This is a genomic window from Paenimyroides ummariense (assembly GCF_900115115.1).
Taxonomy (GTDB): Bacteria; Bacteroidota; Bacteroidia; order Flavobacteriales; family Flavobacteriaceae; genus Flavobacterium; species Flavobacterium ummariense.
Genome location: NZ_FOVI01000024.1, coordinates 1 through 42,233 on the forward strand (window position 1 = coordinate 1; position 42,233 = coordinate 42,233).

Below are 42,233 nucleotides of genomic sequence, written 5' to 3' on the forward strand. Positions count from 1 at the left end.
AGTACTTTTCTGTAATCTCCTTTTACGTATTCGTAGAAACCGTTGAAAGAAGGAAGTAACTGATGTTGTTTGATACAGTCTATGTATCCGCTTACCGCATTGGACAAGGCTACTTCTTCTGAACGGGTCGGTGGTTCGTCGTCACGTTTCCACAGGGTCAGTATCAGTGTTTTGATGCTCTCCCGTTTTTCAATATCAAACACGCTGTCGTCTGTGTAAAAGGGGTTAAAAGCAATCGGATTGTCCTCCGTATAAGTAAAATAAACTCCGTCTTCGCCTTTGGTTTTTCCCTTGATCAGTTCGCATAATCCCTGATAGGAATTACCGGTGTCTACGAGCAGTACGTGTGCCCCCTGTTCATAATACTGCCGTACCATATGGTTGGTGAAAAAGGATTTTCCCGAACCCGACGGACCAAGAATAAACTTGTTCCGGTTCGTGATGATCCCACGTTTCATTGGCAAATCCGATATATCGAGATGGATCGGTTTTCCGGTCAGTCTGTCCGCCATCTTAATGCCAAATGGAGAAGGGGAATTGTGATAGTTTGTTTCTTCGGTAAAAAAACACAAAGCAGGTTCGATGAACGTGTAAAAGCTTTCTTCACTTGGAAAATCACCGGAATTGCCTGGCATTCCCGCCCAATACAAAGTCGCAGTATCTACGGTATTGTGTCTTGGTTTGCATTCCATAAGTGCGATGGCACTACCGCAATCGTTTTTCAGCTGTTTTAATTTTGAAGGATCTTCCGACCATGCCATTACATTGAAATGTGCGCGTATTGAAGACAATCCGAAGCTGTGTGCTTCATTCAGATACTTTTCAATCCATTCCTTGTTAATCTGGTTTGCGCGACTGTACCTTGCCAATGAATGCATGTTTCGTGCGGACTTTTCAAATTTCTGCAGGTTGTCTTCACTGTTGTCCAAGAACAGGTACTGGTTGTAAATGTGGTTGCAGTTTAAAAGTAGTCCTACAGGCGCGGAGAAAGATAATCGGCAGTCGCTCCGGTCTGTTGAAAGTTTTTCAAAACGGGTATCTGCTGATACGGTTGCTGGCAGATCATCTGTGTCCGAAAGAGTATGCAGACTCAATCTTCTGTTTCCGATACGTACTTCCTCTGTTCCCAATGCGATATCCTGCATCGGCGTTCCCGATTCTTTGGATAGGGTTAGGTACTGTTCCAACAACCCTTGCTTTTCATTGCATCCGATGATGTCTTCTTCAGTCAGTCTTTTCAGGCTTATGAAACCGCTGTCGTTTACGATGCGCTCAAATTGTGCGACTGCTTCCATAAAACGGCTGATCGTTTCTTTGTTTCTGATTTCTTTCGGAATCAGCGTGCCTTTGCAAAGCGATGAAAAGTTGCTTTGTGTGCGCATGCGTTCTTTAGTTGTCTTTGTAAGAAACAGATAACAGTAATGGTTCAGAAACGGTCGTTCGTTGAAATGCTGCTGATAAGACCTTACTAAAAAGGTCTGATCTTCTTTGGTTAAATCCGGACTGTAATTTTCCTTGATGTACCAATCCTGTTTGTGAATGATGGTATAATCAGGAAGCGTTTTGATCGCCTTATGCCATGCGGAGTGAATGGCTTCATATTCAGCGGAAGCAACCGTGAATAGTTCGGGCAAGCGTACCTTAAAACAAACAGTAATATCTGCTTCTTTTGAAATAATGCAGTTGTTTTCTACTGCCAGCAGTGGAAACTTGTTTTCCAATGTGGTGGTTTTAGCTGTGTTTCTCATTTGGCAGTCTGTTTTGAAGTGTATTTAAGGTAGCGGTGAATCGGTTTTCTGCAGATGATGTATTTGGGATGTCTTTTCTTAGCTGCTATCTTCATCAGTCCGTGTTCACTATATTTTCGGTTTAACGAGAATGTCTGCCATACAATGAGTGATGCACTTCCTGCTCCCAAGACAATGCAGATAAATGAGTTTACACCGATCATATACATGATCATTACAAGGATGAGCATACCGAGCAGTCCACCTGCAAAGATGAAGAGATACTGCGCTTTAAGTCCTTTAAACTCTACCGTCCTGCCAATGCCTTTATTTATGTTGTAGTTCATAAGGCAGCTTATTAAAGGAAGAAGGAGCGTAGGATGGTTGCAGCGACGATTAAAAAGATACATGCACCAAACCAGCTGGCTGCTGTTTTGCTTGTATCTGGATCTCCCGAACTGAATTTGTTGTAGACTTTAACTCCACCGATTAGCCCTACTACTGCACCGATGGCGTAAATTAATTGTGTTGCAGGATCAAAATAGGAGGTGACCATTTGGGTAGCTTCATTGATTCCTGCGTTTCCGTTTCCCTGAGCGGATGCCGTAATTGCTGATAGCATTACTACTACTGCTGTTAAGAGCATTTTTCTTTGTTTTTTCATGATTGTAAGTATTATTTGTTATGTTATCCCACACTTTGCGGGCTTTGGGAACAAATATCTTATGGAAGGAGGTTTAATTTTTTGAAATGGAAGTGTGGGGCAGTTGGTGGATGCTTGTTTCTTAATAGTAAGTTTGAATAGCACAACTCGCAATTATTCACTTAACAATGAAATAATATGTCCAATCGTTTTGTTAATCTTTTCTAAATATAAGAATTGAGTAAATCAGCTTCTTTTGTAAAAAAAATATTGTGATAAAAAAAACACTACTACTTCTGTTAGGCGTAGCTTCTTTTAGCAGTTACAGTCAAAAAGTTTTGTGGGAAAAAACAATCGGAGGCGAGCACTCTGAGTACCTTTTCGATATGGTTCCCACACTGGACTACGGCTTTCTTTTGGCTGGAAGTTCCTTATCGGACAAATCAGGATTAAAATCACAAAAAAGCCAAGGGAACTTGGATTACTTTCTGTGGAAGATGGATAAAAGCGGTGAAGAGGAATGGCAGTTGAGCTTTGGAGGTGACGGTCAGGATATTTTAAAGAGCATCTATCCTACTAATGATATGGGATATATTTTGGGTGGTTATTCTACTTCTGGCAAAAGTCAATCCAAGTTTTCAGAGAACCAAGGTAAAAGCGATATCTGGATCATCAAAATTGATGCAAAAGGGACACAAGAGTGGCAGCAAAGTTATGGTGGAGATGGTGATGATAGATTGGTTCAGATAAAGCAGGTTAAAGGTGGTGGTTACCTAATTGCGGGAACGACTAATTCAGATGTAAGTGACCAGAAAAAAGATGAAAAGTTTGGTGGATTGGATTATTGGATCATCAAAATCGACAAAAAGGGCAAAGTTGAATGGGAAAAAACATACGGTGGTATGTACAATGATGAACCAAGAACCATTTTAGAGACCGAAAACGGATATGTTATTGGCGGAGTTTCTAATTCACCAACTTCAGGAAATAAACAAAAGGAGAACTACGGTGGCTATGATTTATGGATATTAGAGCTTGATGTAAAAGGAAACCTACTTAATGAATATCTGTTAGGAACTGAGAATGACGATCAGTTAAACGATATCATTTTATCAGAAGATAAAGAAACATATACTATTACGGGTGATACCTATTCAGAAAATGGTATAGGTAACTTAGCTCTAAAATCGGAGAAAGAAAGTGATTTCTTTATGATTAAAATAGACAACCGCTTTAGACCTGTAGACCAATATACTTTTGATTTGGAAGGAAGCGAGTTCTTAATGTCAACAAATATTACGCCGAGTAAACAAGTATTCTTATCGGGTTATAAAGCAGATGAAAAGTCCAACAAAAAAAGTTATGTAGCCATCCAGTTAAATGATAAAGGAGAAAAGGTATGGGAAAAGGAACTGTCGACAAGTGGAGATGATCTTCTTAGAAAAACAGTAATAACCCGCGACGGCGCATTGGTTTTAGCGGGTAGCTCAACCGGAAGAAATGCAAAATATAAAACATCGGTGCAAGGACGTGAAGATTACTGGGTAGTCAAACTGGGAAGAGAAGAAGAAATCAAACAGCCTGAAATTAAAATAGAAGCATTTCCTAATCCAACCGAAGGATTTACACAGATAGTAATCAATCATGAGTACAAAGAGGGAGTCGTAAATGTTTTTGATTTAAACGGTAGGTTACTGCACAGTGAAAAACTGAAGTACGATATGGTAGCGGTGAATTTAGGCACATATGCTTCAGGAACCTATGTTATTAATATAAAGACTGATGTTGTAAACACTTCGGTTAAAGTTATAAAGAGATAATTATGAAGAATTTTTTAATTTTTGCTGTAATCGTTCTGAATTTTATAGATGTCAGGGCTCAATTAACTGAAGCTTCTACAGATTATAGTGATTATTTTCACAAAACAATTAATCATCCAACACCAGGTAATTTCTATAATTATTCCGAGGAAGGAAGTGTAGATCATTTAACGGGCAGATTTGGAATAAATGTACCATTCCATACAATTGAAACAGAATATCTAAACTTACCAATATCCTTAAATTACTCAACAAGCGGTGTTTCTTTAGATATGGTTTCAGGAGAAGTTGGAATTGATTGGGGATTAAATGCAGGAGGACAAATAACCAGACAAATAAATGATGTTCAAGATAACTTAGGAACAGTAACGTATAGTAATTATCGTTTCAGTGATATGAATGCAAATTTGAAACCTACTAACGGTGATGTAGGGTACGCAAGTTATAATCCTAACATTATTAGAACTATACGAGCAGGTTACGGAGCCGAAAAGGGAAATACAGGATCAAGATTTGGAAGCTGGTTTATAAATAATTTTCCTAAACGTATTGAATTTCTTAATGATACCGAGTATAGTGAAGTGGGTTCTTTAATTGAGATGACACAATATGAAAAATTTCCTGTCTCAAGTGAACATAGTAGCGCAGTATCATTAGTTGTAGATACTGAACCAGATATATTTAGATGTAAGGTTGGAGATTTGGATTTTTCATTTGTGTTCAAAAGAAAATTTAGTAATATGCTTGGAGGACATCACCAACATACATCAAATGAAATTAAAACATTATACGAACCAGTCGCAATTGACGAAATAGGTATAAAAATTGATTATGAAGTTTCGTATATTCCTTACCATAATAAAGTTAAAAATCCTTTAGCATCTAATACTACAAATGAAAGAGAAGGTAGTGACTTAGCTTATACTAAATTTATTGTAACTGATAAAAAAGGAGTAGTTTATACATTTGAAAACTTTGACTTTATTGATCAGGATTATATTCAGGAAGCATTGGTAAATACTTCTGTTGAGCAAAATAATAGAAGAGTATTTCAGTGGAAAACTTACAATACCTCGACAAATAACTGGAAGTTGACAAATATTAAACTACCAGATAATAATATGATATTATTTAATTATATTCCTAATAAGAGACTCTATCACACAAGACCCCCGAGAATGCATGATGGTAGGTTTCTAGGTCAGTCTGCAAATCCTGATTATGGATACCACCTTTCTCCAATGTTAACCACATATGCATTAGATCATTTGGATACAAATATTGAAGGACATTCCTTATCTCAGATTGTATATCAGAATCAACGGATAAAATTTCACTATTCTAACTACAGACCCGATTTTAAATCAGGAGGACTGAATCTTGATAAGATCGAACTATGGCATAAAGATGAATATATCGCTAAAAGTTTCAAACTGACAAAAATATATTCTTATGCAGATATGGATAACGAACACGAGGACTATAGGATGTTTTTACAAAAGATTGAAGACAGCAGTAAGGAAAAATCGTATACGTTTCATTATGAAAATATTGATGGTTTGCCGAGTCGTGGTCATTCAAAGTATCAAGACATTTTTGGCTATTTTGTGGGAAATTTATCTCCACTAAATAGTAATCCTGCTTTTCCACAATTGTACATATTGAAGAGTGCTCAGTATGGAAATACAATTCAGTACGAGAGACCAGTCGGAGATTATTTAACAATTAATAATGGAGCAGATAGGTCGGTTAAGATCAATGCAGCTACTAGGGGGGCAATGAACAGAATAGACTTTCCAACTGGAGGAAAGTTAGAAATTGTATATGAAAATAATACTTATTTTAACAGTTTATTGCTTAATCATAGAGCCTTGGGGCCAGGAATACGTGTTAAAGAATTAAAATACTTTAGTAATGAAAATGAACTAAGTAAAAAATCGGAGTTTACTTACGACATATATGATACCGATCTTAATGCTAGTCGTTCGTCGGGAGTACTCATACATAAGCCTAGCTTTGCATACATTGGTAATTGGAATCTAAATAATTACAGTCATAGTCGAAAACTTAATGTCGAGACTAAAGTATTTGATATTTATGATTATGACTCTCGAAAAAGTTTTTATGAAGAATATTCAATTCGAAATCATAATTCAAAGGAAGAATTAACTAGGTTGGGTAAGTCTGACAATCAGATTTATGAAGCTATGATAAAATTGTCTACACACAGTTTGAGAAGTAAGTTTGATTATTTTGGACGTGAAATTATTTACTCAAGTGTGTTAGAAAGGAACGTCAATCTGAATAATAATAGTCAGTCTGTATCGACAAGGTACTATTTTAATTCTTCTTTAGCTAAACCAATAGTTAATTCGGTAACGGGACCTTCAGACGATCCAAGTGATTTTGTAAAAGGTACTGCAAGTACTTCGTATTCAGTGTTTTTACCGTTTTACTCATATCTTTGGAATGGTCAATTGAAGTCTTCTTCAGGGTTCATTGAAAGAAAGGGTAACGATATTTATCCTTTTCCCGAAAATAATTATTTCGGAGATATAAATTCAAGATTATTAGGGAAACTTATCAAGAAAGAATATTATGATAGTTACAACAATCTAAAATATTTTGAGGAATATGAATATGATCAGATTTCATACAACACTTCATCATTAGTTCATTTGAAAACAGGTTTTCTCAAAACGCACCTTTACTACGCTAATGACTTACAAAAAACATTTAACAAAGAATATAAATTCGCACCAGACCTAACACATAGTCAAGCAGATGTCCAAAGTTATCATGGTGTTTACTTATTTTCGAACAACAAGATTGTTTTAAACTCAAAAATTATCCCAAGTAGAAAAACAATAACAAACATATTGGACTCTGGAAGTATTACGGAATCTTACGATTATGATTATATCTCTCAATACGGAAATATCAGCACGGAAAGCCATCTGGACAGTAAGGGTAACAATTTAACTACAAATTATCTCTATCCTGTGACAAATGATGATTATCCATGGCAGAATAGGATGCTTGAAAAAAATATAATACAAGCTCATAAAATAAGGAGTAACCTGAATAATACAACTATCAAGGAAACAGATATTGTATATAAGCAATGGGAAAATGGCGCTGTTCTTCCAGAGTATATTACTTCAGGGGTTGATGAGTACGCTGGAAAGTTGATTACTCAGGTAACAAAAAGAGATGCTGACGGAAGAGTTTTGGAGTTTCTGAAAGAAAATGGTAACTCTGTTTCCTTAATCTGGGCATATAACAAAAGTCTTGTTGTAGCTCAATTGGAAAATGCTACTTATGGTCAGATACCTACGCAATTAATTGCTGCTATTCAAAATTCAACGGATTCAGATACTTATAATGAAGCTGAATTAGTAGGTTTTTTAAATTCTGTAAGAATTGCTCCTGGTCTTGCTGCGGCAATGATAACTACCTACACATATAAACCTTTAATAGGAGTAAGCACCATAACGGAACCTAATGGTAATAAGACTACTTTTCAGTACAATGCTGCCGGAAAATTAGAACTTGTTCGTGATCATAACGGTAATATAGTGAGTGAAAGTAAGTATAACTACAGAACTGGGATTTAAAATAAAAATGAATTTTATAGTTTATATTATGAAAGTTAGTAGCTGTTTATTACAAGGTATTTACCATCAAAATATCGTACTATTTTGTTTTACTGTTTTTTGCTCTTTTTTAGGGTTTTCACAAAGTTCAAATCAGAACTACATCAAAACTACCACATACAAAGTCGCATCAGCAGCCAAACTGCCTGCCGAACCAACTCAGGAGCAGGCTGCTGTTGGTGTTGTTTATCACGACGGATTAGGAAGACCTTTTCAGAAGGTTTATAAAAATCAGTCCAATATTAAAGTTATTACCCACATTGCATATGACGGGTTGGGTAGGCAAGCTAAAAATTACTTGCCGTTTCTTTCATTACAGCAGAATCTCTCATATGAAGCAGATGCTGAAAATAAAACGATGGTTTTTTACGAAGGAGACTGGCACATTAACACCGAAATACCTTATTCAGAAAATACGTATGAAAATACACCGATGCATAAAGTATCTAAGTCAGCATCTCCTGGTGAAGGTTGGGAAACAGGTAGTGGTCATGAGATAAAGTTCTCTTATGCAACTAATACAAGCTCAGAAGTTACAAGGTTTGATGTTTCATTAGATTCAAACCTGCAACCAACGCTTGTGCAAAATGGCTTCTACGCAGCTGGTTCCTTATATAAAAATGTTGTCAAAGATGAAGACGACCATACTCAAATAGAATTTAAAAATAAACAGGGGCAAATTCTTTTGAAACGACAGGTATCGGGTAATGTAAATCATGATACGTATTATGTTTTTGATCATTATGGAAATCTCTCTTTTGTTCTTCCACCTATGTTATCAGATAAAACATCTATAAGCAACCTCGATCTCGCAAAACTGGGTTATCAGTATAAATATGATAATAGAAGAAGGCTGGTTGAGAAAAAGTTGCCAGGAGTAGACTGGGTATATATGATTTACGATAGAAGAGATCGGTTAACACTTGTTCAGGATGGAAACCTGCGTACATCATCAAATAATTTTGGTACCCAGGGATGGTTATTTACAAAATATGATGTTTTTGACCGACCTGTATATTCAGGCTTCTATCCTAATAATACTGATAGGGTTGCATTGCAGAACACATTATATAGTATTAGCGGATATACAGGAAATAACGAACAAATAACTAGTTCACCTTTTTCGGCATCAGGTGTTAGTGTGTATCATACAAACTCTTCTTTTCCTAATGCGAATCTGACAGTTCTTCAGATTAATTATTATGACAAATACCCTTTTGATATGCCTACTATTCCAAGTAATTCATTTGGACACCCGCATATAACCGACGATTTTACTGCACAGCAAAACACAAAAGGATTGCTGCTGGCAACCTATATAAGGAACGTAGAAAATAATGATTGGACCAGACAGTACACCAGATACGATCATAAAAGCAGGGTGATAACAGGAAGAACTGTTTACCAGAATGGGGGATATACACATGTTGACAATAAGGTTGACTTTAGGGGTGTTGTTTTAGAAGATGTAGTAAAGCACAAAAGGATAAGTTCAGAAGCTGAAATATCTGTAGGTAATAAATATGTTTATGACAATAATGATCAGCTGAAAAGTCATTCACAAAAAATTAACAACGGCTTGGAACAGCGTATTTCCGAGAATATCTATGAGGAGCTAGGTTTGTTATCTATAAAGAAGGTTGGAGGACAAATAGGGGCGACGCCTTTACAAACTGTCCGTTATTCATATAATATCAGGGGATGGTTAACTGATATCAATAATTATGACTATTTTACTGACAATCTTTATAATCAAAGAATATACTATAATAACTTAAAAAAGAGTTCTCTCGCAACAGGTGCTCCACTAAACAATCGTTTATTTAACGGTAATATTTCTTATAGTGAAACCATAACAAAAAGCGATAACATACGAAGGGGGTACAAATATCAGTATGATGGTTTGAATAGGATGACTCACGCAGACTTTTTTGAAGGAGTCTTTATTCCCAGAACTACTCCTGACGGTAGTTTTAAAGAACATCTTGCGTATGATAAAAATGGGAATATTACAGGAATAGACAGAACCGGTCAAAAACTTCCGAACGGAAGTATCCTTGCAATTGATGTGCTCAATTATATATATGATGGAAATCAGGTTGTCCGCGTTACAGATGACACAAACAACCCGGAAGGTTTCAAAGATGGAAATCATAATGGTAATGCTTATAGTTATGATGCTATGGGTAATCTTAAAGTTGATCATAACAAAGGAATTACAGATATTAAGTATAATTATTTAAATTTACCTATGGAAATAGTCTTGAGCACAGGAAAGATTAATTATGTTTATGATGCTTCAGGCGCGCGGCTTAAAAAGATTGTTACGCCTTTAACGGGACCCGTACAAACTACTGATTACTTGGACGGTTTTCAATATTTAAACGGAGTTCTGCAGTTTTTTCCGCATAAAGAGGGATATGTTAAAAAAACGGACACGGGTGCTTACCTTTATGTTTTCCAATATAAAGATCATTTAGGGAATGTTCGTTTAAGTTATGGTGATGTTGACGCAGATGGAAGTATAGATTCTTCGACTGAAATTCTAGAGGAAAACAACTATTATCCTTTTGGCTTAAAGCATTCTGGTTATAATCAAGTAGCAAATACTAACCGAAGTGAGTCTGCTGAAAAGTACAAGTTTGGTGGAAAGGAATGGAATGATGAACTTGGTCTAAATTTGTACGATTTTGGAGCAAGAAATTATGATCCGGCTTTAGGTAGGTGGTTTAATGTGGATCCATTGGCGGATCAAACTATGGAGCCGTATCTGTACGCTGGTAATAATCCAATTCGTTACACTGATCCTACGGGGATGGCAAAAGATGATATTATTCACATAAATTCTGAAGGATATATAACAAAGGTTGTGAAAGCCCCAGGGAATCATATTGTGGTTAATGAAAAGGGAGAACAGTTGAAATTTAATGACCCTAATTTTGATAATCAACAATTAGATAAGATTATCGGTAGTGAAGATACGAGATACACAGCTGATTGGTCAGGTAGTGATAAAACTAAATTATTCACAACTTTTAGTAATAAACAAATGTCAGACACTTTTAATAATATAGATGTTAGAGGAATAAATAATAATTATGAAATAGCAAAAGCAGTTAAATGGTTAGGACCTCCTTTACATATGTCAGAGGATATTTATTTAGGAAAATTAGGTGTTCGTGAAGGAAAATTTGATTTTGCTGATGATATGGCAACTGTCACAGTTAGAGGAGGAAATGCTAATATAACAAATTATAATTATCCTCCTGACGGGAGCGGTGGCTTTATAAAATTTCAAAATAGCAATACTTTATATAATGTTTATGATGCAGGAAACTTTATGACAGGTAAAGCTTTTAATTTGATAGGAGTTGATTTACAAAGAGGATTACAAGGAGCTGATTTACATAGCAGGGCAACATTCATGGGTGCTGACTCAAAAGCAGATCAAAGGGCATTTACAAACGGCTATAATTATAAAGGTATAAAATGGAAATAATCAAGAAGAAAGCCATACTTTCTTTCATTGCATTTGTGATTTGTTTAACAAAATATTATTTATTTAATGTTTTACAGATATTCCCTATTTATGGAAGAGAGAACTCAATAGTTAGTTGGTTTGTTATTATGCCTGTTATTTTAATAGGATGTTACTTAGCATTAAATATAATCTTAAATTATTTTTTAAAGAAAGAAAAGGTAAGATTTATAGATTTATTTTTAGCTCTCCCTATTTTATTGTTTACGATTTATTTTATGTTCATACGTTAGGGGAATGTATCCCATGTCGACCCGAACATTTATGCTTGTACTATAATAAACACAAAAAAGTACAAATTTTGAGGCATTGAGTGGAATGATGAACTTGGTCTAAATTTGTATGACTTTGGAGCACGAAATTACGATCCGGCTTTAGGTAGGTGGTTTAATGTGGATCCACTGGCGGAGAAATATTCTAGCTTGACACCATATGCATATTGCGCAAATAATCCCATCTTATATATAGATCCAGACGGGAGAGAAATTGTATTACCAGGCAGCAAAAAAGCCCAAGAAGCTTATGTAAAGATGCTACATGCCTCCACCGGCAATAATTACTCTATAGTAAATGATAAGCTTACTCTGGTGGGAACTGATGCAAACTTTAAGGGTACAAAGTCACAAACATTAATTAATACTATTCAAACTGGAATGAGTGCAAAAGATGTTTACACGATGACCTTAGTAGGGGATAAGAATGATGATAAGGGAATATTTATAGATAGCTATTCAGATATGAAGATAGATGTTTCAGATTTGAAAACTTTAGGAAATGCAAGTTCAGCTTTACAAGGTGCTGCGATAGGTCATTTCTTGAATGAGGTTCAAGTAGGAGGAGCATTTGATCCGGCACACAAAGCCAGTTTGGGTGTAGAGGGTAAAATTTATGGAGAATTGGTCGGGGATAGTTCTATTAGTACAAGAATTGATTATCCAACGGGAGCTGCAACAAATGGTCTGCAATCGGTAATTTATGAATATAATTCTACGAATAAGTTTGAATTACAGCAGGGAGCTAGCTCTACAACAAAACCAACCACTATTAATATTGGTGGAGTTAATATTCCATCTAACGAAATTATAACAACCCCTACAGGGGAACTAAAATCAGCAACTAAAGTACCATGAGAATACTAGTAGCATATGGAATTATTTTGTTTTTATGTTTTAGCTGTAAAGCACAGGAAAGAATGACCTTACGTTATGTTGGTCAAAATTACAAGGAAACTAAAAACAAAAGTTTTATCAATAATGAGCTAAAGTTTATAAGAAATGGAGATACTTTAAGATTTAGTATCAAAGTTCCTTATGATGCAAGTAAGAGACAGTTTATTAATGAGGGTATTTTTTATAACTGTCATTTAAAAAAAGAGACAATATATGATATTACTTTGAAAAAAATTTGTGTGACAGATATCCCTGAAGCATTTTACAGTTATTACAAGACAAATACTATTATGAATGAAATTGACTGTTCAAAGTTTACAGAGGTAGAAAAGGATACGGAATATAAGTATTTAGGAAAGTACGGAAAATACTTGGACATTGAGGGTGTACTGTATGAAGTAATTGGATTAAGTCCCGATAACGGATGTGTTTTTCCACATTAATAGTTTTGGGATTATCTGGACGCTCTTCAAAGTCTGCTTGATTGACATAATAGAGGTAATGGTTTAACAAAAGGCTACCTTAAGAAATTTGAATTTTATATTTTTTTTTTATTTTTTCTCTTGTGAAAATGTAAACGGTAGACCGAATTGTGATTTTTCATACTACCCACCACAATTTTTTAGGCGTAAAAAATAGAATGTATGAAAAAAATGATTTTCTTAAATGTGTTTATTACTTATTTTTGAAGTACGCATTATATTTTGTTGTTCTTGCATTTGCAGGAGATAGATTTAAAGAGAGTGTAATTAGTGATTCAACAACAAATGAAGAACTATTCAAATTGACAGTTGGATACATTTTATTTGTTTTGCTTTATACATTGATATTAATTGCATTTTTTAGTTTGCCGTTATACTTGATTTTAAGATTAAAAAATAAAATTGCTTTTTTATTATTTTTGGTGCTTTTCTTTATTCTTAGATATATTATTTACGAAGATAAGAATAATATAAATGGACTAAAAGACACTATAATTACTGAAGATGAATATTATTTAATGACAAGAAACAAATAAATATCATAAGTGAATCAAATATTCTCCAAATTTTTAAAGATATAAGGAAATTTTTAGAATCTAATGGATGGTAATTACCAAAATAAAGAAGAAGATTTAAAATTAAGTATTTTTCAACAGTGGATAACTGAGATTATTAAAAATAAATATTGGGACAACTATAGAGAATTACATATTGATGAAATTAGTAGGGATTTTGATGATTATAAAAACTGGTTTGAGGAGGCTTTAGTTATTCTAGAGATATTTAGAGAGTGTTTATACGATGATTATAAGGTATTACTTGTTATAGAACTTAATTATCTCATAAATTCCATGGAAAACAGTAGATTGGACTGGGAATTTTTAAAGAACAATATTAGTCATTTTACACCCCCGGCCTTTTATCTCTTTCCTAAAAATGATTCTAAGTTAATTAAAACATTAAAAATTTAAGTTTCGCACAAAGTTTAAATAATGACTGGATTAAAAGCTATTTTAAAGAAGAATTTGATGGAGAAGATTATTTAGGTACATTTTATTTTAGTTGGTAAAATTTACGTCAGAATTATCAAATTTGTATATCAAAACAAAATATATCTATAAATAAAATTTTTTTTCTCAATGTTATTTGTTTTTATATTATTAAACGGATGTATTGATAAAGAAGATAAAGAAATTGAAATCCCCATTGAAACTGAAAGTTCTCTTGATTTTGAAATAAATTTTCTCAAAAGTCTTCAAACATAAAGACATAAAATTGTAAATAATAGCACCAAGTGTTTCAAATGTGTTGTTGGAATTAATGAGTATTTAAAAATTTCAAAAATATTACTGAAATGGGAAGAGTTTATATTGATAATTTTGAAATTGGTGTAATAGGATATATTATCATCTTAATATTAATGATCACGTTTTTATTTACTATTCAAGTATGTTTTTAAAAGGAAATAGGATGTACGCTTTATTTGTACCATTAATTATCATAAGCTGTAATACATTAAAAGTGGATAACAATTCCATTTCTAATGGTTCTGAATTTCAATATGAAAAAAATGGGAGTTCTAAAGATGGCTACAACTACTTAGGTAATGAAAAAGACAATTTTGAGATAAACTTTTTATATAGCTTTAATGATAGTGTTTATATTAAAATTGATGGAGATGAGTTATTTAATAGTAAAATTATTACAGATGATATAACCGATAACCCTAATTTAGGCTTTAAGTTTAGTGTAGATAAGTACAATGGAAAAATAGTAAATATTATTATTCCATATAAAAATGTTAGTGAGTCATTTTATTTAAATGACAAATATAGATATGTATATATATTTTATTACGATGAAAAACTAATCGTCAGGTATTCAAATAAAGCATATAATATTTATTAGTAATAAGTAAATAAATTTAGCTCTGGCTATGGCGATGCTGAAAGTGCAAGACATGTATTTAGCATACATATTTTGTACTTTCCACATCACTATTTATTTTGTAATAATCTTCCATTTCTGAAAAGACGATTCCATTGGATAAGAATTAGTATTTAGGTCTTAGTTTATCCATTCGTATGTCAACGTAAAATGTATGCCCGGCTATTTCTATTGTAGGAAGTATTCCTTGGTTGACACGCATATCGAATGCAACGTCGTTAGTTTCAGGTTCTATTCTTTTACTTTTCATGGTGATCGGTTTTAAGAATTATGCAAATCAGTCTATATGAATTCTCCAATGTCAAAGTCACTTAAATTACTTTTCTGTACAGTAGGCGGGATATTGTTCGAAACCGATGAAAGTTTGTTGTCCAAAAGTTTCGCAATTTTTACAGACGCACCTTGAATGGAATCTTCTAATAGGCTGAATAATTCAGTTCCCTGTAACCGCTTTACAATATCAACGGCTTTACCTTTTTGGTTTTGATTTAAATCCACTTTTTGGAGCAGGTTAGTTACAGTTCCTAATTCTTCAAAAGTTACTCCCTGTGCAAAACCGTTATCCGTATGGGAGATATGGTACTGATACCATTCTTCCTCTTCTTCCTCTAAATTTGGGGTACTGGTAAATGCCTTATCCAATTCTTCTTTCGGAATCTGACGGTAGAGTGTTTCATTCTCATCGTACTCGATATCTAAATCGTCGGGATTTATTTCAGGGGTACTTTTTATAATCTCAGTTTGAGCAGTTTTTTTGGATGTTGTAATAACTGGTTGAGCTTTTGGCTGCCCCATGATATCGGGGAGAGTAGGGTTTGCTTTTGGCATTATTGATTGCTTGTCTGCTTTTTTGTTTAGAAAGCCTTTGTCCATCAATAATAGTATAACTACTAATATCAGGCTTATGATGATGATTTTTTCCATATTTTATATGATTGGTTTGAAGTGCTGGTTGAAGTAATCTGTTATATCACCTCCGAATTCTTTGAAATGATGTTCTAATATATTATCTATGTAGGAGTAAAGCGTTGTTTTTTCTTCTTTTGTAAGTTGTACCATGCGGATAAGCCTTTCGTGATATTCTGGTCGTATATAGACTACTTTACCGTTTCTCCCGGAATGATAACTGTTGACCAAAAAGGTTTCCTCATAGTTGACTTTTTTTGGAGCATTGGCTTTAGGTTTTTCTTTTTGATTGATCCTAGTTTGATTCTTGTTTTCTGATCTCTCACTTTCTTTTGGTTTTAAAATGCTTTCATCACCACTTATGATGTTCATCAGGTAATCCTCGTCAACAATTGGCTTCCTAAAATCACTATTTTTGTTTTCTGCGTTCATAATCTTATTTATAAATGGGTTATTTTTAAGAATTCTTCGATGAAGAGATCCATTCTGGTGCTTTTCAAAAGTGGTATTTCCGCTGGGAGCAGACTTGATCTGAATATGTAATTTTCCGTACCGTCTGTTTCTTTTCTAAAACGTTTGCTGTCCATGATCCTTGTTTCCATCAATGGTAGTTTAAGTTCTGTGATTACTTTCTGGTATGCTTCGTATAGTTCGGTTTTTTCCCTACCGTCTACCTGATTCCAGAATAACCATAACTCTTGATCTTTATTGCCTTCTATTGTTTTAGGTAGATCCAAAAATGCTTTGCTGAATCCCAGCGAACTTTCTACTACTTGACGGTCGGCGGTAATGGGTGAAAAGATGAAGTCCATCATTTTTAAGGTGGTAAGCACGCCTGTGGTATTTGCCGTACCTGGAAGATCAAAGAAGATGACATCGGGAACGACGACTGATTTTTCCTCATATTCTGCTGCTTTTTCCAAGGCATGCTCGGCCTTTATCTTAATGATGGGATACGCTTTTTTGTTGATTGTCTGAAACTGCTTCATGGCTGCTTTCTTGTGGTATTCGTTCTGCATGATATTGTTTTTATCCCGCTCCCGCATATTGGACAAACTGTGTTGGGGAAAGTCACAGTCGATGACAACGACATTGTAACCTAAGCGATAATGAAGTACACTTGCTACCAATGTTGTTAAGGTTGATTTTCCGACGCCTCCCTTTTGGGTGGAAAAACTGATTTTTAAAGTTTTCTTGTTTGTTTTCATATTTTAAAAATTTAATGTTATATGCTTTGATTGTTTTATATTTTGACTGCTTTGAATTTTAGTGTATTATCTTATTGGTATATTTCTGCTTGTACATTTTCCATTATTGCTAGGTATAAATGCAGAGTATTGTAATTCTGTATTGCTTAATGTATTTCATTAAATATCATTTTGTGACTGTACCTTTTTACATAGAACAATATATTTTACTGCTTTTACGCTTTTACATTTTTATACTTTTAAAACTTTATGCTTTTACATTAAATTGCTTTTGTTTACAAGCAGTTTTATTGTTTGATTTCTTCGAACTTATACGGGTAACTGCAAAACCATACAGCAAATAAAGTGTATGGTTGAGCATAAATCTTGATAGTGGAATTATTTGACTTTCCCAGGCTTCCTTTGTTACTTATTTGGAAAACAATGTTTTAGTTGACTAGGTTTTACTTTGTATTTGAGATTAAAAACCTAGATTATGCAAAACTTAAATGATAGATCTAAGATCAAAGCGAATCACACAAAGATGTTTTTCCCTGCTACATTCAATCCGTCCAGCAGGGCGGATTTTTGTGTTCACCGGAACACGGCAAGTTGTGTTTTGAGCATCTCGAAACGATTTCAGATGCTCAAAACAACTTGCCCTTTGCAGGGGGCGGAAAAACCTCCGAAGTCTGTTTTTTTAGTGAATTTAGGGAGGATTGGTTATGGAGGAGAACAATAAAAAACAATTGAGAAAATCGGGTAGACCTTTGAAGAAGGACCCTGTGAAATTCCGATACACTGTTTCGTTTAATGACGAAGAACATGCACGGTTTCTCGCATTGTTCGATAGTTCGGGAATAAAGGTTAAAGCACATTTTATAAATTCCTGCATCTTTGAAAAGACGGTTAAAACGATTCAAATTGATAAAGGAACCGTTGATTTTTATATGCGTTTGACTTCATTTCACAGCCAGTTCCGTTCGGTTGGTGTGAACTATAACCAGATTGTAAAGCTATTATACCGTCATTTTTCAGAAAAAAAAGCAGCGGCTTTTCTTTACAAGCTGGAAAAACAGACGGTTGAATTGGCTGAACTCTGTAAGAAGGTTGTTCAGATCAGTGAGGAATTTGATGTAAAATATTTGAAAAAAGAGAATGAGAAATGATTGCAAAAATAGGGAAGAGTGCAAACTTATATGGAGCATTAGCGTATAATAATACTAAAGTTGATAAGGAGAATGGCAAAATCTTGATGGTTAATAAGATGATCGAAACATTAAACGGACAATATTCTGTTGGGCAACTATTCCGATCTTTTGAGCCTTATCTGATTGCTAACCGCAATACCGAAAAGCATACTTTACATATTTCTCTGAATCCAGATCCTAAAGATCTAGTAAGTGACGATAGATTTCGACAAATAGCCGAAGAATATATGGACGCAGTGGGATATGGTGAGCAGCCTTTTGTTGTTTTTAAGCATACGGATATTGACCGTACGCATATCCACATCGTATCTGTTTGTGTAGATGAACAGGGTAGGAAGATATCTGATAAGTTCGAAAGAGTTAGATCAATGAAAGTATGCCGGGAACTGGAAAAGAAGCACAGTTTGATCGCTGCAACGGAAAAGGAGCATCAAGTGAAAAGTAAAGTCTTTAAACCGGTAAATTATAAAGCTGGAGATGTAAAAAGTCAGATTGCTTCTTTAGTGCGGCACTTGCCAAACTATTATAAGTTTCAAACGTTGGGCGAGTACAATGCATTACTGTCTTTGTTTAATATTACTACTGAAAAGATTGATAGCGAGATAGAAGGTAAAAAAAATAAAGGTTTACTGTACTTTCCTTTGAATAAAAAAGGGGAAAAGGCAGGGATTCCTTTAAAAGCTTCTTTATTTGGAAAAAAAGCAGTGTTATCTGCTTTGGAACAGCATTTTGAGAAATGTAAAGTAACTTTAAAAAATCATGCTTGTAAACAGACATTGAAATCGGTTATTTCTAAAACACTCAAACATACAGATGATGAGGTGAATTTTAAAAAGCAGCTACTTGAACAAGGGATAAACGTGGTAGTTCGACGTAATGATTCTGATAGGATATACGGTATCACATTTATTGATCATAATTCTAAGACGGTGTGGAATGGTTCACGATTGGGTAAAGAATTATCTGCAAATGTTTTTAATGATATTTGGAATAAAGGTATCATCATAAACAGTACTACACCTGGTTTAATAGAGCGTACGGAATTACATATAGATCGTGAAGATATCGCCTCAGAAGAAACGCATAGCTTTTTTAACTTTTTGTATTCAAATAAGCATGAAAACGGTTTGGTTGAAGATTTCGGAGGTTTGCTTCCGTATGCGCAAGATGAAGATTACGAAGAGTTGGATTTTTCGAATAGAATGAAGAAAAAAAGCAGATATAAAAAAAATTAAATTTCTTTTCACTAATACATTTAATTGAATAAAAATTCCTGATTTTTTACAATTTTAAAGATACCGACCGAAGTAATTTAGCATTCTAACTTTAATACAATTTAATGATTATGCAAAATTCATCAAAAATATTTATGCCTATATTAGTCATACTAAACTTACTATTTATTACTATAGTATGTTATCTTTTGTTTTTAAAACCAACTGATTATTTGTTACAGACAGAGAGAATAGATATCAAAAATAAAGAAGGAGCAAACAGAGTTGTCATTTCAAATGAAGAACACATTCCAAATCCAATAATAAACGGAAAAGAATATGAGCGTAGAGTGATTCCGGCAGGATTATTATTTTACGACAAAAAGGGTGATGAACGAGGTGGAATAGCTATATCGGAAAATGAAGATATGAATTTTAATGCAATTGCTTTTGACTATCAGAATGCGGATGCTATTGGAATGTATTCACAAGACAATTTAGTTACGAATTACTTTAAGGCGGGTATAACGATTAATGATAAGGATCTCTCTGGTAAACCGGGACATAATGTAAATAGAATAAATTTGTTTACTGAAAACGGCGATGCGGCTTTAATTATGAAAGATGTGAACGAAGTACCAAGACTTGTCTTAAGAGTGGACAATTCTGGCGAACCCACAATTGAAATGTATGATAGTAATGGACACATTACCTGGAAAAAATAAACAGTATAGTTTAAAAGTATCTTAGAACCATATGGCAGATCAATACAAACGAACGAAGCTGGTTTTTGCTTGGAAAAAATAATACGTTGCTCGGGATAAACTAAATAATAAATAAAATTTTAAAAATGAATATACGAAAAGAAGACAATAAAGATCATAAGGAAGTATTCAAACTAATTGAAAATGCTTTTCAAGATGAACAATATACTGACCATAAAGAACAGTTTTTAGTAGAAAGGTTGAGGAATTCAGAGGCATTCGTTCCTGAATTATCTTTAGTAGCAGAGATTGATGATCAAATTGTTGGTTACGTTTTGCTAATAAAAATTAAAATTATAGATAGTAATTCCAAAGAAACTTCGTCGTTGGCATTAGCGCCTGTGGCAGTTCTGAAAAAGTATCAAGGAATGGGAATTGGCGGCAATCTGATACGGAAAGCACATGAGATAGCTAGAGAATTAAATTTTGGATCCATAATCTTGTTAGGGCATGAAAACTATTACCCGAAATTTGGATACCAAATGACAAAAAAGTATGGAATAAAATTACCGTTTGATGTTCCTGACGAAAATTGTATGCTGATAGAATTACATGACAATGCTTTGCAAAATGTACATGGAACAGTAGAATATCCTGCGGAGTTTTATGAATAGTCAATTACTAAAAGCAGTCGGAAGGTAGTTTTCCTGTGTAAAACTTAAAATCTTTTATAAAATGTGATTGATCATAATAACCTGCGTCTAAAGCGATCTGAGTCAATTTATCATCAGCAGCAGTTCTATCGAATATTTTTTTGAACCGTACTATGTTAGCGTATTTTTTCGGGGTTGTTCCAACCTGCCTTTTAAATTTTTTTTCGAAAGTATCCCGGCTTACCGGTAAATCTTCTAAAATTTCGTTTATAGTAATCGATCCTCTTCGCTGATGAATTTTTGATATAGAATTGTACACATATTCATCAAATTTTTTCTGTACAATTTTATCTATTAGAAAAAGTTCTACTTTGTTTATGATTTCTGCATCTGAAGAAAGTTCCATTAATGATTGTAGTAATGATATATTGGTTGATTCGTCAAAAAGGCCATTAATTGGAATGAATTTTTCGAAAAATTCATTTAGAGGTTTATCGATTATAATAGAAGCATGTCCGGGTTTAATGACGATGACAAAAAGCTTTGCAAAATCTGAGAATGTAAAGTGAAAAAATCTTTGGGTAATACCAAATGAGACAGCTTTTGGTAAATCTATTTGAGTTCCGTCAACTTGAGATAGTTGTACACTCCCTCTCAAAATATAGTTAAGAGAAAATAAGTTACTCGGTAAAGTTTCCAACACCGTACTTTCGGTACATTCAATTATCATATATTCCTGAATAACCGATTCTAGAAAGTTACAAGGGCTGAATCTACGTTCAGTCCATTTAGATATTTTACCTTTTTGAAAAAAAATATCATCTGATTTTGGTTGTTCCATCTTTACTTAATTTTATGTCGAACTGAATCTGAATAAATTTATTTAAGTTGGTAATCATTCAAATGTTTTTGATTTGTATTAATTGCATCTGTTTCGAAGTAAATTACTTTCTACAAATTCAAGATAGGTAAAGATATCAAAAATACAATTTAGAGAAAGCATCCTTAATTGTACTATTGTAAGTTTTTACGAAAGCACGAAGCATTAGTACGAGTAGTAATCTTTGTCTTTCCAAGGCAGGCTTTCTCCATTTGTCTGTAGCTGTTCCTTAATGATTTTTCTTGCATCTTGCAACTTTAAAACCTAATTTTCAGATGCATTGATTAGTGTAGTTTTATCAACATCGGGACCGCCGGTGATTACTAAAAATATTTTGTCGGTGTCATTTATTAGTTGATTTTACAGATGTATTCAAAAAGGGGGGGGTACTGTAAAATATGGACAAAAACAGCCTTTATAAGCAAGTTTAATATAGTTGATCCAGGTAAATTTTAGATTAGTCAAAATTTAAAGGTAAAATTATGCAGGGAGAAGACGATTTAAGAGGTTTAGCCAAAATAATGGCATTTATGCGGGCAGTAAGTATTCTTTTGGTACTCATGCACCTTTATTGGTTTTGTTATGGTTTCTTTTTAGAGCGAGGCTGGACATTAGAAATCATCAATAAGATATTAAGCAATTTCGACCGAACGGCAGGACTGTTTTCACATAATCTATACACTAAAGTTTTTGCAATAGTCCTGCTGGCTTTAAGCTGTTTGGGAACAAAAGGTGTAAAGAATGAAAAGATAACCTGGACTAAAATTTACTTCGCTCTAGGTATTGGCTTTGTGTTATTTTTTCTCAATACACCACTATTAAAACTTTCGCCAATTGTTGGAACGTTCTTTTACATCCTTACACTTGGTCTAGGCTACATCGCTTTGCTAATGGCTGGTGGATGGATGAGCCGTTTGCTCCGTACTAATTTGATGGACGATGTTTTCAACAACGAGAACGAAAGTTTTCAACAGGAAACCAAACTGATGGAAAACGAATATTCTGTCAATCTTCCCACAAAGTTTTATTACAAGAACAAATGGCATAATGGTTGGATAAACATAGTCAATCCATTTAGAGCAACAATAGTGCTAGGAACTCCGGGTTCCGGAAAATCGTACGCGATTGTAAATAATTACATCAAGCAACAGATCGAAAAAGGTTTCTCAATGTATATATACGATTTTAAGTTTGATGATCTTTCTACTATTGCATATAATCACTTATTGAAACACAGGGACAAATATAAAGTTCAGCCAAAATTTTATGTTATCAATTTTGACGATCCAAGAAAAAGCCATCGTTGCAATCCGCTCAATCCTGAATTTATGACGGATATTTCCGATGCTTATGAAGCGGCTTACACGATAATGCTGAATCTAAACCGCAGCTGGATTCAGAAACAAGGTGATTTCTTTGTGGAAAGTCCGATTATTTTGTTGGCGGCAATTATATGGTTTTTGAAAATTTATGAAGATGGAAAGTATTGTACGTTTCCACACGCTATTGAATTATTGAATAAAAAGTATTCAGATGTCTTTACTATCTTGACTTCATATCCTGATTTGGAAAACTATTTGTCTCCGTTTATGGATGCATGGCAAGGAGGCGCTCAAGACCAATTGCAAGGTCAGATAGCATCTGCAAAAATTCCTTTGTCAAGAATGATTTCTCCTCAATTGTATTGGGTAATGACAGGCGACGATTTTACTTTAGATATTAATAATCCGAAAGAACCAAAGATTTTATGTGTTGGTAATAATCCCGATAGACAGAATATTTATTCGGCTGCATTGGGATTATACAATTCAAGAATTGTGAAACTCATTAATAAAAAAGGACAATTAAAAAGTTCTGTTATCATTGATGAATTGCCGACAATTTATTTTAGAGGATTGGATAATCTGATTGCTACAGCGAGAAGTAATAAAGTTGCAGTTTGTTTGGGCTTTCAGGATTTCTCACAACTAATTCGCGATTATGGTGATAAAGAAGCTAAAGTGATTCAAAACACTGTAGGCAACATTTTTAGTGGTCAAGTAGTAGGGGAGACTGCAAAAAGTCTTTCGGAACGTTTTGGGAAGGTATTGCAGAAACGTCAGAGTTTATCAATCAACAGAAGTGATACATCTACATCAATTTCTACACAATTGGACAGCCTGATTCCAGCTTCTAAAATTTCCGCGCTCACTCAGGGCATGTTTGTGGGGTCTGTTTCTGATAATTTTGATGAGCGTATTAAACAGAAGATTTTTCATTCTGAAATTGTTGTAGATAACGAAAAGGTAGCTGCTGAAACAAAAGGATATAAAGAGATTCCTGAGATTTTATCATTTAAAGATGGAAAGGGGAATGATAGAATGAAGGAACAGATCGATATTAATTATCGTCAGATTAAGTCCGATATTCTATATATTGTAGAAAACGAATTAGATCGTATCAAAAATGACCCTAACTTACAGCATTTGATTCAAAGTTAGCTTCCTGTATTTACTTAATAAAGAGAAATATGTAGATATATTTTACCAATTCATATTGCAGTAAGATTATGAAATAATTTCTTTATTTATACTTGAACGAAGTATGTTCTATTCAACAATCAATTTCTCATATTTTATAAGTCCGATTTGTTTCAGACCTTTTAGCTAATGGGAATAAAAAAGCTTATTACGCTAAATGCTAAAAAAATATAAATGTATTCTACAGAATAAATAATTTTTATAATTTAGTGCTATTGAAAAATTTGATTAAACATATCGGTTTTACAATTCTATGTTGCTTGGTATTTAGCTTTATACCAAGCAACACGTATGCTTGTGCTAAAAAAATGACTGACACTGAAAAGAAATGTTGTTCGAAAAAAGCATCTGAAAGTACGGGAAGAAAATGTTGTTGTAAAACAAATAAATTCAAAAAAGACAAATCTATAAGCGAATGCGGCGGTAAGTGTAATGACAGTTCTTGTAAATGCAGTACTGGTACATCATTATCTCTGTCAGCTGTCCCTACCCGTATTTATTTTACTACAAAAGCAGCTTTTGCAGATACGAAAACACAGAAGTTCGATTTCAAAAATACTTATTATTCTTCAGGATATTTTTCCATTTGGCAACCGCCAAAAATAGGCTAAACTTTAATCTGACAGCCATAATTACGTCTAGTCGAAAGCTATTCAGTTTTGGCCCTCTCACTTTAATTATCATAATTAATAAAATTTATCAAAATGAAATCAATAGTAAAAATATTGCTGGTAGTTTCTTTAGTACTATCGGCAACAAACACTTTTGCACAAATGGAAAATACCAAAAAAGAAACCGTTCATATTAGCGGTAATTGCGGAATGTGTAAAACAACGATAGAACAAGCGGGCAATGTAAAGAATGTTGCGGAGGTCGTTTGGGATAAAGACTCTAAAACAGCTGTACTTACCTTTGACGATGAGAAGACAAATAAAGAGGAAATTCTAAAGCGTATAGCATCGGCAGGGTATGATAACGATAAATATTCCGCACACGATGATGTTTACGCTAAATTGCCAGCTTGTTGCCAGTATGACAGAAAGTCGCAGTCTGAATCTCAGTAGACGATTATTTATATTGCAGATAAATTAAATAAAACCATATCAGTAGACATTCCTTGGGGTAGGAAGATATATAACCTTTATGTCTGTTTATACAGGTGATGTCTGGCTGATTATAAAATATACAGATATGAATCAAAATATTAAAAGCGCTAAACTAAAAGGCTTATTTACAGTAATTCTATTATTGAGCACAATGATAAGTAAAGCGCAAATGTCAAAAATCGAATTACAAGCTACGGGGCTTACATGCTCTATGTGCTCCAATGCAATTTATAAACAGCTGGAAACAATTCCGGGAGTAGAAAAAATTGATACCGATCTGAATACTAACACCTTTACTGTTGCTCTTAAAGAGGGTAATGCCTTAACACCAAGAGCTTTTAAGGAAAAAGTTGAGAAAGCGGGTTTTTTTATTGGAAATTTTATTGCAACTACCACATCAGATATCAGTTTGCAAAGTAACTACATTATAATCGATGGCAAGCCGAAAAGCCAGAAGGTTACAAAATTTAAAGTTCTAGATAAAGGATACCTAACCGACAAGGAATATAAAAAGGCAGTAAAAAATTATAAAGGAATAGCCTCGTATTCAAAGGAAAACGAAGCGGATTTTCATGTGAAAATATTAAATTGATGAAAAAAATAGTCTTTGTTTTTTTAGTGATTTTTTCGCAAAGGTTAAGCGCCCAGGAACTGTTCGTTATTACAGATCCTGCTAGCAATGTTCCTGCAAAATCACTTTCGGTCAATTTAATGCAGTCCATGTTTCAAGAGAAGTTTGTCTCGGGATACAACTACCATTTTATGCCAGAAGTAACTTACGGTTTAAATAAAAATTTAATGGTTCGTACTTCTGCATTTGTTAGTAATAGAAGCAACAAGCTGTACGTAGAGGGGGGAAGCTTTATGGCTAAATACCGTTTTTATTCCACAGACGATTTAAATAGCCATTTCAGAATGGCTGCATATGGAAGGTATAGTTTTAATAGAGCTGACATACATCAGGAACAGATAGAAATACTGGGACATAATACAGGTTACGAAGCTGGGATAATTGCAACTATGCTGATTAAAAAATTAGCAATCAGTTCATCGCTTAGTTATGAACAAGCTTTAAATAATCGTCCTGATCATGATTTTCCTGCTTATTTTGGCAATAATGCTACCAATTACACCCTTTCGTTCGGTAGGTTGCTTTATCCGAAGAAATATAAAAATTTCAAACAGACAAACATAAATTTAATGTTGGAGTTTGCTGGCCAGACCATAAATGAGAACGGCAAATCTTTTCTGGATATAACTCCCGCCGTGCAATTTATTTTTAATAGCCAGGCAAGAATAGATTTGGCCTACCGGCGCGAGATATACAGCTCTATGCTCCGTACAGCTCCTAATGGTGTCTATCTAAACTTGTACTATACGTTTTTTAACGTTACCGGAAAAGGTACTGCTAAAGAATAAAAAGATTGGTAAAATGACTTTGGTTTACTAGAAAGAATCGTAAAAGTAAATTTATAATAAGTTAGCAATTGAAATTATTCAATAGAAAAAGATTTTTTAAGGCTCAGTTCTAAAACCTGCTCTTTAACTGGTAAAGAGCAGGTTTTTAACTAGCATTACTGCTTCATGTATTTGAATATGCGTCCACTTAAAATTCTATAATTCTTTAGTACGTTTCCGTATTTATCTGTTTGTATGTTGGTGTGAGATATTTTAATAATTTCAATTTCCAATTCCAGTAAATCATCTTTGATGGCTTCCTCGGGAAAAATATCTGAAATTTTAATATCGAAATAGTTCGCAATAAGGTTTAGCTCTCGAGCAGTATAAAGTTTGCCGGTCGTAAGGCTTTCAATTTCTTCTATAAAATTATCGGCATGTCCTATACCTATTGAAAGGGTCTTCTCTGAAACACTTGGGTTGGATGTAATTCGTAATGCTCTTATTTTGTCTATTAAGAATAGATCTATTGCTGAAATGATGATTTTATGTTTCAATTTTTTATTTTTTGGGTTGAAGGTTCTTTGGAAAAATCTCCTTTTCAAAACAAATGCTGGTTTCTATATCAGCATATTGTCCATAGTTAGAAATTACTTTAAAGTCATTTTTTTTATACAGATTAACGGCTTCAATCATCTTAGCGCCTGTCTCTAGTATACATCTTTTATAACCCAATTCTGCTGCCCATGATTGCAGTTCATTCAGAATTATTGTTGCAATACCATTTCCTCTTTTATTTTCACAAACAAACATTCGTTTAATTTCAACAATTCCTTCTTCATATTCTTTAATAGCTCCGCAACCAAGTGCTTTGTCATTTTCATAGGCAATAATAACATGTTTAATCAAGTCCGTTTTGTTATACTGTGCAAAAAAGTCGTTTTCTGTTCCGTTTTTAATCGCCAAGTCTTTGTCTAGTTGTTGTATTAACAGTTGAAAATCCAAATTTTTAGAATCTGCTCTTTTAATCGTATGCATTAAATTATTTTTTTTATAATGTGTAAGCCTACTGCTTTTGTAAGCACGTATTTATAATCCTAGCTGTTTAACAATATCATCCACTTTCTTTTCCGTAGAAGCAAGTTTCTCTTTGCAGAAAACGATCAGTTTCGACGCGCGCTCCACCTTTTCAGCCAGTGCGTCAATACCAATGCGGTCGTTTCTTAAATCATCTAAAATCTGTTCTAATTCCTGTTCTGCTTTTTCGTATGTAAGTTCTTCCATGTCGGTGTATCTTCTATTTTAGTGTTAATAGTTCGGTCGTAAAGTTCAATTTCTATAAAATCTCCTTTTTCAAGTATAGTGGTACGTTTTACAACCACCTGTTCTTTTCTTACCAGCGCGTATCCTTTTCTTAATACCGCTTCAGGGTGGTAAAGGCTCGGATAATGTTCCCAATCTGTTAGTTTGCTGTTCGCTGCTCTAAGCTTCATTTTTGTAAGGTAGGGCAGTTGTTCCGCTTTTTGTTTTAATGGTGTTCTGGTTTCTCTTATTATATAGTTGCTGAATAGTTGCAGTTGTTCTGCTTGTTCGTTTTTTAGCTGTAAGGCTTGCTGGACTTTTTTGTTTGGTAAAAGGCTCAGTTGTTGTGTAGCCTTGTTTAGTAAAGAATGTGCATTTACCTGCTCTTCGTTTACAAAGTTAATAATACGGTTGGTCAGTGTGTGCAGGTTGCCGCGCTCCGTACGGGTCTGTGCTTTGCTTAATGCTGAAAATTCCGTAATATGATGTTTTAGGTCTTTGTTCAGCTGTTGCAGTTTCTGGTCGTAAATGCGTTTAATGTTCAGATAGGCGAGTTGTATGTCGTTTTCAAATTCAACAGTACGCTCCACTATAAAGGCACCTGCGGCACTGGGTGTCTTCAGCGCGGTATGTGCCGTAAGGTCTGCAATGCTTGTATCGGTTTCATGACCTATACCGGTAATAACGGGTAGGGGGCAGCTGCCTATAGCTTTTGCCAGTTGATAATCGTTAAATGCCTCGAGGTCAAATTTCGATCCTCCTCCACGCAGCAGTACTACTGCATCAAAATCCCCATAAGGAATTGTCTCGAGCTGTTCGGTTATTTCTTTGGCAGCGGTATCTCCTTGTACTTTTGCGGGAAAGGTTTTAACATGGTACGCATAATTGTAGGAATTTTTTTTAAGCTGGTTCAAAAAATCTTCGTACCCCGATGTATTGGGCGATGCTACGAGTGCTATTCGCTGAATTACTTTAGGCAGTTTGTGTTGTTTGTTTTTCTCTAAAACTCCTTCTTTCAACAGTTTTTCCAGTACGGCTTTCTTTTGGCGTTCCAATGCACCAAGGTTGTAGTTAATATCAACTTTGGTAATAACGAACGATAATCCGTAAACGGTATGGAAAACGGCTTTACAGTAGCACATAATTTCGCTTCCGGGCTTAATGATCTGGTCAAAATCTGTTCCAAGTTCTTCCTTTAGGTAAGTAGCTGTATAGTTCCACATCTGGGCGGTACTTTTGGCAACAATGGTTCCGTCTTTTGTTTCTACCAAATCCAGATAGTAATGTCCGCTGCGGTCACTCTTTACATGCATCAGTTCTGCCTTCATCCAAAAATATACCTCGTTCATACGCTCATCAAAAACTTGTTTGATGCGGTTCATGATAACCGATAGGGTATAGGCTTTTTCTGGAATCATAGTTTGATTACTTGGTATTATAAAGATAATAATTTAGCCATTATATACCCGATATTTTTAATGCGTAGTCTGTTTGTAAAGATGTATACGTAAAAAAAGAGGTTGCAGTATAATACTTGCAACCTCTTAATAACCAAAAAAACACTTATGAGTTGTAAATATAGAAATTAATTTAAAATAAATTTTCAGTAAAAATACATCAAAGATTAATAACAGGGAAAACGATTGTAAATAAAGGCTTTACAATCGTTTTTTAATTTTTTGGTCGTGTAATAAAAAGCAGAAAAGCAACGATTGGCAAAAGTAAGGTTACTAAAACGTTACTTTTAAACATTAGGAAAAATAGTTTTAAGAAACTATATTTCAGCTTTCTGCATAGTTTTTCATATTGTTCCGTGGCTCACATAGGTTTAATTTTATCATTAAGAATTGTGAGTATGGAAACGACAAAAAAATCAACGTTTAAGGTGCTGTTCTACCTTAAAAAGAATGCCCCGAAGAAGAACGGAAAGGTTACGATTATGTGCAGGATTACCGTAAACGGCAAACAGTCTGCATTCAGCACCAAGTTGGATATTTCTGCATCGAATTGGGATTTGAAATACGGCAGGGTTTTCGGCAAAAGTCGAGAAGCCCAAGAGATAAACGGTAAACTTGATAAAATCCGTTTTGGTATTGAGGAATGTTATTCTAAAATCCAAAAAAATGAGGGGACGGTAAACAGTGCAAAACTTAAAAATACCTTTCTCGGAATGGAAAGCGGAGAATTAACCTTTTTCAAATTCTACGAACAGTTTATAGCTGACTTTGAAAAAAAGGTAAACAGCGGACTTCGGGTACAAGGCACATATCGCAGGTATAAAACGCCTTTAAAGCACTTGCGGAATTTTGCCCTTGTGAAATACGGTTATACCGATGTAATGTTTAACAACCTTACTTCTAATTTTATACAGGATTTCGACTACTATTTACGTGACGATTTAACCCTAAATCATAATACTATTTGGAATTATATGATTGGCTTTACTACGCTTTGCCGTTTGGCAATGAACAGAAAGCACCTCACTTTTAGTCCGTTCAGCGAGTAATAAGAACACCAAAAAGGACAAAGACAGGGGGTATCTGTTACGGAATGAATTGGAACAGCTTGTAACGTTTAACTGCGATAAAAAGAAAGACGAGTTTGTTAAAGACTTGTTTGTTTTCAGTTGCTTTACGGGGCTTTCGTATTCGAATATAAAAGGACTTAAAAACAGTAATATCCAAGAGTTCTTTGACGGTAACCAATGGATTATTGTACGCAGGAGAAAAACAGCAACATGGTCCAATGTAATGCTGTTGGATATTCCCAAAATGATTATCGAAAAATATGCAGGACTATCAAAGGACGGTAAGGTTTTTCCTGTTCCGTCAAACACTATCTGTAATGATAGTTTGAGAAGAATATCCCAACTGATTGACTGCCTGAAAGAAAAGAAAGTAACCTTTCACTTGGCACGCCATACGTTTGCCACGCTGTTTTTGAGCGAGGGCGTTCCGCTCGAAAGTTTGAGCAAAATGTTAGGGCATAAAAATATTGCTACCACACAGATTTATGCAAAAATTCTCAACGAGAAAGTCGGTAAGGATATGCAAAAGGTATCACGTAAGTTTAAGGGTATGGAACGGTCTTTTGTGGCAAGCCTGTAACACACAATGTTTCTTTTATTGACCGATACGGTTACGGTTTCACACAATCAGCTACCGCTGATAGTTAGCTTACAATTCCCTTAGAAGATTACCACTTTATGCTAAAACAGAATTTCAATTATTCATAAAAATAAATACTTGTATAAACATCTCCACCGGATGTAATAAACCTTCGTTTGGTGATATATCCATCGTGCGATTTCTCAATCTCGATATGCTCACTGTTTGGAGAGGGAGCTTCATCCAAAGCCCTAATAATGTTTTGTGAGAAGAAATACCCGGTAAGATACGACAGCGAGTAGTTGAACGAGGGGTCTATCAATGCCATAAACAAATCCAAACGGTGTTGTTGCGTAAGCCCATTTTTTAAATCTGATGCATATTGAAAGGTGTAAGAGATATTATTTCGTTTATATTTCGAAAATGTACCTTTATCAATATCAGGATCTTCTATCACATAATTTGTAGATCCAATGGTAAACGAAATTTTTTGGTTATTATAGGTAATGTTTTGTGTATAATCATTGCCAATAGTACCTGTTTTCTGAACTTGTATAGGAATTCTGTTTTCGTTGTATATCATTTTAAAATCTTCGTACTGATTAGGTCTGTCAGGTCTTTTAATCCGTCTTAAAATTTCTGGAAAGTTGCTATTGCCAATATAGAAAAACTGAAATGTAGTGTAGCTGTTTATAGCAGATAGACGTCCCAGCTCATCATACTCATAATAGAAAGTTGCTGTATCGTAATCATAATCTGCTCTGTTTGACGAAATAGAAAAATGTGTCAATCTTTTCGTGAAGTCTTCTGTTTCTGAAACTTCATCATCATCTTTATTGCAAGCGGTAAATATACTTAAGGTAAATACAATCCCACATACCAGCACCGCTACGTACTGAACTTTTTTATAAAACTTTTTCATATATTTTAATTTTATAAACAGCTACTTCAATAGCTGATTTTCTTCCCAAAAATCGTTACTGCTGCTTGCTGTTTAATTAGTATTTTTACTTTTTTGGTATTACCAAAGTGAAGCAGTTGGCAAGGCATAAAAAGCCGTATCCTTTTCTTTTTGCCACGGAGCCTGGTGAAATTGCCAGCACTTTTCTACCTTGTCAAACTTTTTCGCCATATCCATTTCTCCCCATTGATAACCTGTTTTATATTCTTTTCCATTGCTGGTTATGCTTCCAAATATGGTAGGATAAGAGAAACCCGACACACCATTGGTGTATTGAATGGCTTTTTCAAACTTCAGTATCGTTCCTTCCGGAAACCTGGTGATCTCCACTAAATCGCCAATCGCTTTTTGTTCTTCAAGATATTGCCATTTCGGATGCAGGCTATCCAGCAGCATATAAGAATAATCCCTGTTTGGATTCATTTTTTGCTTGTCTTTGAATAATGCTGTTTCTTTGTTTAAAGTTACTGTTTTTCCTACCCATTCTTTGAACGGCTCATACTCGTTAATGCTTGTGGACTTGGTCTTTACCGTTGTGAATATGATAAAGACCAAAAGCCCGATGCCGCCGATCACGACTAATGCAATGATACTCATTATTTTTTTCGCAGACATCTTACTTCTTTTCTGTGATATATATTTCCATCTTATCGTCTGTAGCTTTCATATTAATCATATAACCTACTTGTTCGGTAATCTTCACCGGGGTGCTTTCAGTTTCAAAATCGGTACTATTCAATTCTCCTTTTGGTTTATGCGTTTTGCTCATTTCAGTCGATTTTGCCATGTAATACATATCTCCTTCGACCTTGATCACCTTAAACCAACCAAAACCGATTTCCGACGCAATGCGTTCCCCTGCTTCTTTAAATACTTCATACCTGCCAAGATAAATATCCCCAACCACAGGAGCCTGTTCCATAGCCACATACGCTGCCGATTTAGGGACCGGGGGCTTTGTTTCCTGATAAACGATCAATCCCATAGTGGCTATCATTATTGCTACGAAGATCCATCCTATAATGGTCAGCTTAAAAATATAAGGAGGCTTAGGTGCTTCCGCTACTTTTTGCTTGGCAAGTGCTTTCATTTCGAATGTCCAATAGCGGCTGGCTATCTTTTTTCGCTCTACATCATCCCAAAATTCACCATAGGCCTTTTTGGAATAAACGGTAAAAAGTGCCGTTCTCGATTGTGTGCGGTATATACCCAATACCATTGGGTTAGACGATTTTTTTGGATTATGCAGACCATCGGTACGATGGCTTACCTGTTCTATTTTATTGATTACAAAAAACATATTGATTCTTTTTTATGGTTCTAAAATTTCAAATACAAGTGTGGATCCCTCTACCGAAATAAGATCATGACCTTCTTTTTCATCCAATGGAATCAGATAGAGTTTCCGTTCGGTTTTATTGAAATGGTAATGATAATAATAGCGGTCTTCCATTTTAAAAATGGCGAATGAGGGACGTTGTTTTTCATCCATCAAAATGGATAATATTCGTTTATTTTCGTTGATCTCAAAAGTACCTTTCTTTTCTCCGTTGATAAAAAAGTTGCTTTCAATGAACGCAATGGTTTCATTACGACCAACGTTCGTGTATATGCGTTCCATCGGATGGAATTCCTGCTTTAGTTGCCAATCGTAATCAGTGAACTTTTTAGCATTGGAACTTGCTGAATTCTGAGTCATTTCATCCTCTATCTGATAGAGCAAAGGCCATACATCCTTAGAAATCAATCGATTTCCCGGTTTAAGCCAATATACCCGATGGACTTGCATATTCTTTTTTATAAATGTCTGCTCAGGCACATGCTCATCAAAACAGATAAACTGGTAATGTTTGCCATCATTATCCCGGATAGTCATTTCATAGTAATCGGTTTCCAAAAAATCTTTCAAAACAAAAGCATTTTTCCTTGCCGGACCGAGAAACACGTCGAGTGATGTGAAATTGTATGACGGATTATCACTATCAAGATTGCGGAAAGTTTTTGGAGTTCCGTTTTCCAGTACAAATCCACTGATCTTTTGAAACAGCGAAGGACGGAAAATAGACGATACGTCACTATATTCGTATTGCTGTATTTTCTTTTCTACATAACTGATGATGGCACTGAGACCGTTCCATGTGCCTTCGAAATAGTTATTTTTTTGGAATTCGGGTCTAAAATATTCGTCAATGATCTTTTTTGTGGCTTCATCGCTCATGAGTTTATCTGTACCGTAGCCATTTTGGATACGTATTTTACGGAGTTGTCTGGATATAGCGATGACTATTCCATTGTTTTTTCCATACGCTCCCTGGGCATATCCTGTCAAATTATTAAATACATATTGGTTAAAATGCGCTTTGTCAGTATGGCGTTTATCAATAGTTACAATGGCTATTTCAGCAATTCCTTTCTCCCAGCAGTCATTTACAATACTATCTAATTGTTTTATCTCTTTATCGGTAAAAATCTTTTCATTGTCAACTACACGCTCTTTCTCGACGGCAAATTTTTGGTTTTCGGGATTAGCTTGTCCAAACACTGCCGTTGAATAAACGCAATAAAACATTATATAGAGCAGATGTGGCATTTTTATATTATTTGTAGTTGTTATGATATTTTTCGAAACGACTATTACATGATAAAATTAAATTTGTCTTCAAATAATTTACTGATTATTGGCAATGGTTTTTTCACTTCATTGGCTGCTGTTATGATACCCAATATCATAAGTATAAGAAAAACCAAACCGATGACACCCATAACAAATGTAAGCGATTGCACTATGGATAATAGTATTCCTGCGCAAACGTTAAAAATAACAGTAGTGATGAATAGTCCTAAACCTTGCTTTAAATGGTATTTGCTAAGATCGTTTCGCTTGTCTTTTCCCCAAAAAAACAATGAGCCATAAAATTCCAAGGTAACTTAAAATAGATAGTACTTTCGGTGTCATAATTTTTTCAATTTTTCTTAAACAAAGATCGAAAGATTCTTAAGAATTGATGTTCTATTTTGCTTAACAAACCATCTACACTTTTTTGAAGTGTATATACAAAGCATCTACAAGTGATTTAATTAGTTTGTTTTCAGGATATTGAAAATAAAATCTCAATCAGTTTTAATGGTGCCTGATTGGGATGTGATACATTTTTTTTATTACTTTGTAGGAGTATGTATATAGAAATTGTATGAGATTTAAATATATTTTATATTCAATATTTGCTCTTCTGGTATGTGCAAGGCTTAGTGCTCAGCACATCAATTCCAATACCCAAAAAATTTTGGATAAACTGGACAATCTTCAATTGCACAACCAGCAAAAAGAAGCCATTAAGATTTTGGATGCCAGCATTAAGTCCACTACTTCACCCGCTGATTTAGCTTATCTCTATGCTTACCAAAGTAGCATATATACTTCGATGGACAGTCTTCTACTTTCTAAAAGACTCATTGATTTAAGCTTGGAAAATGCAGAGAAGTCGAAGAAAAAAACATCTTTAGCCGTGGCGTACAGAGCTAAAGCATTCCTGAATAATGCACTTAATCTGCCGGATGCAGTTGTAAAGGATGCTCTTTACGGACTAAAACAGTTGGAAGACAATGAGGACGACCTTTCTACCAAATACCATCTGAATTATTTGCTGTATGGTGCTTACAGCAAATGGGACAACAGCGAAAAGATGAAACATTATATACATCAGGCTCGATACTGTGCTATCAAAGCAAACAACATCAACTTACAGACGAATGTAAACAACGGTATTTCAAGTATGTACCTGACAAGGTACAAAAAAAGTAAAGAGCGAAACCTTTTAGACAGCAGTTATCATTATTTGAATAAGTCTTTTGCTTTATTGGAAAAGCAGCCGGATAAACTAAGTGTTAATACATACGTGATTACGTGTATTAATTTGGCAAATTATTACTTAGATCATTCCGTTGAATCTTTGGAATATAGAGAGCAAAAAGCATTTGAATACCTTAAACTAGCAGAACAAAAACTGGATAATAATGAAATTTTTGCTGATAAATGGGGTAATATATTTGGCATTAAAAGTGGATTTGCAAAACAAAAAGAAGATTGGGGGCTTGCCAAACAATATCTTTTGCAGGGACTTAACAGATTAATGAGTGCCAGCGGAAACCATTTTAGGTTAGAATATGCCATCAATCGTGATTTAGCAGATATTGCTCTCAAAAAACAAGATTATAAATCAGCATTAACTTATCAGCAACGGGCAGAAGATTTATTAAAAAAATCGTTCAACGAACAACAACTTTTCAATGCACAGAAATTAGAGGTGCAGTATGAAACCGAAAAAAAAGACCGTGAACTAGAACTTTTGACCGAACGAGAAAATTTCAGGAAGCGGCAAAATTATCTCTACGGGGGAATTGCGATTGCGCTGTTATTCGGACTCCTGTTTATGTTCGTATCTTACCATTTCCGCCTGCGATATTCCATAGAACGTGAAAAAAAATTGGCTCAGGAAAAAGAAGATCAGGCACAGCAGGCTACTATGCAGCTTAAGTTGGAAAAAGAAGAACAAGCGAGATTGAAAGCCGAACAGGAATTACTGGATTTAAGGCGGCAGCAATTGGAAAAAGAAGCCTTGACAAATTCCCTGATAATTGACAGAAAAAACGACACGCTTAAACAGATTCAGGATAAAATAAATAACGGTGAAGCAAATCATATCCAGAAACTCATTAAGGAAGAAATGCTCCTACAGACAGATTATGAAGACATCAAAATGCAGATACAGGAGCTACATCCTGATTTCTTTAGCCGATTGAATGAGAAAGCAATTCAGAAATTAACACCACTTGATCTGAAATACTGCACCTATCTCTACCTGAAAATGAGCACCAAGCAAATTGCTCAGGCTTTGCACGTAGAACCACAAAGTGTCCGTATGTTTAAATACCGTCTGAAACAGAAGTTTGGATTAGGGAAAGAGGATGATTTGGGGGATTTTTTGGAGAGGTAAACTTCTGTTATTTAATTTAGTTTTGCAACTTGATGCTATTTAAAATTGTGAAAATAATTAAATGAGAAAGTTGGAAAGGATATGCAAAAGGTATCGCACAAATTTAAAAGTATGGAGCGGTCTTTTGTTTTGCATCTATGAAAACTACAAAGCGACTCAAAAAATCAATGTTATAAGCATTGGCTTTTTTATAATTTAGTAGTTGAAAAATATTTACAAATTCTTAAGAAGAAAAAACACATAAAATGTCCAAAACTGAGACATCTAAATGTCTGGAGTTGCTAACTTTGTTAAGACACAATTCTAGTGCTCTTTATCTTTAAGAGTATGAAAAGAAATACGAAGAATTGTCAAAATCAAAAAACATAATAATCAACTCACACGAATCTAAAGCGATATTAAAGCTTTAAGCGAGACTCAAAACAGTGCAGCTGTCGTTAAGACACATCGGTAGGTCGGTGAGCTTGTAGTCACTGAGTTTGCCGAAGTGTCGAACCGCGATGGGCTAGACAACAAACAAGATTTTGACCGCTAAAAACTTGACCGCAAAAAAAAGACTTTTGGTTCTTTTAGTCATAAAAGAACAGAAATCCGGAATATATATCTTAGTGCAATGGAGATCACAAAGCCAGATATCCCTATCACAAATAATCAATTCAACGTTCAACACATCACCGACTCAACAATTACCTAATTCCCAATTACCTAATTTCACCATTCCCCCGTCACTGAGCCCGTGGTTGCTGAGTTTATCGAAACATCGAAGTATGGTTGTTTGCACGGGTTGATTTTAATTGGTCAAATTTATATAGATGTTATCAAGTTTTTTTAAGATAATGAAAAGAAGCCGCCTCACAACGTAGGCGGTTTCTTCTTTGTTTTCTTAAGTTTTAATCCCTTTTTAAAACTTCTCTAACTTCAATGCTTCCGCCTGCTTGATGAAAGATCGGATTAGCTTTTGCGGTTTCTACTGCTTCATCAATAGTTTCGGCCTTTACCACAACATAACCGCTAACAAATTCTTTATTTTCGGCATAAACTCCGTCTGTAACTTCCTTGTCGGAATGTATGATTTTTGCACTTCCTGCAAATGGCAATACAGTGTTGCCTTTGTCCACCAGTTTGCCTTGTGAAGCAATTTCTGTTAACCAATACATACGTTCCTGCATTTGTTCAGGTGTTGGTCTGAAATCGGAAATGTCTTTTAATCTAAAGATCAATACAAATTCTTTCATGTCTGTAAAATTTATTTATTGCTTGTAAGACAATTTCAAGTTGCGGAACGTGACAGAAAAGTATATAAGTTTTTAAATTTTCATCAGTTTGTCGGGGTCAACTACAGAAAAAATACTTGTAATTTTCCCTTCTGCGTTTAGCTCAAATATTTGGCAGTTTATCAAAGTTGTACCTTTGTAAAACAGTAATGCAGACTGATGGTTAACTTCTTCTATTTTAATTTCAAGGTCTTTTTGATTATTTTCATAAACGTAGGTCATCAGTTTAATTGTATTCTCAATTCCCGAAGTCAGTTCAGCAATAGCCTGTAATTTATTTCCTGCATCTGCCAAAACCTGCACTTCATCAGACAGCATTTGCTCCAATGTTTTAACATCGCCTTTACGGATTGCGCACACATATTTTTCGATATATTTCCGGTCTTTTGCGGACGAACTTGTGATTTCTGGTTTCCGTAACTTCAGTTTCTTCTTTGCTCTTGTGAGTATTTGTCGTGAATTTTCTGTCGAAATTTCTAATATTTCAGCAATCTCAACGTGTTCGTAATCAAATGCTTCTTTCAGCAGAAATACTGCCCTTTCTTTTGTGTTCAAAGTATCAAGTAAAACAAGTATTGAATAATTGAGTATCTCGTCTAGTTCAATCGTACTTTCGCTTTGATTGGTAACTATTGGTTCAGGCAATCTTATTTTTTGCTGCCTTTCTCTGTCATTTTTCTTTTTTAGGTTTATGGCTTGGTTGATGACCGATTTTATCAGATACGCATTTGGATTAGAAATTGAACTGACCTCTTTTTCGTTGAATTTTATCAGGACCTCCTGAATTACGTCCTGACAATCGTCTATATTTCCCAAGATGTTATAAGCATAAGGAAATAGTTTTTTTCTCAATATGTTTAAATCGTTCATTGTTTGATTTTTAGAGTTAAACAATTTCAAAGATAGGAATGTGACAAGTTTCAGGAAAATCTTTCAACTGCATCGTAGTTCCGTTTTGGTTTAAGTGGGAAGAAGCCGAACGCAAGGTAAAGCAAAGGCGCTATGGTTTTTATCTAATTGCATCCCGCCCTACCAATGCATATCGGCTTTTAATACCGTCTCGCGCTACTCAGGTAACATAATCGTTTAAACTGTTTACTTCTTCAATAAACGTTTTTATTGTTTCAAGATGCTGAAGATAGTATGGATGCTCATATTTTTTCTTTGCTGATCGATGCCGAATCACAACAATAGCAATTAGAAGGATGCAAAGGAGTAGGAGGGCGGAGGTTGCTGAGTTAGTCGAAGAGTCGAAGTATGGTCACTGAGCTCGCCGAAGCATCAAAATATCGCCCTGCAAATGCCTGTCTAACTTGTATACCGTCTAGCACTAAATCAGGTTGTATATACCAAAACTGTAATTTTTGTTTTTATTTTTCTGATTTTTAATTAATTAACATACTGTTGTGATTGTTACATTAATATAGCCCTACATTTACATATATAACAATTATGTTGTATTAAATATTTTAATTATGGAAAATACTCCAAAACAAGGTTTCAAAATTACAAATTGGGATGAATCGTCAAAAAAGTTAAAAGAACAATTTTCACAATTGACAGACGCTGACTTAAAATTTGAACCCGGTAAGGAAGATGAGTTATTAAACCGTATTGAAAAACGTATTAATAAAAGAAGGTCAGAGGTTATTGACATGATTAACAAACATCAGAAATAGTTTGTTAAAAGTCAAACAAATATTGGAATAAAAAAAGCGGGTAATCACCCGCTTTTTTTAATGATATAATAGAATTAATACTTTAAAACATATTTTATGCAAAACGATATAACTTTAAAAGAATTGAAACAAAAAACTAAAGAGCAGGTTTTTGAATATATTAATGAAAAACTGAGCTTTGAAGAAATTATATTAAATAGTTTGCGCTATTCTGAAGATTTTAAAAAAAATCAACACTATAGGTTCGATATGACCGGGTTGGGAAATACGGAACATCATAATAAATCAATATTGGATAAATTTACAGATTTGGGCTTATTTGAAAAATTCGATATGTTACTGGTAAGGTTTTATAACCGGTCAGGCGAGTTAAAATATGTCTATAACGATAAGAATGAGGTTCATGTTGATGATATAAGTGGAATGGGTACAAGGGAAATAATTTACAAAATACTGCAAAAATTATAGTTTGTAAATCGTCAGCAAAAGGTAGACATTTTGTAAGAAAAACTAAAGGAGTGTTTTCATAAAAAATGTAACTTTAATTATGGCAACACCAAAAAAGAAATCAGCAGAGAGTTTTGTAAAAGACATCCGTAAAAACTTGCAACCTCTTTTTTATAAGTAAACTTCAATTTAAGCAAGGGGCAAGTAAATTTTTTTTTTATTTACATTATAAAAAAATAAATAAAATGTTATTTTATAGATGCCTGCAAGTACTCGTTATAAGCTAATAGGTACTGGTGCCTTAACTAATTTGGCACTTTATCTCTAAACGTTTCTGCAGCTCCTGAATTTGTATCAGAAATTTCTTGATGTTCCGAAGCTGAAAAGTTAAAGATTCTTTTTTCTGTACTTGAATATTTTCAGCAGCTTTAAGACTTAAAAGATACGAAATATATAAAAGTTCTGTAAGTTGCTGAAGTTCTTCTAAACCGCTATCCTTACCGTCTGCTTCTGTATTCATATTATCATTGTTGATATTGTTATTATTGCTACTTTTAGAAGATCTAAAAACACTATACAAGGTAGTGATAATTAATGGTTAACAGTGATAAATTAATTTTAAATTTGGTTTGATTGTAATATCTGAAGAATTATCTTTTAATAGTATCAGTAAGATTCTAAGCGATAGTGAAATAACGTGATATCTCTCATTACCTGTACGTCTTCAAAGTAAATTAGACAGTTAAAGATAGAAACTAATTTAGTGTTTAGTTTATAAATTTATTAATTTTTGTTGGTTGTACAATTGTCTTCTTTTCTGAATTGTGCTGTTTTTTATTTCATTTCTTTTTTCTAATATTTTATCAGATCTTCCATGATATACATCTGCGGGAGTCAGATTTTCTAAAGATTCGTGATACCTGTTGTTATTGTAATGATTAACAAAATCACTTAAAGCATCGATTAATTCTTCCGGATGATAAAAATGATTGAGTTTTACCACATTTTTCATTGTTCTGTGATAGCGTTCAATTTTACCTTGGGTCTGCGGATGCATGGGTTTTCCGTGAACCTGTTTCATACCCAGATCTTCTTTCAGATATTTTTTTAGATCGTTAGATACGTAACAAGGTCCGTTGTCTGATAAGAGTTTTGGTTTTCGCTTTGTCTTTAAACGTGCTTTTGCAATTGCAGCATCCACGGTTCTTTTTACATCATCAGCCTTCATTGAATCACATAGCTCCCAATGAATAATGTATCTGCTGTAATCATCTAAAATAGTGCTTAAATAATACCAGCCCCAGCCTATGATTTTAAAATAAGTAAAATCGGTCTGCCACATTTGGTGAACAAATTGGGTTTTATCCTTAAATTCATTTGATGCAGCAATTAAAATATGATTTGGCGCTGCAATTAACCCGCGTTGCTTTAGGATGCGGTACACGCTTGACTCTGAAATATAGATACCTTGTTCATCGGTGATTTTATATGCCAGTTCACGTGCGGACAATTCTGTATGTTCCAAAGCTAATGCAACTACAAGATTTTTCTGATCTTCCGGTATACTGTTCCATTGTCTGTTAGTTAGCCTTTTAGTTGGTTTTAAACCTTCATAACCTGCTTTAAGATAATTGTTATACCATTTGTAAAACGTACTTCGTGGTATTCCAAATTCATCAAGTGTTCGTTTTACGCCTAACTCGCTACGT

39 protein-coding genes and 1 pseudogene are annotated in these 42,233 nt (G+C 34.3%); 21 read left to right on the forward strand and 19 right to left on the reverse strand.

The window, feature by feature from the left end; all coding sequences use genetic code 11:
- From BM253_RS13800 to BM253_RS13810, 3 genes are all read right to left on the reverse strand, one after another.
- The coding region (locus tag BM253_RS13800) for a TraG family conjugative transposon ATPase (RefSeq protein WP_091525474.1) at nucleotides 1–1,748 on the reverse strand (1,748 nt) is incomplete at its 3' end.
- Nucleotides 1,745–2,074, reverse strand: a complete 330-nt coding sequence (locus BM253_RS13805; RefSeq protein ID WP_091525476.1) for a DUF4133 domain-containing protein — start codon at nucleotides 2,072–2,074, stop codon at nucleotides 1,745–1,747. The genes BM253_RS13800 and BM253_RS13805, both read right to left, overlap by 4 nt.
- Before the next feature lie 11 nt (nucleotides 2,075–2,085).
- On the reverse strand, nucleotides 2,086–2,391 hold the full coding sequence (locus BM253_RS13810; protein WP_091525478.1) for a DUF4134 domain-containing protein: 306 nt from the start codon (nucleotides 2,389–2,391) through the stop codon (nucleotides 2,086–2,088).
- A gap of 251 nt (nucleotides 2,392–2,642) precedes the next feature.
- Between BM253_RS13810 and BM253_RS13815 the strand changes: the two genes are divergently transcribed.
- From BM253_RS13815 to BM253_RS13855, 8 genes are all read left to right on the forward strand, one after another.
- Nucleotides 2,643–4,190, forward strand: a complete 1,548-nt coding sequence (locus BM253_RS13815; RefSeq protein ID WP_091525479.1) for a T9SS type A sorting domain-containing protein — start codon at nucleotides 2,643–2,645, stop codon at nucleotides 4,188–4,190.
- A gap of 2 nt (nucleotides 4,191–4,192) precedes the next feature.
- Nucleotides 4,193–7,807: a hypothetical protein gene (locus tag BM253_RS13820; protein ID WP_091525481.1), complete on the forward strand. Its 3,615-nt coding sequence runs from the start codon at nucleotides 4,193–4,195 to the stop codon at nucleotides 7,805–7,807.
- A gap of 7 nt (nucleotides 7,808–7,814) precedes the next feature.
- Nucleotides 7,815–11,345 carry a DUF6443 domain-containing protein gene (locus tag BM253_RS13825; RefSeq protein WP_143095669.1) on the forward strand — a complete coding sequence of 1,177 codons (3,531 nt, stop codon included), beginning with the start codon at nucleotides 7,815–7,817 and terminating at the stop codon, nucleotides 11,343–11,345.
- A 377-nt stretch (nucleotides 11,346–11,722) separates the two neighbouring features.
- The gene (locus tag BM253_RS13835) at nucleotides 11,723–12,514 is read left to right on the forward strand and encodes an RHS repeat-associated core domain-containing protein (RefSeq protein ID WP_218154380.1); all 792 of its coding nucleotides are present in this window, start codon (nucleotides 11,723–11,725) and stop codon (nucleotides 12,512–12,514) included.
- The gene (locus BM253_RS13840; RefSeq protein ID WP_143095670.1) at nucleotides 12,511–12,996 is read left to right on the forward strand and encodes a hypothetical protein; all 486 of its coding nucleotides are present in this window, start codon (nucleotides 12,511–12,513) and stop codon (nucleotides 12,994–12,996) included. The genes BM253_RS13835 and BM253_RS13840 overlap by 4 nt, the downstream gene beginning before the upstream one ends.
- Before the next feature lie 197 nt (nucleotides 12,997–13,193).
- Nucleotides 13,194–13,571 carry a hypothetical protein gene (locus BM253_RS13845; protein ID WP_091525489.1) on the forward strand — a complete coding sequence of 126 codons (378 nt, stop codon included), beginning with the start codon at nucleotides 13,194–13,196 and terminating at the stop codon, nucleotides 13,569–13,571.
- Between the two features lie 63 nt (nucleotides 13,572–13,634).
- Entirely contained in the window at nucleotides 13,635–14,006 is a 372-nt protein-coding gene (locus BM253_RS13850) for a hypothetical protein (RefSeq protein ID WP_091525491.1), read from the forward strand.
- Nucleotides 14,007–14,505: 499 nt separating this feature from the next.
- Complete coding sequence (locus tag BM253_RS13855; RefSeq protein ID WP_177205796.1) at nucleotides 14,506–14,943, forward strand: hypothetical protein; 438 nt, start codon at nucleotides 14,506–14,508, stop codon at nucleotides 14,941–14,943.
- Between the two features lie 321 nt (nucleotides 14,944–15,264).
- Here the strand turns inward: BM253_RS13855 and BM253_RS13860 are convergent, their stop codons facing one another.
- The 3 genes from BM253_RS13860 to BM253_RS13870 are packed head-to-tail and all read right to left on the reverse strand — an operon-like array spanning nucleotide 15,265 to nucleotide 17,096.
- Nucleotides 15,265–15,906 (reverse strand): conjugal transfer protein TraD, encoded by a 642-nt coding sequence (locus BM253_RS13860; RefSeq protein ID WP_091525495.1) that lies wholly within the window; start codon nucleotides 15,904–15,906, stop codon nucleotides 15,265–15,267.
- 3 nt (nucleotides 15,907–15,909) lie between these two features.
- Entirely contained in the window at nucleotides 15,910–16,320 is a 411-nt protein-coding gene (locus BM253_RS13865) for a DUF3408 domain-containing protein (protein ID WP_091525497.1), read from the reverse strand.
- 8 nt (nucleotides 16,321–16,328) lie between these two features.
- Nucleotides 16,329–17,096 (reverse strand): ParA family protein, encoded by a 768-nt coding sequence (locus BM253_RS13870; protein ID WP_091525499.1) that lies wholly within the window; start codon nucleotides 17,094–17,096, stop codon nucleotides 16,329–16,331.
- A gap of 704 nt (nucleotides 17,097–17,800) precedes the next feature.
- Here BM253_RS13870 and mobA point away from each other — a divergent pair.
- The 4 genes from mobA to BM253_RS13895 all read left to right on the forward strand — a co-directional run bounded on the left by mobA (nucleotide 17,801) and on the right by BM253_RS13895 (nucleotide 20,878).
- Nucleotides 17,801–18,244, forward strand: coding sequence for a conjugal transfer protein MobA (mobA, locus tag BM253_RS13880; RefSeq protein ID WP_091525503.1), 444 nt, complete (start codon nucleotides 17,801–17,803; stop codon nucleotides 18,242–18,244).
- On the forward strand, nucleotides 18,241–19,521 hold the full coding sequence (gene mobB, locus BM253_RS13885; RefSeq protein ID WP_091525505.1) for a conjugal transfer protein MobB: 1,281 nt from the start codon (nucleotides 18,241–18,243) through the stop codon (nucleotides 19,519–19,521). Before mobA ends, mobB begins: the two co-directional genes overlap by 4 nt.
- A gap of 110 nt (nucleotides 19,522–19,631) precedes the next feature.
- On the forward strand, nucleotides 19,632–20,225 hold the full coding sequence (locus BM253_RS13890; RefSeq protein ID WP_143095671.1) for a hypothetical protein: 594 nt from the start codon (nucleotides 19,632–19,634) through the stop codon (nucleotides 20,223–20,225).
- A gap of 125 nt (nucleotides 20,226–20,350) precedes the next feature.
- Complete coding sequence (locus BM253_RS13895; protein WP_091525510.1) at nucleotides 20,351–20,878, forward strand: GNAT family N-acetyltransferase; 528 nt, start codon at nucleotides 20,351–20,353, stop codon at nucleotides 20,876–20,878.
- Nucleotides 20,879–20,885: 7 nt separating this feature from the next.
- Here BM253_RS13895 and BM253_RS13900 read toward each other — a convergent pair whose 3' ends face one another.
- Nucleotides 20,886–21,698: a helix-turn-helix domain-containing protein gene (locus BM253_RS13900; RefSeq protein WP_091525512.1), complete on the reverse strand. Its 813-nt coding sequence runs from the start codon at nucleotides 21,696–21,698 to the stop codon at nucleotides 20,886–20,888.
- A gap of 521 nt (nucleotides 21,699–22,219) precedes the next feature.
- Here BM253_RS13900 and mobC point away from each other — a divergent pair.
- From mobC to BM253_RS13925, 5 genes are all read left to right on the forward strand, one after another.
- Nucleotides 22,220–24,217: a conjugal transfer protein MobC gene (gene mobC, locus BM253_RS13905; protein WP_091525513.1), complete on the forward strand. Its 1,998-nt coding sequence runs from the start codon at nucleotides 22,220–22,222 to the stop codon at nucleotides 24,215–24,217.
- A gap of 347 nt (nucleotides 24,218–24,564) precedes the next feature.
- Nucleotides 24,565–24,867 (forward strand): hypothetical protein, encoded by a 303-nt coding sequence (locus BM253_RS13910; protein ID WP_091525515.1) that lies wholly within the window; start codon nucleotides 24,565–24,567, stop codon nucleotides 24,865–24,867.
- 93 nt (nucleotides 24,868–24,960) lie between these two features.
- On the forward strand, nucleotides 24,961–25,320 hold the full coding sequence (locus tag BM253_RS13915; RefSeq protein WP_091525517.1) for a heavy-metal-associated domain-containing protein: 360 nt from the start codon (nucleotides 24,961–24,963) through the stop codon (nucleotides 25,318–25,320).
- 127 nt (nucleotides 25,321–25,447) lie between these two features.
- The gene (locus BM253_RS13920; protein WP_091525551.1) at nucleotides 25,448–25,954 is read left to right on the forward strand and encodes a heavy-metal-associated domain-containing protein; all 507 of its coding nucleotides are present in this window, start codon (nucleotides 25,448–25,450) and stop codon (nucleotides 25,952–25,954) included.
- On the forward strand, nucleotides 25,954–26,781 hold the full coding sequence (locus tag BM253_RS13925) for a hypothetical protein (protein WP_091525519.1): 828 nt from the start codon (nucleotides 25,954–25,956) through the stop codon (nucleotides 26,779–26,781). Before BM253_RS13920 ends, BM253_RS13925 begins: the two co-directional genes overlap by 1 nt.
- 155 nt (nucleotides 26,782–26,936) lie before the next feature.
- Here BM253_RS13925 and BM253_RS13930 read toward each other — a convergent pair whose 3' ends face one another.
- From BM253_RS13930 to xseA, 4 genes are read right to left on the reverse strand one after another with little or no spacing between them, the layout of a single operon-like run.
- The gene (locus BM253_RS13930) at nucleotides 26,937–27,317 is read right to left on the reverse strand and encodes a hypothetical protein (RefSeq protein WP_091525520.1); all 381 of its coding nucleotides are present in this window, start codon (nucleotides 27,315–27,317) and stop codon (nucleotides 26,937–26,939) included.
- 4 nt (nucleotides 27,318–27,321) lie between these two features.
- Nucleotides 27,322–27,798: a GNAT family N-acetyltransferase gene (locus tag BM253_RS13935; protein WP_091525522.1), complete on the reverse strand. Its 477-nt coding sequence runs from the start codon at nucleotides 27,796–27,798 to the stop codon at nucleotides 27,322–27,324.
- Between the two features lie 51 nt (nucleotides 27,799–27,849).
- The gene (gene xseB, locus BM253_RS13940) at nucleotides 27,850–28,044 is read right to left on the reverse strand and encodes an exodeoxyribonuclease VII small subunit (RefSeq protein WP_091525524.1); all 195 of its coding nucleotides are present in this window, start codon (nucleotides 28,042–28,044) and stop codon (nucleotides 27,850–27,852) included.
- Nucleotides 28,005–29,480, reverse strand: coding sequence for an exodeoxyribonuclease VII large subunit (xseA, locus tag BM253_RS13945; protein ID WP_091525526.1), 1,476 nt, complete (start codon nucleotides 29,478–29,480; stop codon nucleotides 28,005–28,007). Before xseA ends, xseB begins: the two co-directional genes overlap by 40 nt.
- Before the next feature lie 437 nt (nucleotides 29,481–29,917).
- Here xseA and BM253_RS13950 point away from each other — a divergent pair.
- Nucleotides 29,918–31,169, forward strand: a pseudogene (locus BM253_RS13950) (site-specific integrase).
- A 118-nt stretch (nucleotides 31,170–31,287) separates the two neighbouring features.
- On the opposite strand, the gene BM253_RS13955 reads toward BM253_RS13950, so the two are convergent.
- The 4 genes from BM253_RS13955 to BM253_RS13970 all read right to left on the reverse strand — a co-directional run bounded on the left by BM253_RS13955 (nucleotide 31,288) and on the right by BM253_RS13970 (nucleotide 34,720).
- Nucleotides 31,288–32,091, reverse strand: a complete 804-nt coding sequence (locus tag BM253_RS13955) for a hypothetical protein (protein WP_091525528.1) — start codon at nucleotides 32,089–32,091, stop codon at nucleotides 31,288–31,290.
- 99 nt (nucleotides 32,092–32,190) lie between these two features.
- Nucleotides 32,191–32,727 carry a hypothetical protein gene (locus BM253_RS13960; protein ID WP_143095672.1) on the reverse strand — a complete coding sequence of 179 codons (537 nt, stop codon included), beginning with the start codon at nucleotides 32,725–32,727 and terminating at the stop codon, nucleotides 32,191–32,193.
- A gap of 19 nt (nucleotides 32,728–32,746) precedes the next feature.
- The gene (locus tag BM253_RS13965) at nucleotides 32,747–33,430 is read right to left on the reverse strand and encodes a hypothetical protein (RefSeq protein WP_091525532.1); all 684 of its coding nucleotides are present in this window, start codon (nucleotides 33,428–33,430) and stop codon (nucleotides 32,747–32,749) included.
- A 12-nt stretch (nucleotides 33,431–33,442) separates the two neighbouring features.
- The gene (locus BM253_RS13970) at nucleotides 33,443–34,720 is read right to left on the reverse strand and encodes a TPM domain-containing protein (protein ID WP_091525534.1); all 1,278 of its coding nucleotides are present in this window, start codon (nucleotides 34,718–34,720) and stop codon (nucleotides 33,443–33,445) included.
- A 694-nt stretch (nucleotides 34,721–35,414) separates the two neighbouring features.
- Between BM253_RS13970 and BM253_RS13980 the strand changes: the two genes are divergently transcribed.
- The gene (locus tag BM253_RS13980) at nucleotides 35,415–37,124 is read left to right on the forward strand and encodes a hypothetical protein (RefSeq protein WP_143095673.1); all 1,710 of its coding nucleotides are present in this window, start codon (nucleotides 35,415–35,417) and stop codon (nucleotides 37,122–37,124) included.
- Between the two features lie 890 nt (nucleotides 37,125–38,014).
- Here the strand turns inward: BM253_RS13980 and BM253_RS13985 are convergent.
- Nucleotides 38,015–38,359 carry a YciI family protein gene (locus BM253_RS13985; RefSeq protein ID WP_091525538.1) on the reverse strand — a complete coding sequence of 115 codons (345 nt, stop codon included), beginning with the start codon at nucleotides 38,357–38,359 and terminating at the stop codon, nucleotides 38,015–38,017.
- Nucleotides 38,360–38,431: 72 nt separating this feature from the next.
- Nucleotides 38,432–39,268: a sigma-70 family RNA polymerase sigma factor gene (locus tag BM253_RS13990; RefSeq protein ID WP_091525541.1), complete on the reverse strand. Its 837-nt coding sequence runs from the start codon at nucleotides 39,266–39,268 to the stop codon at nucleotides 38,432–38,434.
- 605 nt (nucleotides 39,269–39,873) lie between these two features.
- Between BM253_RS13990 and BM253_RS13995 the strand changes: the two genes are divergently transcribed.
- A complete protein-coding gene (locus tag BM253_RS13995; RefSeq protein ID WP_091525543.1) occupies nucleotides 39,874–40,077 on the forward strand; it encodes a CsbD family protein in 204 nt (67 codons plus the stop codon).
- Nucleotides 40,078–40,173: 96 nt separating this feature from the next.
- Nucleotides 40,174–40,545 carry a hypothetical protein gene (locus tag BM253_RS14000; protein ID WP_091525545.1) on the forward strand — a complete coding sequence of 124 codons (372 nt, stop codon included), beginning with the start codon at nucleotides 40,174–40,176 and terminating at the stop codon, nucleotides 40,543–40,545.
- A gap of 280 nt (nucleotides 40,546–40,825) precedes the next feature.
- On the opposite strand, the gene BM253_RS14005 is transcribed toward BM253_RS14000, so the two are convergent.
- Complete coding sequence (locus tag BM253_RS14005) at nucleotides 40,826–41,044, reverse strand: hypothetical protein (RefSeq protein ID WP_143095674.1); 219 nt, start codon at nucleotides 41,042–41,044, stop codon at nucleotides 40,826–40,828.
- 252 nt (nucleotides 41,045–41,296) lie between these two features.
- Nucleotides 41,297–42,233: IS3 family transposase (locus BM253_RS14010; protein WP_091525549.1), on the reverse strand; the 937-nt coding region annotated here is incomplete at its 5' end.

Excerpts from the sequence above, each read along its gene's own strand:
- BM253_RS13805 (WP_091525476.1), bottom strand. The coding sequence starts at position 2,074 with ATGAACTACAACATAAATAAAGGCATTGGCAGGACGGTAGAGTTTAAA.
- BM253_RS13810 (WP_091525478.1), bottom strand. The coding sequence starts at position 2,391 with ATGAAAAAACAAAGAAAAATGCTCTTAACAGCAGTAGTAGTAATGCTA.
- BM253_RS13820 (WP_091525481.1), top strand. The coding sequence starts at position 4,193 with ATGAAGAATTTTTTAATTTTTGCTGTAATCGTTCTGAATTTTATAGAT.
- BM253_RS13825 (WP_143095669.1), top strand. The coding sequence starts at position 7,815 with ATGAATTTTATAGTTTATATTATGAAAGTTAGTAGCTGTTTATTACAA.
- BM253_RS13840 (WP_143095670.1), top strand. The coding sequence starts at position 12,511 with ATGAGAATACTAGTAGCATATGGAATTATTTTGTTTTTATGTTTTAGC.
- BM253_RS13845 (WP_091525489.1), top strand. The coding sequence starts at position 13,194 with ATGTATGAAAAAAATGATTTTCTTAAATGTGTTTATTACTTATTTTTG.
- BM253_RS13850 (WP_091525491.1), top strand. The coding sequence starts at position 13,635 with ATGGATGGTAATTACCAAAATAAAGAAGAAGATTTAAAATTAAGTATT.
- BM253_RS13855 (WP_177205796.1), top strand. The coding sequence starts at position 14,506 with ATGTACGCTTTATTTGTACCATTAATTATCATAAGCTGTAATACATTA.
- BM253_RS13860 (WP_091525495.1), bottom strand. The coding sequence starts at position 15,906 with ATGGAAAAAATCATCATCATAAGCCTGATATTAGTAGTTATACTATTA.
- BM253_RS13865 (WP_091525497.1), bottom strand. The coding sequence starts at position 16,320 with ATGAACGCAGAAAACAAAAATAGTGATTTTAGGAAGCCAATTGTTGAC.
- BM253_RS13870 (WP_091525499.1), bottom strand. The coding sequence starts at position 17,096 with ATGAAAACAAACAAGAAAACTTTAAAAATCAGTTTTTCCACCCAAAAG.
- mobA (WP_091525503.1), top strand. The coding sequence starts at position 17,801 with ATGGAGGAGAACAATAAAAAACAATTGAGAAAATCGGGTAGACCTTTG.
- mobB (WP_091525505.1), top strand. The coding sequence starts at position 18,241 with ATGATTGCAAAAATAGGGAAGAGTGCAAACTTATATGGAGCATTAGCG.
- BM253_RS13890 (WP_143095671.1), top strand. The coding sequence starts at position 19,632 with ATGCAAAATTCATCAAAAATATTTATGCCTATATTAGTCATACTAAAC.
- BM253_RS13895 (WP_091525510.1), top strand. The coding sequence starts at position 20,351 with ATGAATATACGAAAAGAAGACAATAAAGATCATAAGGAAGTATTCAAA.
- BM253_RS13900 (WP_091525512.1), bottom strand. The coding sequence starts at position 21,698 with ATGGAACAACCAAAATCAGATGATATTTTTTTTCAAAAAGGTAAAATA.
- mobC (WP_091525513.1), top strand. The coding sequence starts at position 22,220 with ATGCAGGGAGAAGACGATTTAAGAGGTTTAGCCAAAATAATGGCATTT.
- BM253_RS13910 (WP_091525515.1), top strand. The coding sequence starts at position 24,565 with ATGACTGACACTGAAAAGAAATGTTGTTCGAAAAAAGCATCTGAAAGT.
- BM253_RS13915 (WP_091525517.1), top strand. The coding sequence starts at position 24,961 with ATGAAATCAATAGTAAAAATATTGCTGGTAGTTTCTTTAGTACTATCG.
- BM253_RS13920 (WP_091525551.1), top strand. The coding sequence starts at position 25,448 with ATGAATCAAAATATTAAAAGCGCTAAACTAAAAGGCTTATTTACAGTA.
- BM253_RS13925 (WP_091525519.1), top strand. The coding sequence starts at position 25,954 with ATGAAAAAAATAGTCTTTGTTTTTTTAGTGATTTTTTCGCAAAGGTTA.
- BM253_RS13935 (WP_091525522.1), bottom strand. The coding sequence starts at position 27,798 with ATGCATACGATTAAAAGAGCAGATTCTAAAAATTTGGATTTTCAACTG.
- xseB (WP_091525524.1), bottom strand. The coding sequence starts at position 28,044 with ATGGAAGAACTTACATACGAAAAAGCAGAACAGGAATTAGAACAGATT.
- xseA (WP_091525526.1), bottom strand. The coding sequence starts at position 29,480 with ATGATTCCAGAAAAAGCCTATACCCTATCGGTTATCATGAACCGCATC.
- BM253_RS13955 (WP_091525528.1), bottom strand. The coding sequence starts at position 32,091 with ATGAAAAAGTTTTATAAAAAAGTTCAGTACGTAGCGGTGCTGGTATGT.
- BM253_RS13960 (WP_143095672.1), bottom strand. The coding sequence starts at position 32,727 with ATGAGTATCATTGCATTAGTCGTGATCGGCGGCATCGGGCTTTTGGTC.
- BM253_RS13965 (WP_091525532.1), bottom strand. The coding sequence starts at position 33,430 with ATGTTTTTTGTAATCAATAAAATAGAACAGGTAAGCCATCGTACCGAT.
- BM253_RS13970 (WP_091525534.1), bottom strand. The coding sequence starts at position 34,720 with ATGCCACATCTGCTCTATATAATGTTTTATTGCGTTTATTCAACGGCA.
- BM253_RS13985 (WP_091525538.1), bottom strand. The coding sequence starts at position 38,359 with ATGAAAGAATTTGTATTGATCTTTAGATTAAAAGACATTTCCGATTTC.
- BM253_RS13990 (WP_091525541.1), bottom strand. The coding sequence starts at position 39,268 with ATGAACGATTTAAACATATTGAGAAAAAAACTATTTCCTTATGCTTAT.
- BM253_RS13995 (WP_091525543.1), top strand. The coding sequence starts at position 39,874 with ATGGAAAATACTCCAAAACAAGGTTTCAAAATTACAAATTGGGATGAA.
- BM253_RS14000 (WP_091525545.1), top strand. The coding sequence starts at position 40,174 with ATGCAAAACGATATAACTTTAAAAGAATTGAAACAAAAAACTAAAGAG.
- BM253_RS14005 (WP_143095674.1), bottom strand. The coding sequence starts at position 41,044 with ATGAATACAGAAGCAGACGGTAAGGATAGCGGTTTAGAAGAACTTCAG.